This window comes from Bradyrhizobium sp. HKCCYLS3070, from assembly GCF_051167575.1.
GTDB lineage: Bacteria > Pseudomonadota > Alphaproteobacteria > Rhizobiales > Xanthobacteraceae > Bradyrhizobium.
In genome coordinates this window covers 1,297,922-1,355,592 of record NZ_JBNPTI010000001.1, presented here as the reverse complement: position 1 = coordinate 1,355,592, position 57,671 = coordinate 1,297,922, and the positions used below count along the sequence as shown (strand labels likewise).

49 protein-coding genes and 1 tRNA gene (2 of these 50 running past the window's edge) are annotated in these 57,671 nt (G+C 65.2%); 26 read left to right on the top strand and 24 right to left on the bottom strand.

Translation table 11 applies throughout. The features are described 5' to 3' along the window. A protein-coding gene (locus ACQR03_RS06255; RefSeq protein ID WP_315751540.1) for an MFS transporter crosses the window boundary here: on the bottom strand, positions 1-813 show its 5' portion. Its footprint begins 561 nt before the window's first position; 813 of the gene's 1,374 nt are visible here — the first part of the coding sequence; the start codon lies at positions 811-813; its stop codon lies off the left edge, out of view. Between the two features lie 129 nt (positions 814-942). Between ACQR03_RS06255 and ACQR03_RS06250 the strand changes: the two genes are divergently transcribed. Continuing rightward, complete coding sequence (locus ACQR03_RS06250; protein ID WP_315751541.1) at positions 943-1,845, top strand: LysR family transcriptional regulator; 903 nt, start codon at positions 943-945, stop codon at positions 1,843-1,845. Positions 1,846-1,868: 23 nt separating this feature from the next. Here ACQR03_RS06250 and mazG read toward each other — a convergent pair whose 3' ends face one another. Then, positions 1,869-2,687, bottom strand: a complete 819-nt coding sequence (mazG, locus tag ACQR03_RS06245; RefSeq protein ID WP_315751542.1) for a nucleoside triphosphate pyrophosphohydrolase — start codon at positions 2,685-2,687, stop codon at positions 1,869-1,871. A 134-nt stretch (positions 2,688-2,821) separates the two neighbouring features. On the opposite strand from mazG, the gene queC reads away from it, so the two are divergent. Continuing rightward, entirely contained in the window at positions 2,822-3,538 is a 717-nt protein-coding gene (queC, locus tag ACQR03_RS06240; RefSeq protein WP_315751543.1) for a 7-cyano-7-deazaguanine synthase QueC, read from the top strand. A 52-nt stretch (positions 3,539-3,590) separates the two neighbouring features. Here queC and ACQR03_RS06235 read toward each other — a convergent pair whose 3' ends face one another. The 4 genes from ACQR03_RS06235 to nthA form a co-directional block, all read right to left on the bottom strand. Next, positions 3,591-4,361 carry a hypothetical protein gene (locus ACQR03_RS06235; protein WP_315751544.1) on the bottom strand — a complete coding sequence of 257 codons (771 nt, stop codon included), beginning with the start codon at positions 4,359-4,361 and terminating at the stop codon, positions 3,591-3,593. Positions 4,362-4,544: 183 nt separating this feature from the next. Next, a complete protein-coding gene (locus tag ACQR03_RS06230; protein ID WP_315751545.1) occupies positions 4,545-4,931 on the bottom strand; it encodes a nitrile hydratase accessory protein in 387 nt (128 codons plus the stop codon). Further along, positions 4,928-5,590, bottom strand: coding sequence for a nitrile hydratase subunit beta (gene nthB, locus ACQR03_RS06225; RefSeq protein WP_315751546.1), 663 nt, complete (start codon positions 5,588-5,590; stop codon positions 4,928-4,930). The genes ACQR03_RS06230 and nthB overlap by 4 nt, the downstream gene beginning before the upstream one ends. Continuing rightward, positions 5,590-6,225 carry a nitrile hydratase subunit alpha gene (gene nthA / locus ACQR03_RS06220; RefSeq protein ID WP_315751547.1) on the bottom strand — a complete coding sequence of 212 codons (636 nt, stop codon included), beginning with the start codon at positions 6,223-6,225 and terminating at the stop codon, positions 5,590-5,592. Before nthA ends, nthB begins: the two co-directional genes overlap by 1 nt. Positions 6,226-6,503: 278 nt before the next feature. On the opposite strand from nthA, the gene ACQR03_RS06215 reads away from it, so the two are divergent. Then, positions 6,504-7,964 carry a GH1 family beta-glucosidase gene (locus ACQR03_RS06215; RefSeq protein WP_315751548.1) on the top strand — a complete coding sequence of 487 codons (1,461 nt, stop codon included), beginning with the start codon at positions 6,504-6,506 and terminating at the stop codon, positions 7,962-7,964. A 164-nt stretch (positions 7,965-8,128) separates the two neighbouring features. Continuing rightward, positions 8,129-9,148, top strand: coding sequence for a hypothetical protein (locus ACQR03_RS06210; RefSeq protein WP_316206949.1), 1,020 nt, complete (start codon positions 8,129-8,131; stop codon positions 9,146-9,148). Between the two features lie 82 nt (positions 9,149-9,230). Here ACQR03_RS06210 and ACQR03_RS06205 read toward each other — a convergent pair whose 3' ends face one another. Continuing rightward, complete coding sequence (locus tag ACQR03_RS06205) at positions 9,231-10,052, bottom strand: hypothetical protein (protein ID WP_315711919.1); 822 nt, start codon at positions 10,050-10,052, stop codon at positions 9,231-9,233. Between the two features lie 322 nt (positions 10,053-10,374). On the opposite strand from ACQR03_RS06205, the gene ACQR03_RS06200 reads away from it, so the two are divergent. The 6 genes from ACQR03_RS06200 to ACQR03_RS06175 all read left to right on the top strand — a co-directional run bounded on the left by ACQR03_RS06200 (position 10,375) and on the right by ACQR03_RS06175 (position 16,855). Then, positions 10,375-11,229, top strand: a complete 855-nt coding sequence (locus ACQR03_RS06200; protein ID WP_315711920.1) for a DUF2167 domain-containing protein — start codon at positions 10,375-10,377, stop codon at positions 11,227-11,229. Then, positions 11,226-11,951: a site-2 protease family protein gene (locus ACQR03_RS06195; protein WP_315751551.1), complete on the top strand. Its 726-nt coding sequence runs from the start codon at positions 11,226-11,228 to the stop codon at positions 11,949-11,951. Before ACQR03_RS06200 ends, ACQR03_RS06195 begins: the two co-directional genes overlap by 4 nt. 310 nt (positions 11,952-12,261) lie before the next feature. Beyond that, positions 12,262-13,494, top strand: coding sequence for an ABC transporter substrate-binding protein (locus ACQR03_RS06190; RefSeq protein WP_315711922.1), 1,233 nt, complete (start codon positions 12,262-12,264; stop codon positions 13,492-13,494). Between the two features lie 75 nt (positions 13,495-13,569). Beyond that, entirely contained in the window at positions 13,570-14,445 is an 876-nt protein-coding gene (locus ACQR03_RS06185; RefSeq protein WP_315751552.1) for a branched-chain amino acid ABC transporter permease, read from the top strand. Positions 14,446-14,447: 2 nt separating this feature from the next. Then, positions 14,448-15,377: a branched-chain amino acid ABC transporter permease gene (locus ACQR03_RS06180; RefSeq protein ID WP_315751553.1), complete on the top strand. Its 930-nt coding sequence runs from the start codon at positions 14,448-14,450 to the stop codon at positions 15,375-15,377. An 8-nt stretch (positions 15,378-15,385) separates the two neighbouring features. Then, positions 15,386-16,855 (top strand): ATP-binding cassette domain-containing protein, encoded by a 1,470-nt coding sequence (locus ACQR03_RS06175; RefSeq protein ID WP_315751555.1) that lies wholly within the window; start codon positions 15,386-15,388, stop codon positions 16,853-16,855. A gap of 60 nt (positions 16,856-16,915) precedes the next feature. On the opposite strand, the gene ACQR03_RS06170 is transcribed toward ACQR03_RS06175, so the two are convergent. Next, positions 16,916-17,647: a hypothetical protein gene (locus ACQR03_RS06170; protein ID WP_315711927.1), complete on the bottom strand. Its 732-nt coding sequence runs from the start codon at positions 17,645-17,647 to the stop codon at positions 16,916-16,918. A gap of 568 nt (positions 17,648-18,215) precedes the next feature. On the opposite strand from ACQR03_RS06170, the gene ACQR03_RS06165 reads away from it, so the two are divergent. From ACQR03_RS06165 to ACQR03_RS06155, 3 genes are all read left to right on the top strand, one after another. Beyond that, positions 18,216-19,244 (top strand): TRAP transporter substrate-binding protein, encoded by a 1,029-nt coding sequence (locus ACQR03_RS06165; protein ID WP_315827609.1) that lies wholly within the window; start codon positions 18,216-18,218, stop codon positions 19,242-19,244. An 88-nt stretch (positions 19,245-19,332) separates the two neighbouring features. Next, positions 19,333-21,219: a TRAP transporter large permease gene (locus ACQR03_RS06160; RefSeq protein WP_315711929.1), complete on the top strand. Its 1,887-nt coding sequence runs from the start codon at positions 19,333-19,335 to the stop codon at positions 21,217-21,219. A gap of 28 nt (positions 21,220-21,247) precedes the next feature. Then, entirely contained in the window at positions 21,248-22,891 is a 1,644-nt protein-coding gene (locus ACQR03_RS06155) for an acyl-CoA synthetase (protein WP_316192550.1), read from the top strand. A gap of 119 nt (positions 22,892-23,010) precedes the next feature. On the opposite strand, the gene ACQR03_RS06150 is transcribed toward ACQR03_RS06155, so the two are convergent. From ACQR03_RS06150 to ACQR03_RS06120, 7 genes are all read right to left on the bottom strand, one after another. Beyond that, positions 23,011-23,640, bottom strand: a complete 630-nt coding sequence (locus ACQR03_RS06150) for an antibiotic biosynthesis monooxygenase family protein (protein WP_316192552.1) — start codon at positions 23,638-23,640, stop codon at positions 23,011-23,013. Positions 23,641-23,820: 180 nt separating this feature from the next. Then, positions 23,821-24,618, bottom strand: coding sequence for an MBL fold metallo-hydrolase (locus ACQR03_RS06145; protein WP_316175404.1), 798 nt, complete (start codon positions 24,616-24,618; stop codon positions 23,821-23,823). Further along, a complete protein-coding gene (locus ACQR03_RS06140; RefSeq protein ID WP_316192553.1) occupies positions 24,615-25,406 on the bottom strand; it encodes a TatD family hydrolase in 792 nt (263 codons plus the stop codon). Before ACQR03_RS06140 ends, ACQR03_RS06145 begins: the two co-directional genes overlap by 4 nt. After that, a complete protein-coding gene (gene metG, locus ACQR03_RS06135) occupies positions 25,406-27,481 on the bottom strand; it encodes a methionine--tRNA ligase (protein WP_316192554.1) in 2,076 nt (691 codons plus the stop codon). The genes ACQR03_RS06140 and metG overlap by 1 nt, the downstream gene beginning before the upstream one ends. Positions 27,482-27,551: 70 nt before the next feature. Further along, positions 27,552-28,592, bottom strand: coding sequence for a DNA polymerase III subunit delta' (locus ACQR03_RS06130; RefSeq protein ID WP_316192556.1), 1,041 nt, complete (start codon positions 28,590-28,592; stop codon positions 27,552-27,554). Next, on the bottom strand, positions 28,589-29,269 hold the full coding sequence (gene tmk / locus ACQR03_RS06125) for a dTMP kinase (protein WP_315751564.1): 681 nt from the start codon (positions 29,267-29,269) through the stop codon (positions 28,589-28,591). The genes ACQR03_RS06130 and tmk overlap by 4 nt, the downstream gene beginning before the upstream one ends. Before the next feature lie 4 nt (positions 29,270-29,273). After that, entirely contained in the window at positions 29,274-30,533 is a 1,260-nt protein-coding gene (locus tag ACQR03_RS06120; protein ID WP_316192558.1) for a D-alanyl-D-alanine carboxypeptidase family protein, read from the bottom strand. A gap of 179 nt (positions 30,534-30,712) precedes the next feature. Here ACQR03_RS06120 and ACQR03_RS06115 point away from each other — a divergent pair, with 179 nt between their 5' ends. Next, entirely contained in the window at positions 30,713-31,666 is a 954-nt protein-coding gene (locus tag ACQR03_RS06115) for an alpha/beta fold hydrolase (RefSeq protein WP_315751566.1), read from the top strand. Here the strand turns inward: ACQR03_RS06115 and ACQR03_RS06110 are convergent. From ACQR03_RS06110 to ACQR03_RS06095, 4 genes are all read right to left on the bottom strand, one after another. Next, entirely contained in the window at positions 31,663-32,139 is a 477-nt protein-coding gene (locus tag ACQR03_RS06110; protein ID WP_315711946.1) for a GNAT family N-acetyltransferase, read from the bottom strand. The genes ACQR03_RS06115 and ACQR03_RS06110 overlap by 4 nt on opposite strands. 55 nt (positions 32,140-32,194) lie before the next feature. After that, complete coding sequence (locus tag ACQR03_RS06105) at positions 32,195-32,743, bottom strand: phage tail protein (protein ID WP_315751567.1); 549 nt, start codon at positions 32,741-32,743, stop codon at positions 32,195-32,197. 49 nt (positions 32,744-32,792) lie between these two features. Continuing rightward, positions 32,793-33,320, bottom strand: a complete 528-nt coding sequence (locus ACQR03_RS06100) for a phage tail protein (RefSeq protein ID WP_315751568.1) — start codon at positions 33,318-33,320, stop codon at positions 32,793-32,795. Between the two features lie 83 nt (positions 33,321-33,403). Beyond that, positions 33,404-33,946: a phage tail protein gene (locus ACQR03_RS06095; RefSeq protein WP_315751569.1), complete on the bottom strand. Its 543-nt coding sequence runs from the start codon at positions 33,944-33,946 to the stop codon at positions 33,404-33,406. A 401-nt stretch (positions 33,947-34,347) separates the two neighbouring features. On the opposite strand from ACQR03_RS06095, the gene ACQR03_RS06090 reads away from it, so the two are divergent. Next, positions 34,348-38,982: a beta strand repeat-containing protein gene (locus ACQR03_RS06090; RefSeq protein WP_315751570.1), complete on the top strand. Its 4,635-nt coding sequence runs from the start codon at positions 34,348-34,350 to the stop codon at positions 38,980-38,982. An 87-nt stretch (positions 38,983-39,069) separates the two neighbouring features. On the opposite strand, the gene ACQR03_RS06085 is transcribed toward ACQR03_RS06090, so the two are convergent. Then, positions 39,070-39,987 carry a septal ring lytic transglycosylase RlpA family protein gene (locus ACQR03_RS06085; protein WP_315751571.1) on the bottom strand — a complete coding sequence of 306 codons (918 nt, stop codon included), beginning with the start codon at positions 39,985-39,987 and terminating at the stop codon, positions 39,070-39,072. Positions 39,988-40,914: 927 nt separating this feature from the next. On the opposite strand from ACQR03_RS06085, the gene ACQR03_RS06080 reads away from it, so the two are divergent. The 3 genes from ACQR03_RS06080 to ACQR03_RS06070 all read left to right on the top strand — a co-directional run bounded on the left by ACQR03_RS06080 (position 40,915) and on the right by ACQR03_RS06070 (position 45,271). Then, positions 40,915-41,004 (top strand) — tRNA-Ser (locus ACQR03_RS06080). Positions 41,005-41,574: 570 nt separating this feature from the next. After that, complete coding sequence (locus ACQR03_RS06075; RefSeq protein ID WP_315751572.1) at positions 41,575-43,935, top strand: AAA family ATPase; 2,361 nt, start codon at positions 41,575-41,577, stop codon at positions 43,933-43,935. After that, a complete protein-coding gene (locus ACQR03_RS06070) occupies positions 43,919-45,271 on the top strand; it encodes an McrC family protein (RefSeq protein ID WP_315751573.1) in 1,353 nt (450 codons plus the stop codon). Before ACQR03_RS06075 ends, ACQR03_RS06070 begins: the two co-directional genes overlap by 17 nt. A gap of 154 nt (positions 45,272-45,425) precedes the next feature. Here ACQR03_RS06070 and ACQR03_RS06065 read toward each other — a convergent pair whose 3' ends face one another. Together ACQR03_RS06065 and ACQR03_RS06060 are read right to left on the bottom strand one after the other, a co-directional pair. Continuing rightward, positions 45,426-46,757, bottom strand: a complete 1,332-nt coding sequence (locus tag ACQR03_RS06065) for a hypothetical protein (protein ID WP_434841049.1) — start codon at positions 46,755-46,757, stop codon at positions 45,426-45,428. A gap of 363 nt (positions 46,758-47,120) precedes the next feature. Next, positions 47,121-47,765, bottom strand: coding sequence for a Spy/CpxP family protein refolding chaperone (locus ACQR03_RS06060; RefSeq protein WP_316187150.1), 645 nt, complete (start codon positions 47,763-47,765; stop codon positions 47,121-47,123). Between the two features lie 469 nt (positions 47,766-48,234). Here ACQR03_RS06060 and ACQR03_RS06055 point away from each other — a divergent pair, with 469 nt between their 5' ends. From ACQR03_RS06055 to ACQR03_RS06030, 6 genes are all read left to right on the top strand, one after another. Continuing rightward, positions 48,235-49,575 carry an ABC transporter substrate-binding protein gene (locus tag ACQR03_RS06055; RefSeq protein WP_434841048.1) on the top strand — a complete coding sequence of 447 codons (1,341 nt, stop codon included), beginning with the start codon at positions 48,235-48,237 and terminating at the stop codon, positions 49,573-49,575. Between the two features lie 124 nt (positions 49,576-49,699). Beyond that, a complete protein-coding gene (locus tag ACQR03_RS06050) occupies positions 49,700-50,635 on the top strand; it encodes a carbohydrate ABC transporter permease (protein ID WP_315711958.1) in 936 nt (311 codons plus the stop codon). After that, positions 50,635-51,546: a carbohydrate ABC transporter permease gene (locus ACQR03_RS06045; protein WP_315711960.1), complete on the top strand. Its 912-nt coding sequence runs from the start codon at positions 50,635-50,637 to the stop codon at positions 51,544-51,546. Before ACQR03_RS06050 ends, ACQR03_RS06045 begins: the two co-directional genes overlap by 1 nt. Positions 51,547-51,565: 19 nt before the next feature. Then, positions 51,566-52,666, top strand: coding sequence for an ABC transporter ATP-binding protein (locus ACQR03_RS06040; RefSeq protein ID WP_315711961.1), 1,101 nt, complete (start codon positions 51,566-51,568; stop codon positions 52,664-52,666). Positions 52,667-52,694: 28 nt separating this feature from the next. Next, positions 52,695-53,693, top strand: coding sequence for a hydroxyacid dehydrogenase (locus ACQR03_RS06035; protein WP_315751577.1), 999 nt, complete (start codon positions 52,695-52,697; stop codon positions 53,691-53,693). Between the two features lie 193 nt (positions 53,694-53,886). Further along, positions 53,887-54,273: a hypothetical protein gene (locus ACQR03_RS06030; RefSeq protein WP_434841047.1), complete on the top strand. Its 387-nt coding sequence runs from the start codon at positions 53,887-53,889 to the stop codon at positions 54,271-54,273. 124 nt (positions 54,274-54,397) lie between these two features. Here the strand turns inward: ACQR03_RS06030 and ACQR03_RS06025 are convergent, their stop codons facing one another. Further along, on the bottom strand, positions 54,398-54,913 hold the full coding sequence (locus tag ACQR03_RS06025) for a DUF1993 domain-containing protein (protein WP_315751578.1): 516 nt from the start codon (positions 54,911-54,913) through the stop codon (positions 54,398-54,400). 84 nt (positions 54,914-54,997) lie between these two features. Between ACQR03_RS06025 and ACQR03_RS06020 the strand changes: the two genes are divergently transcribed. Both ACQR03_RS06020 and ACQR03_RS06015 read left to right on the top strand, forming a co-directional pair. Further along, complete coding sequence (locus tag ACQR03_RS06020) at positions 54,998-55,789, top strand: transporter substrate-binding domain-containing protein (RefSeq protein ID WP_434841046.1); 792 nt, start codon at positions 54,998-55,000, stop codon at positions 55,787-55,789. A gap of 72 nt (positions 55,790-55,861) precedes the next feature. Further along, positions 55,862-56,254, top strand: coding sequence for a hypothetical protein (locus tag ACQR03_RS06015; protein WP_315712623.1), 393 nt, complete (start codon positions 55,862-55,864; stop codon positions 56,252-56,254). 908 nt (positions 56,255-57,162) lie between these two features. On the opposite strand, the gene ACQR03_RS06010 is transcribed toward ACQR03_RS06015, so the two are convergent. After that, positions 57,163-57,671, bottom strand: the final stretch of a protein-coding gene (locus ACQR03_RS06010) for a 1-aminocyclopropane-1-carboxylate deaminase (RefSeq protein ID WP_315711969.1). Its footprint extends 511 nt past the window's final position; the window shows 509 of its 1,020 coding nt (coding positions 512-1,020); its start codon lies beyond the right edge, outside the window — the gene reads right to left on this strand; it ends in the stop codon at positions 57,163-57,165.

Sequence of the window (57,671 nt, the reverse complement as noted above, 5' to 3'; positions counted from 1 at the left end):
GATGTCCATCATGTTCATGAAGAACATCACCCACAGCAGCAGGGTCGGGAGCAGGCGCCGCTTGGTGAACAACTGCGGCAGCAGGAAGCCCTTGCCGCTCTCCTCGATGATCGTAAAGCGCGCGTCGGCGGGGAGGCGGTCCGACGGATCGATCCGGCTCAGCAGCGCGCGCACGCGATCATTCTTGTTGTCGTCGAGAGCCAGCAGCGAGAGCGATTCCGGCAGCCAGATAATGAGAACCGGACAGAGGATGAGCGGCAGAATGCCGCCGATGAGAAAGATGATCTGCCAGCCATAGGCGGTGATGAGCTTCGCCGCGACCGCTCCGCCGATCGCCGATCCGAGCGACACCGTCATGAACATCAGCATGATCAACAGGGTCCTGCGACGCTGCGGCGAATATTCGCCGGTCAGAGCGATCGTGTTGGGCAGGACGCCGCCGAGCCCGAGGCCGGTGAGGAACCGAATGATGACGAGGTCGGATACGCTGGTGGCCTGGGTGGTCGCCAGCGATCCAAGCGCGAACACGAGAACCCCGGCGACGACGAGCCATTTGCGCCCGAGATAGTCGGCCAGCGCGCCGAACACCAGCGAGCCGATCATCACGCCGAACAGGGACGCACCGAACACGGGCCCCAACGCGCCCGGCGCCAGATGCAGGTCCTTGCTGAGGGCAGGGGCGACGAAGCCGAGCGCCTGGGCATCGAAGCCGTCGAGCCCGACGACCAGCGCGCACAGGCAGATCACCCTGATCTGGAAGCCCGACAGCGGCCGATCGTCGACGTAGCGCGTGAGATTGATCGCTTGCGTCAAATGTCCCTCCCCATGTGCTTGTTGTTGCCTGGCGCGCTTCGCAGCAGCCGCCGGCTGTTTGCAAATATGTTGCATGATCAAACTCTTTCGATTAGCCACAAAATTCTCATTCATTCATGAGGAAAGCTAATGCCCCCGACCTTGCGGCAATTGGAGGCCCTGGTCCTGGTGTATCGGCTCGGCAGCATCACCAGGGCCGCCGCCGAGCTGCGCGTCACGCAGTCGGCGATCAGCCTGCTGATCCGGCAGATCGAGGAGAACTTTCAGCTCAAGCTGTTCGATCGCACGACGCGGGCGCTGCACCCGACGGCGGCCTGCCGTGAGGCGATCACCGCCGCGGAACGCATCCTGGCGGGGACGCAGGGGCTGTCGCAGCGGATGCGCGACCTTGCCGAGATCAAGGCCGGCCGAATTTCCATCGCGGTCTCAGCGGGCGTCGCGTCGGCGCTGCTTCCACGCGTGTTTGCGACGTTTCGATCGCGCCATCCCGAGGTGAGGATCGATCTGCGTGATGTCGCGCCCGACGAACTCCTCGCGATCGTGATGGCCGGGCACGCGGAGTTCGGCCTCGGCAGCGTCGAGGACGACCGCGTGCCGGAGGTCAGGATCGATACACTGATGCAAAGTCCGCTCTCGGCGATCGGCATCAAGGACGGCCGGTTCGAGAAGCACCGCCGTCTGACCTGGGACGGCATCATGAGCTCCGATCTGATCACGATGCGTCACGGCACGCGCATCCGCCGTCAGATCGACGAAGCGCTGGCGCAGACGGGGCGGGCGCTGAAGCCGGCGTGGGAGGTGTCGCTGATCACGACCGCGCTGGCGCTCACGGCGGAGGGCGCCGGCATCAGCATCCTGCCCGCGCACATGCTGCCGAAGGCACAATTTCCGACGCTTGCCGCGATCCCGCTGTCGCAGCCGACGATCCATCGGCATGTCTCGCTGCTGAGCCGCGCCGACTTTGGATTGTCGCCGGCCGCGCAGCGCTTCGTCGAGATCGCAAAGGCCGTGCTGTCGCGGAAGGGCGGCTGATCACGGCTTCGGAGACGGGGACGCTACTTCTCCAGTCGCTTCGCCTCGTTCCACAATTCGTCCATCTCGTCGAGCGACGCTTGTTCGAGTGTACGGCCCTTGGCCGTCAGCGCCTGTTCGATGTGCGCGAAACGGCGCTCGAACTTGGCGTTGGTGCCCCGCAATGCGGTCTCCGGATCCACCTCGGCATGGCGGGCAAGATTGACCAGCGCGAACAGGAGATCGCCGGTCTCCTCGGTCAGCTCGGTCGCATCCTTGTTGTCGAGCGCGGCCTCGATCTCGTCGGCTTCCTCGCGGATCTTCTGCAACACCGCGCGCGGATCGTTCCAGTCGAAACCGACGGTCGCGGCCTTGCGCTGCAGCTCCATCGCGCGGACCAGCGCAGGCTGTCCGGCCTTGATGCCTGACAGCAGCGAGGACTTGCCCGTCTGCGCCTCGGGCGGCCGCCGCGCGGCGCGCTCGGCCTTCTCCTCGGCCTTGATGCGGTCCCATGTGCCTTTGGTGGGCTGAGTGACGTTGCCGTCCTTGTCCGGGAACACATGCGGATGGCGGCGGATCATCTTCTTCGTGATGCCCTCGACGACGTCGCCGAATGCAAACGCGCCTTGTTCTTCGGCGATGCGGGCGTGATAGACCACCTGCAGCAGGAGATCGCCGAGCTCCTCGCGCAGATCGTCGAGATCGTCGCGCGTGATCGCATCGGCCACCTCATAAGCTTCCTCGATGGTGTAGGGCGCGATGGTCCGGAACGTCTGCTCGATATCCCACGGGCAGCCGGTGACCGGCGTGCGCAGCGCCGCCATGATCTCGATCAGGCGTGAGATGTCGCGGGAGGGGATCATGGGCAGGTCCTGACAGCATCGTTCGATCGTGTCCTGTATGCCCCAAGCCGCGCGCGGCTCCCAGCAAAAAGGGCGATTACGCGGGATCGCTCCGCGGGTTGGCCCGACCCGTCGATGATGCTAAGCGGGGGGCCATGAGTGAGCAGGACATGACAGCCCTGGTGCTGTTCTCGGGCGGGCAGGATTCCACGACGTGCCTGGCCTGGGCGCTCGACCGCTTCGCGCGCGTCGAGACGATCGGATTCGCCTACGGCCAGCGCCATGCGATCGAGCTCGCCTGCCGCGACCGGCTGGTCGAGGGCATCGCGCGCCTGCGTCACGACTGGGCGGCCAAGCTCGGTGACAGCCACACGCTGGACATTCCAACGCTGGCTGCGATCTCCGAGACGGCGCTGACGCGCGACGTCGCGATCGAGATGGGCGCTGACGGCCTGCCCAACACCTTCGTGCCGGGCCGCAATCTGGTGTTCCTGACCTTTGCGGCGGCGCTCGCCTATCGCCGCGGCATCCGCCACATCGTCGGCGGCATGTGCGAGACGGACTATTCGGGCTATCCGGACTGCCGCGACGAGACCATCAAGGCGCTGCAGAGCGCGCTGAGCCTGGGCATGGCGCGCGCGTTCGAGCTGCACACGCCGCTGATGTGGCTGTCGAAGGCCGCGACCTGGCAGTTGGCGCATGACCTCGGCGGCACCGGGCTCGTGGACCTGATCCGCGACCGGTCGCACACCTGTTATCTCGGCGAGCGCGGCGCACGGCACGATTGGGGGCATGGCTGCGGACAGTGTCCCGCCTGCGAGCTGCGCGCCAAAGGATGGCGCGAATACATCGCGGCGGGCGGGCCATCCTGAATCGGAAGCGGGGCCTTCGGGCCCCGCGGAGAGTTGCGCGACAGGCGAGCGCTCAGGCGGCTTCGTTGTCCGACGGCTCACGCTGGCTGACGATGACGAGATCCGCATCGGCGAGGTCGTGGCCGTCATCGGCCTCACTGGCTGCGGCGGAGGCCGCCTGCGCGACGAGGCGCGCGGTGATGTCGTGATTGGCGTCCTTGCCGCTCTTCTCCCAGGCAGGCGCGTTCAGCACCACGATGTCGTCGTCGTGGGCGGCACCGTCGTGATCGGCGGGCACGATCGACGGCGACTTCACCGGCTTGTCGACGATACGCAGGGTCGGGGCCTCGGCCTCGACCGGCTTCGCTGCGGCCGGTTCGTCCTCGGCCATTTCTGCCTGCTCCGGCGCCGGGTCGACGGCCTCTTCGGCGGGAGCATCCGTGTCGGCGCTCGCAGCGCTGGCCACCGCCTCGGCGGCTTCGGCGGGCTGTTCGGCGGCCGCGGCAAGGCTCTCTGTGGCCGGCGCATCATCATGCGGCGCGAGGCCGAGATGCTGCGAGATCTCCTTGATCACGCGGTCGATCGCCACCAGCACGCGATATTCCGGGATCGAGGCCATGTGCTGCTCGAACCGGTTGCGCGCATATTGCAGCGAGTCGATCACGTCGGTGGCGATGGAGGAGCCCGACGCTTCGGTGCCGTGCAGGGCTCCGGCGGCCTTCTCGGTCGAGCTCTCGATCAGCAGGAAGGCCTCGTATTGCGGAATCGATTTGAGCTTCTCATGATAGTCCTGACGCACGCCGGCGAGCGTGTCGACGATGGTGGCGAACTCTGGCGCGGGCATTTTCAACGTCCCCTCAACTTCGGCAAAGAAGATGCGGGACGCTACGGACGCACTGATGAATGTTCAATTTCGAACGAATACGGCTGTTCGCGGCATGAATAGCCGGCCGTTAAGACCGCACCATCAAAAGCAGGATCGCCCGCTCACCGGGCATTAAGCATCCTCGCGACCCTTGCGAAACGCTCAGCCGGCAAAATCCTCGGGCCGGAGCTCGATGGGCTTGCCATGTGGGGTGCGATCGGCCGCGTGATCCCAGGCGTCGCGGTAGCGCGCGAGCGCATCGGCGGAGGTGACGCCCTTCTCGGCGACCAGACGTTCGAGCGTCGCCAGCCAGTGTCGATAATACGTATCGCCGCAATCGGCGTCGCCGGCCGCTTGCGCGCGTGAAATCTCCTGGGCGAGCGCAGCGGCCCATTCGGGCCAGGTGAATAGCCCGCGGGCGTGCAGCGTGACGGCCATCGCGAAGGCGTGCGCTTCCCACGGCTCGCGAAATACGGGCCCGCTGTCATCAACGGGAATGCCGGGCAGGGCGCGCGTCGCCGCGACCGCCGCCTCACGGTCCGGTTTCATCGGGCTGGCTCCAGATAGGGCTCGAAAGCGTCGACCGTAACCTCCAGCAGCGGATCGGGCGCATCGGCCCACAGCTCGGCGCCGCTGAACGCCACCGTGTAGAGCCATTGCGGATCTTCGCCGCCGCCATGGGCGTTGCTGTCCGGAAACACGTGCATGCCTCTGACCGCCGCGACGCGGCCGAGATGGCCGCGCACGTAGCGCGGCAGCCGCGTGTGTGTCGACGGATTGATGTCCTTGGCCCGAACACTGTCGCCGACGGCGAACAGCGCCGGCTGCGTCGCCACGCGTTCGGTCGGGCCACCGCGACGCAGTGTCGGCGCGACGGCATCTGCAGTGAGGATCTTGGCGACGGGCTTGGCCGGATGCAGCACCTTGCCGGCGGCGATCTCATCGGCGTCGACCAGATGCCGCTCCTGCATCAGCCGTTCGAGGCCCGCGAGCCAGATCTGGTAGTAGCTCATGCCGAGGTAGTCGTCTGGGGGACGGTTCTCGCGCGCGAACCGCGACATGTCGATGTTCCAGCCGCCGGGGGTCGCCATCGCCAGCGTCATGGCGAACGCGCGGCGCTCCCATTCGGCGTGAAACACCGGCTCGTTCGGCTCGGGGCGGACCGGGCCGAAGCCGGCGACGCCGCCCATGTCATGCGCACCATCCATCAGCGGCCGACCTCGTGCGGCTGCTTCGGCAGCCCGGTGCCGATCATGCTGTCGCGCGTGACGAGCTCGGCGAGCCGCTCCGCGCTCCAGCCGTCGGTCCCCGCGGGACGCATCGGCAGCACGAAATAGCGGACCTCGGCCGTCGAATCCCACACCCGGATCTTCGTCGTCGGCGGCAAGTCGAAGCCGAAATCCTTCAGGACGCCGCGCGGATCCTTCACCGCCTTGGCGCGATAGGGCGCCGACTTGTACCAGACCGGCGGCAGGCCGAGCACGGGCCACGGATAGCAGGAGCACAGCGTGCACACGACCATGTTGTGCAGATCCGGCGTGTTCTCGACCGCCACGATGTGCTCGCCCTGGCGGCCGGCATAGCCGAGCTCACCGATCGCCGGCGTGGCGTCGGCAAGAAGGCGTGCCCGATAGGCCGGATCGGTCCAGGCCCGCGCCACGACCTGGGCGCCGTTGCGGGGACCGACCTTGCTCTCATAGGTCTCGATGAGCACGTCGAGCGCAGCGGGATCGATATATCCCTTCTCGGTCAGGATGCTTTCGAGCGCGCGGACCCGCAGATCGGTCTCGGACAGGTCCGAGTGATCGTGCGGATGGTCGTGATGGTGGCCGTGATCCGTCATGGTACAACCATAGGCGTAATCGGGCACCGCTGTCGAGCCGAGGACGTTACAAACCGACGGTGCGAGCAGTCGCGTTTCAACGCTGCCGCAGCCGTGCGGCGGTCACAATGCCGGGCGCGGCGCCGTCGGTCATTGACGCGCCGATTCCGGACGCAGATGTGATCGAGGCCGCTCCCTTGCCGCCACCTCGGGCTGTTCAAATCGGAGCGCAGATATGGTTCGTGATGCTTTCGCCGTCCCGATCGGGCACGATAGCAACAGAGGTTTGAGGTTCATCAATGCCGAACGACGTCTCCCGCCGTGATCTTGCAAAGCTGGCCGGGCTGGCCGCCCTCGGGGCGGCCAATGGCCCGGCGCAAGCGGAGGAGGGCGCGGTGAAGGAGGATGCCGGGCGGCGGTTTCCCGCCGATTTCGTGTGGGGGACGGCGACGTCGTCGTACCAGATCGAGGGCGGGGCCACGGCCGATGGCCGTGGGCCGTCGATCTGGGACGTGTTCACGCATTTGCAGGGCAACATCGAGGACGGCAGCACCGGCGACGTCGCCTGCGATCACTACAACCGCTACAAGGACGACGTGCGGCTGATCAAGGAGCTCGGCTGCCGGGCCTATCGGTTCTCGATCGCCTGGCCCCGGCTGTTTCCCGACGGGGGGCTGACTCCCAATCCGAAGGGCCTCGACTTCTACAACCGCCTCGTCGACGAGCTCCTGGCCAACGGCATCACGCCGTACGCAACGCTGTATCATTGGGATCTGCCGCAGGCGCTGCAGGACCGCGTCGGCGGCTGGCTCTCGGTCGACACGGCCAGGGCCTTTGCGCACTATGCGGGCTACGTCGCCGAGCATCTCGGCGACCGTGTGAAGACCATCTTCACCATCAACGAATGCGGCCGCTTCGTTCCGTTCGGCTATGGCCTCGGCGTCGACGCGCCCGGGCTGAAGCTGCCGCAGCAGCAGGTCAACCAGGCGCGCCATCACGTGGCGCTGGCGCACGGTCTCGCCGTCCAGGCCATCCGATCCGGCGGGCGCGCCGGCATGCGCGTCGGCATGGCCGAGAACATCACGGCCTGCCTGCCGGCGATCGACACGCCGGAGAACATCCGCGCCGCCGAGATCGCGACGCGCGAATTGAATGCCGGCTTCCTCAACGTCATCCTCGAGGGGCGCTACACGGAGGGTTTCCTGGCGTGGTCCGGCAAGGATGCGCCGAAATTCACCGCCGACGAACTGAAGATCATTTCGGCGCCGGTCGATTTCGTCGGCCTCAACATCTACGCGCCGCAAGCGTATGTCGTCGCGTCGGACCGCGCGACCGGATTCGACGTGCTGCCGATGCCGTCCTCGTTCCCGCACATGAGCTCACCCTGGCTGCTGGTCGGTCCGGAGACGGCCTATTGGGTGCCGAAGCTCGCCGCCAAGATCTGGAATCTCCAGACCATCTACATCACCGAGAACGGCACCTCCTCGGACGACAAGCTGACCGCCGATGGCAAGGTCCACGACCTCGACCGCGTGATGTATCTGCGCAACTATCTCGCCCAGCTGCAGCGCGCAACGTCCGAGGGCGTGCCCGTGAAGGGCTACTTCCTGTGGAGCCTGCTGGACAATTTCGAGTGGGTGTTCGGCTACAAGCAGCGCTTCGGCATCTATCACGTCGACTTCGACACCCAGGTGCGCACGCCCAAGCTCAGCGCGTCGTACTACCATCACGTGATCAGCCGCAACGCCGTGAGCGCGTGAAGCGCCGCGACGCCACCCGGGGTCCCGCCGGGCGCAGTCCGCGCCATTCAGGCGGCCGATGTGCCGTCGGCATCCGACGCATTGAGTGTCGGCGCGCCGGCCTTCACGTCGCGATTGCAAATCCATGATGCGGAAAGCACACCTCGTGCGACTCTTTTGCGCGCATGCCGTTTTCGTGGCGAAAGCTGGCTGCAGATGACGTAAACCGGCAATCTGCCGGCCCCTCAAGCGAGTTTTCCAGCATGCAAGTTTCCGTTGTTTGTCCGCCAGCCGTCCGCGCGGGCGTTCTGTTCTGCGTCCTCGGAGTGATCGCTGGCTCCAGCGCCTGGGCCCAGGGAGCCGCGAACGATGCGGCCAAGCCCGCCACGGAGCAGTCTGCCGCGCCGACGGCCGAAAAGCCCGTAGAGTCCGAGCCGAAACCCGCGGTTGCTCAAACCAGGCCCGCCGAGCAGCCCTCGGATGCCGCCGGCAAGCTTGCGGCCGAGCCTAAGAAGACGGCCGAGAAGCCCGGCGAGCCAGCCGCTGCGGACACCAAACCCGTTCAGGCCACAGACAGCGCGAGCCAGCAGCCGGCGGACAAAGTATCAACCGAAAAAACCGCGACGGATGCTGCGGCCGAGAGCAAGCCGGCCGAGGCCAAATCCGAGACCAAGGTCGAACCGAACTCCGGCACCGACGTCGGCCAGAAGCCGGCCGTGACCGAGTCGAAACCGGCAGAGCCCGCTCCGGCCGTTCAGCCCGCCGCCGTCGCCAAGGACGCGCCCGCACCGGAGAAAGCCGAAGAGAAGGCTGCGGAGAGCAAGCCCGCAGCCGCGGCGCCCGCCGAAAAGCCGGCTGCCGCCGCCGAGGTGAAGCCCGCGGTTGCGCCGGCCGAGCCCAAGACATCCGCGCCGCCGGCCGCAGTTTCTTCCGCGGCCACGCCGGGGAAGGCGGCTGCGAAGCAGGACACCGCGTCCCCGTCGGCCAAGCCCGGACGGCACGGCCACGCGCATGCCCAACATGCCGAGGACGACGCCAAGCCCGCCAAGCGCGAGCAACGCGTCCGCAAGCCCAAGAGCGAACAGAAGAGCGAAATGAAGCGGGAGGCGAAGAGGCGGGGTGTGAACTGCAAGAGCTTCCGCACCTATGACGCGGAGAAGGGCATCTACCGCGGCTACGACGGGCGCGTTCACACCTGCTCGTAACGGGCCGATAAGGGGCCGATCGGCAAGCGCGCGGATCGGCGGCGGCCAAGACCGCCACCGGTGAGCACGGCCGATCACACCATCAACGCGGCATCGGCGGCTGAATGCCCGAGGTGTTGCGGGTAAAGAGTGTCCCGAACGTCGAGCCCTGCGGCTGCGCCGGCTGCGGCCGGGCCATTCCCGTGGTGGTCCGCTGCTGCGGCGTCACGATGATCTGCTGGGGCGGGCCTGGGGGCACCGTGCCGCGTGCCTGCACCGACTGGTTGGACATTCGTGACACCAGACGCATCAGCTGATCCTGGCCGGCTTGCAGCTGCTCGATGGCGCGGGTGTGATCGCGGCTGGCCTGATCCTGCGTCGACTTGATCTGTTCGATGCCCTGCTGCAGATCGGCGATGTCACGCGCCATCCTCTGCATCAACGTCGCGGGCTCGCGGGGGCCGGTGGTGTCTTCCGCTCCCCTCAGCGAGGCATTCGACATCATGGCATCCTCGCTACCCTGCTGGGCTGACGCCTCGTCCTGCGGAGCTTCGCTGGCGCCCGGCATCCAACGGTCCATCAGCGAGGTGCCGGCGTCGCGCTGCGACCAGGCGACCGAGCCACCGACCAGCACGACCAGCAGAGCGAGACCCACGGCGTTGCGCCCGCGCAGCCTGCCGAGCGGTGCCTTCATCCGCGCCCAGCGGCTGGCCCCGGCGTCTGCCGCCCCGCTCGTGCTCGCTGCCGCCGCGGCATCCGCCGCCACGCCGGGCCTCTCGATCGCCGCGAGCCGCGTATCGATCCGGGTCAGCACCTCACGCAGGACCCGCCGGTACAGTTGATCATAGCTTGTCTTCTCGGGCTTCCCAGGGGCGAGGCCGATCTCGCTCTGATCAATCTGTTGCACGTTCTGTGTGGACTGCATTGCTGATCCCCAAACCCTTGGCCCGCCGCCGACGCCGATGTTCTCTTTGAATTTTCAAACGTGACTCGACCCGCCGCTTTGGCCGAAAGCAAGACAGCGTCGTGACGAGGAGGGGGCCTTTTCGGACCATCTCTCCCTCGCTGCAGCGCCAGTCGATCGCTTCGAGAGGCCTGAATCGCCCTCTTGTTGCGCGCTGCCGAGCCTTCGAGGTACTATCCGACCGATGTTCTTGGGGGGATTGGGGCCGGTGCAAAGCTTGATTGTCATTGCGCGCGCAATGTTGTGCGCAGCGTTCGTCGTCCTGTCCGCTCACGCGCAGGCCGTGCCTCTGGATGAGGCCACGCGCAAGGCTGAACTGATGGCGGCCTGGCAGGCGGCGAGCCAAGCGGGCACCGACGGACCAAGCGACATCGTGCTGATCGACCAGGGCACGCTGAAGCTGCCGGCCGACTACTTCTACGTCCCGAAGAACGAAGGCCTGCGGGTCCTTCGCGCGCTCGGCAACGTCGTCAACGACGCGACCTTCGTCGGGCTGGTCGTCGGCAGACGCCAGAACGACGACTGGATGGTGGTCATCAAGCACATCAAGGAAGGCTACATCAAAGACGACGACGCCAAGAGCTGGAACGCGGACGATCTGCTGAGCAACCTTCGCGCCGGCGCCGACGAGGCGAACAAGGACCGTGCGGCGCGCGGATTTCCGGAAATGGCCGTGGTCGGCTGGGTCGAGCCGCCGGCCTACGACGCCACGACGCATCGTCTCGTCTGGTCGCTGCTCGCCAAGGAGAAGGGCCAGCCCGACGATGCGCCGAAGAACGTCAACTACAACACCTACGCACTCGGGCGTGACGGCTATTTCAGCCTGAACCTCCTGTCCGGCTCGGAGCGGATCGCGGGCGACAAGGCGGTGGCGCACGAGCTGCTGTCCGATCTCTCCTACAATGCCGGCAAGCGTTATGAGGATTTCAGTGCCAGCACGGATCGGATCGCCGAATATGGATTGCTGGCGCTGGTCGGCGGCGTTGCCGCGAAGAAGCTCGGGCTGCTGGCGCTGGCCGGTGCGTTCGTCCTGAAGTTCGCCAAGATCATCATCTTCGCCGTCGTCGGCGCCGGGGCCGCTGTCATGAACTTCCTGCGCCGCAAGCCGCGCGGCGACAACGCGGGCGGGCCGACGTGAAGGCTCTCCTGCTGATCCTGTTCTCCGGCCTGAAATGGGGGAAGCTCGCCATGAGCGGCGGCACGATGCTGCTGTCGCTGGTCGTCTATGCCGGCATCTGGGGCTGGCGCTATGCCGCCGGCTTCATTGCGCTCCTGTTTGCCCATGAGATGGGACACTACGTCGCCGCACGTCAGCGCGGCCTCGACGTCGGCGCTCCCGCCTTCATCCCGTTCGTCGGCGCCTGGATCGCGCTCAAGGAGCAGCCGGTCGACGTCGAGACGGAGGCCTATGTGGCACTCGCCGGTCCGCTAGTCGGGACCGCGGCCGCGCTTGCGGTCTATCTGTGGGCGCGATCGGACGACAGCAATCTGCTGCTTGCGATCGCCTATTCCGGCCTGTTCCTCAACCTGTTCAACCTGCTGCCGATCTCGCCGCTGGACGGCGGCCGCGTCACCAGCGTGCTGAGTCCGCGCATCTGGCTGCTTGGCGTTCCCATGCTGCTGGCCTTGATGCTCTATCGGCCGAGCCCGATGCTGATCATCATCGCCATCCTCGCAGCCCCGCAACTGATGAAGGCCTGGCGCTACGATCCCGGCGCGCCCGAGAACGTCGCCTATTATGGCACGACGCTGCAGACGAAGCTCGAATATGCCGGGACTTATCTCGCGATCGCGGCGCTTCTCGCCGTCATGACCTACGACGTGCACGAGATGCTTGGGCACGTGCGTCAGTTTGGCTGAGTTGAGGTTGCCGCTTCAGTCGAGAAGCTTCATGTAGGTCAAAGGGCACCGCCTCGTCGTAAGGGATCGCCTCGTCGTAAGGACGTGGCCCTCTTCAACTCGGAATATCCGCTGCTGCAATGCAGCGGATATATTTGGTCCGCGCGCAGGAACCATGCAGTCCTGTAAGACATTCCGTGAGCCATGAGCGCGGCGCGCTATCACAATGCGCTGAGCGCAGAGCACGTCTCGGGATGTTCCCTTGCTCACTGGCATGTGGGAGACCAAAGTCGAGCCTGCCCGTCAGAGGCATAAGGATTCGGGAGGTTTCATGATTTCGCTCAAGTCCATCTTGCTTGCGAGCTGCGCAACTGCGCTCGTCTCCTCGGCCGCCTGGGCCGCAGACCCGATCAGGATCGGTGTCATCTCCGAGGCACAGGCCGTCGCCGGCTCGTCGATCGCACCCGCAGCGCAATTGGCCGCCGAGGAGATCAACGCCAAGGGCGGCATCGACGGGCGCAAGATCGAGATCGTCGTCTACGACAATCACTCCTCCTCGGCGGAATCGGTGCGCGCCTTCCAGCGCGCCGTCAGCGAGGACAAGGTCAACGCGGTCATCGCGAGCTACATCTCCGAGGTCGTGCTGGCGCTGGAGCCGTGGGCAGGGCGCCTCAAGACGCTGATGATCACGCCCGGTGCCGCGTCCGACGTCATCACCCAGAACATCGCCAAGAACTACGACCAGCTCAAATACACCTTCCACGGCTATCTGACCTCGACCTCGTTGGCCGGCCTCGTCTGCGACGCGGCCAAGGACCTGCTGGTCGAGCCCTACAAGATGAAGACCGCGGTGATCATGAGCGAGGACGCGGCGTGGACGACGCCGCTCGACGCCGGCTACGAGAAATGCCTGCCGGAGATCGGGCTCAAGGTCGTCGACCATATCCGCATGTCGCCTGACACCACCGACTTCACGCCGATCTTCAACAAGATCGAGGGCCTGAAGCCGGACGTCATGATCACCGGCATCTCGCATGTCGGCACCCAGCCGACCGTGCAGTGGAAGAGCCAGCAGGTGCCGATCCCGATGTTCGGCATTTCCTCGCAGGCGACCAACTCGACCTTCTGGAAAGACACCAACGGCGCCGTCGAGGGCGTCATGTACAATGCCGTGTCGGGACCGGGCGTCGCGGTGACGCCGAAGACGCTGCCGTTCGTGGAGGCCTATCAGAAGAAGTTCGGAAACTTCCCGTCCTATGCCGGCTACACCTCCTATGACGACGTCTACATGATCGCGGATGCGATCCATCGGGCCGGCGGCACCGATCCCGACAAGATGGTCGAGGCGATGGAAGCGACCGACTATGTCGGGACGATCGGCCGCATCGCCTTCAAGCCGAAGGGCGACCCGAACCCGCACGCGCTGCGGACCGGAAAGGGCTACATCACCGGGCTGATGCTGCAATGGCAGAACGGCAAGCAGGTCAACGTCTGGCCCAAGGAGCTCGCCGCCGGCACCGCCACCTGGCCGTCCTTCATCAAGCTCAAGGCGGCCAGCAACTGACGCATCGCGGGCCGCTCCTTCAAGGAGCGGCCCATTTTCTTGGTGCCTCAGTCTGACGTTGCAGGTCGATTTTCAATGCTTTTCTGGCAGATCTTGATCGATGGCTTTGCCATCAGCGCGCTGTATGCCCTCGGCGCGACCGGCTTCACACTGATCTTCGGTGTCTCGGGCGTGCTCAACCTTTCCCACGGCGCCATCATGGTCGGCGCCGCGGTTGCAGCCTGGGCTGCCGCCAGCGAATTCGGTGTCGGGCCCTACACCGGCGCGCTGATCGGAGTCCTCGCCGGCTTCATTTTGGCCTTCGCCACCTACTTCATCGCCGTCAGGCCGATCCAGCGCTCCAAGGTGATTGCTGAATCGGAGAAGGAGATCTTCATCCTGACCGCGACGCTGCTGTGGGGCATCATCATCCAGGAGGCGATCGCATATTTCTTCACCAACAATGCCAAGACCGTGCTGCCGATCGTCGAGGGCGTCACCACGGTGTTCGGCGTGCGCACACCACGCAACGAATACTTCACCGCCGTGATCTGCTGGGTGGCCATCGGGCTGTTGTGGTTCCTGGTCAACCGCACCAGGCGCGGCAAGGCTGTCATGGCGGCGTCGATGAATCCGCGCGGCGTCACCTTGCTGGGCATCGAACTATCGTCGATCTACCTCACCGTCTGGGCCATCTACGGCCTGCTGGCGGGGGTGGCCGGCATCCTGCTCGGCATGTTCTTGGGGGTCAGCTCCTACAGCGTCGGGCCGCTGACGGCGAGCGCGTTCTCGATCGTGGTGCTCGGCGGCCTCGGCAGCGTGTCGGGCTCCCTGATCGCGGCCTATGTGGTGGGCTATCTCGAGACCGGAACGGCCTATCTGATCTCGCCGGCCTACCGGACGATCCCGGCGCTGCTGCTGCTCGTCGTCGTCATGTATCTGCGCCCGCAAGGGCTGTTCGGACGGAGGTGAGCATGCCTGCATTCGTTACGTCGCGGCTGTTCTGGATCGCGCTCCTGACCGTGATCGTGGCTCTGGTCCTGCCGGCCTACGTCTCGGGCTACGTCCTCGGGCTGCTGACGGTCGCGTACTACACGGCCGTGTTCGCGATGTCCTGGGACCTGCTGTTCGGCTTCGCCGGCGAGGTCAATTTCGGACCGACCTTCCTGATCGGCGTCGGCGCCTATACGGCCGGCATTCTCGATGCGCACTTCTCGCCGGGCCTGTCGATCTGGCTGTGCATCGCCGCCGGCGCCCTGGCGGCGGTCGTCGGCGGCGTCGTGCTGGCGCTGCCGGCGCTGCGCGTCAGCGGGCCGTATTTTGGCCTGACGACGCTGGTCGCCGTGCTGATGCTGCAGAACTTCATCGTCGTCGCCGCGGGGCTGACCGGCGGCGAGATCGGCCTCGCCGTGCCGGACGTGATCTCGATCGACGCCAAAACCAACTACTGGATCGCGCTCGGCTTCATGCTGGTGAGCGGTGCGATCCTGTTCGGCTTGTCGCGCAGCGCCATCGGGCTGATCCTGCAGGCGAGCGGGCAGGACAAGATCCAGGCCGGCGCGCTCGGCTTCAATGTCACCAAGCACAAGCTCGCCGCCTTCGTCGTCAGCGCGTTCTTCTCCGGGCTCGCCGGCGCACTGATGGTGTTCTACATGGGCACGGCCTCGGTCTCGACCTTTGTCGATGTCGGCGTCGGCGTGCAGATCATCATCGCCGCGGTGCTCGGCGGCCGCCGCACCGTCATCGGCGCCGCGATCGGCGCGATCTTCCTGATCGGCATGGGCGAGCTGCTGCGGCCGCTCGGCGAGCTCGCCACCCTGATCGTCTCGGTGATCGCGCTCGTGGTCATCCTGTTCTTCCCCGACGGCTTCCTCGGCATGATCAGGGGAGGGGCCAAAGCATGAAACAAGGCATGAGCAGCGCTCCGATGCTGGAAGTCAGCGGCCTCACCAAGCGCTTCGGGGGCCTCGTCGCCGTCAAGAATTTGAGCTTCTCGATCCGCCGGGGTGAGATCCTCGGCCTGATTGGGCCGAACGGCTCGGGCAAGTCGACCGCGATGAAGAGCGTCATGGGCGTCGAGCGGCCGACCGCGGGCTCGGTCAGGCTCGACGGCATCGAGCTCGCCGGCCTGCCGTCGCACCGCATCGCGCGCATGGGCGTCGGGCTGGTGTTCCAGCATTCGCGGCCGCTGGCGCGCCAGACCGTGCTGGAGAACATCAAGGTCGCGCTGCTGCCGGACAAGTTGACGCGGCTGTTCGCCGACAAGGACGTCGATGCCAGGGCGCGCGCTATCGCCGAGCGCGTCGGCCTCGGCGGCGTCATCGACCGGCGGCCGCCGACGCTGGCGTTTGCCGATCTGCGCCGGCTCGAGCTCGCCAAGGCTGTCGCGCGCAGCCCGAAGCTGGTGCTGGTCGACGAACCCTTCGCCGGCCTCACGGCGTCCGAGGTCGCCGACTTCTCCGAGCTCATCCGCGAATTCCGCGACGACGGCCACGCGGTGCTGCTGGTCGACCACAACGTCAAGAGCGTGTCGGCACTGGTCGACCGCGTGCTGGCGATGTATCTCGGCGAGAAGATCGCCGAGGGCAGGGCGACCGAGGTGATGCAGGACGAGACCGTCCGCCGGGTCTATCTCGGCGGCGCGCTGGTCTCGACCGCGCGGCCGGAGGCGAGCTTCAAGGACGTCACGCCGGCGCTGCAGGTCGACAAGGTCGGCGTGCTCTACGGCAAGGCGCAGGCGCTGCAGGACGTCTCGCTGCACGTCCATGAGGGCGAGTTCGTCTCGGTCGTCGGCCTCAACGGCGCCGGCAAGACGACGCTGTTCAACGCGATCTCGGGCCTGGTGCCGTATTCGGGCGACGTGAAGTGGGCAGGGCGCAGCCTTGCCGGCGGCACGGCGGCGCAGATCGCCCGCTCAGGCATCGTGCAATGTCCGGAAACGCGCGAATTGTTCGGCGACATGAGCGTGCGCGAAAATCTCGAGCTCGGCGGCAATGCGCTGTCCGACGCCGAGCGTGCCGAGCGGCTCGAATGGCTGTTCGGTCTGTTTCCGATCCTCAAGTCGCGGCAGCCGCAGCTGGCGCGCACGCTGTCCGGCGGCGAGCAGCAGATGCTGGCGATCGCGCGCGCACTGATGATGAAGCCGAAGCTCCTGATCCTCGACGAGCCGACGCTCGGACTTGCGCCGGTGATCCTAGAGACGTTGTCGAAGGCGCTCGATCGACTGCGCGAGACCACCAAGATCACGGTGCTGCTCGGCGAACAGAACGTCACCTTCGCGCTCCCGCACGCCGACCGCGTCTACGTGCTGGATCATGCCAAGATCGTCTGGGAAGGCCCGCCGGATCGGTTCGAGGCCGAAGCCGCGGCGAACTATCTGTGAGGGACGGGGGCAGGGAGCAGGGGTGTCCCTGCGCCCTGCCCGGATCTCATGAGTTCGGAGCTACGGGAAACGAGGCGGGCGCGCCTGTGGCGGCCGGGGCGCGAGGCGCGCCGCGGCGCCGACGGTCGTCGGCTCGGTCTTCGCTGCGCGGAACGCGCGTGCGAGCTGGTCCTGGCTGGCCTGCAGCTGTTCGATCGCCCTGGCGTGATCGCGGTTGGCCTGCTCCTGGCTGGACTTGAACTCCTGAAACCCGCTCTGCAGTTCGGCCACGTCATGCGCGATCTTGTCGATCAGCGGCGCGACGTCCCGGTCGGGAGCAGAGGGCACGTCATGCTCCGGCGTAGCCTCCGCCATCGCGGAGGATGGATCGCTGGCGCGCGTTGAGGTCGATGCCGATGACGTCTCCGGTGTTGGTGAAACGGATGGTGATGGTGAGGCAGGGCCCGTCTCGGCCGCACTCGATCCGTTCGCCGCCGTCTCCAGCGCCACCGGCGGATTCGCCGCCTGAGCATTCTCACGCCGGATGGATTGAACCGCCGCTTCGATCCGGTCGGTGACGGAGGTGATGGTCTCGGTATGGTCCCGCGCCAGGGTGATGGCAGCGCCGATGAGCCCGGCCGAGGCCATCAGCGTGATCATGGCCCGCAATACGGGCCGGCGCCGGGCCGGAGGAGGCGTTTCCACGTGCTCGCTGCCTGCAGCGGGTTCGATAGCCTCGACCGCATCAGCGGCGGCCTGGGCCTCGATGTCGGCGATCCGCTGATCGATACGTGCGCGCACCTCGGCCAGCACCCGCTGATAGATCTCCTCGCAGACAGCGTCGTCAGGCGGCAGCGCGACATCACCCGGATCAACTTCCTTCGACGTCGACTGAACTGGCATGTCTTCGGATCCCATTCACGATACGCCCGTGCCCAATCCTGAAGGATGCGGTTTTGACCTCTGGGCTTTGACCAAACGAAGACTGCGGGGTGACGAGGCGGGGGCGATTTCGCACAGGCGCCGACGTGCGCTGGGCGGGCCGATGTGCGGCTTCCACCGTCAGGCAGTCGTCCATAGCCAATTCGCATAAGGTATATTATGGAATATTTATATGCGTAGCGAGTTCAACGACTTGGCGCCAAATCCTCGAATTTGCGGCAGCCGCGGGCCCTTCAGAACCCCCGGCCAGCCCGAGCTGACGGGCGTTCGCCATAGCCGAGACTCGCGCTGCGCATGACCTGCTGCGAACGCCGATATTGCTGCTGCGGCTCATCGCTGCAATAAGCGCAGACGACGTCGCTGATGTCGCTGGATTCGTCCGGCGATGCTTGCGGCGGCGCGATGCAACAAGAAGAAGCTTCTCCAGGGAGAAACGAGCATGAGCCTGTCACGACGCGCGCTGTTGAAGGCCTCCGCGGCGACAGCCGTACTGGGTGGAATTGGCACCGTCGCAGCGCCGCATGTGGCGCGCGCGCAGAGCGCCGAGTTCACCTACAAATACGCCAACAACCTGCCCGACTCCCATCCGCTCAACGTCCGCGCCAAGGAGATGGCGGCGGCGATCAAGGCCGAGACCGCCGGCAAGTTCGACCTGCAGATCTTCCCGAACAACCAGCTCGGTTCCGACACGGACATGCTGAGCCAGATCCGCTCCGGCGGCGTCGAGTTCTTCACGCTGTCCGGCCTGATCCTGGCGACCCTGGTGCCGGCCGCGTCGATCAACGGCATCGGCTTCGCGTTCCCGGACTACGACACGGTCTGGAAGGCCATGGACGGCGATCTCGGCGCCTACGTGCGCGGCCAGATCAACAAGGCCGGCCTCGTGGTCATGGACAAGATCTGGGACAACGGCTTCCGTCAGACGACGTCGTCGACCAAGCCGATCAATGGGCCCGACGACCTCAAGGGCTTCAAGATCCGCGTGCCAGTGTCGCCGCTGTGGACCTCGATGTTCAAGGCGTTCGAGGCCGCGCCCGCCTCGATCAATTTCAGCGAGGTCTATTCGGCGCTGCAGACCAAGGTGGTCGAGGGCCAGGAAAACCCGCTGGCGATCATCTCGACCGCCAAGCTCTACGAGGTACAGAAATACTGCTCGCTGACCAACCACATGTGGGACGGCTTCTGGTTCCTGGCGAACCGCCGCGCCTGGGAGGCCGTGCCGGCCGACATGCGCGCGATCGTCGCCAAGCACATCAACGCGGCCGCCGTGAAGGAGCGTGAGGACGTCGCCAAGCTCAATGCCGGCCTGCAAGCAGAGCTCGCGTCGAAGGGCCTGACCTTCAATCAGCCCAACGTCGCGCCGTTCCGCGACAAGCTGCGTACCGCCGGCTTCTATGCCGAGTGGAAGGGCAAATATGGCGACGAGGCCTGGGCGCTGCTGGAAAAGGCCGTCGGCAAGCTGTCGTAACCTAGAGCGTGATCCGGAAAAGTGGGACCGGCTTTCCGAAACGATCATGCTCAAAACAAGAATGACGTAGACGCGTTCGGGTGACGTCATGGCGCATGCCGAGTTCACGGAAATTGCGATCAGCGAGGTGGTCATCGAGATCCCTCGCCGCCGGTCCTGGCTCGATGGCTTGGATGCCTTGCTGGGTCTCCTGGTCGAGATCCCAGCCGCGCTGCTGGTCGTGGCCGAGATCGTCATCCTGTTCGCGGGCGTCGTGGCGCGCTACGTCCTGCACCGGCCGCTGATCTGGTCGGACGAGCTGGCCTCGATCCTGTTCCTGTGGCTCGCTATGCTCGGCGCTGCGGTTGCGTTCCGCCGCGGCGAGCACATGCGGATGACGGCAATGGTGGCGCGCGCCAGCCCCGGCTTGCGCGCCTATCTCGATCTGGTCGCGACGAGCGCGGCGCTGGCGTTCCTTGTCATGATCGCCTGGCCGTCCTGGGAGTACGCCTACGAGGAAAGCTTCATCACGACGCCGGCGCTGCAGATCGAAAACATCTGGCGCGCCGCCGCGCTGCCGGTCGGCATCGGACTGATGGCGCTGTTCGCCCTCGTCCGTCTCGCCCGCACGGCCAGCGTCAGGATGATGCTGCTGGCTGTCGTCTCTATCGCAGCGATCATCGCGCTGTTCTGGGTGGCGCAGCCGCTGCTGAAGCCGCTCGGCAACATCAACCTCGTGATCTTCTTCGTCGGCGTGGTCGGCTTGTGCGTCTTCGCCGGCGTGCCGATCGCGTTCGCCTTCGGGCTCGCGATCTTCGGCTATCTGGCGCTGACGACGCGTACGCCGCTGATGGTGCTGGTCGGGCGCATGGACGAGGGCATGAGCCATCTCATCCTGCTGTCGGTGCCGCTGTTCGTCTTTCTCGGCCTGCTGATCGAAATGACCGGCATGGCCCGCGCCATGGTCGCGTTCCTGGCGAGCCTCTTGGGTCACGTCCGCGGCGGGCTACATTACGTGCTGGTCGGCGCGATGTATCTCGTCTCGGGCATTTCCGGCGCCAAGGCGGCCGACATGGCGGCGGTCGCGCCGGTGCTGTTTCCGGAGATGAAGGCGCGCGGCGCCAAGCCCGGCGATCTCGTCGCCCTGCTCGCCGCCACCGGCGCACAGACCGAGACAATCCCGCCGAGCCTGGTGCTGATCACGATCGGCTCCGTCACCGGCGTCTCGATCGCGGCGCTGTTCACCGGCGGCCTGCTGCCGGGCGTGGTGCTGGCGATCACGCTGTGCGCGCTGGTGTGGTGGCGTTACCGCAACGAGGACATGAGCGGTGTCCGCCGCGCGACCGGAGCCGAGATCGGCAAGGCCTTCATCGTCTCGCTCCCTGCCCTGGCCCTGCCCTTCGTGATCCGCGCTGCCGTCGTCGAGGGCGTCGCGACGGCGACGGAGGTCTCGACCATCGGCATCGTCTATGGCGTGCTGGCGGGCCTGCTGGTCTATCGCCGCTTCGACTGGCGCCGGCTGATGCCGATGCTGATCGAAACGGCGGCGCTGTCCGGCGCCATCCTGCTGATCATCGGGACGGCGACCGGCATGGCCTGGGGCCTGACGCAGTCCGGCTTCTCACGCGCGCTGGCGGCGGCGATGACCGGGCTGCCGGGCGGCCCGGCGACGTTCATCGCGGTCTCGATCGTCGCCTTCACGATCCTGGGCAGCGTGCTCGAGGGCATCCCGGCGATCGTGCTGTTCGGGCCGCTGCTGTTTCCGATCGCGCGTGCCGTCGGCGTGCACGAGGTGCATTATGCCATGGTGATCATCCTGGCGATGGGAATTGGTCTGTTCGCACCGCCGTTCGGGGTCGGATATTACGCCGCCTGCGCGATCGGCCGGGTCGATCCCGCGGAGGGCATCCGCCCGATCTGGGGCTACCTGCTGGCGCTTCTCATCGGCCTCGTCATCGTTGCGATTTTTCCGTGGATTTCGATCGGGTTCCTGTAAACTCTTCAGATGACGAGGGAGGGTGGTGATGAGCACGAACCAGTATCAGCTCGGTCTGGACAAGACGCCGGCCAACTACGTGCCGCTGACCCCGCTCAGCTTCCTGGCGCGCAGCGCGGCCGTCTATCCCGACCACGTCAGCACGGTCTATGAAGGCCGCAGCTTCACCTGGCGCCAGACCTATGACCGCTGCCGGCGCTTCGCGTCGTACCTCGCGGGCCGCGGCATCGGCGTCGGCGACACCGTGGCGGCGATGCTACCGAACATCCCCGCGATGAACGAGGCGCATTTTGCCGTGCCGATGGCCGGCGCCGTGCTCAACACGCTCAACATCCGCCTCGATGCGTCCTCGATCGCGTTTCAGCTCGACCACGGCCAGGCCAAGATCATCCTGGTCGATCCGGAATTCTCCGGCGTGATCAGCGAGGCGCTCAAGCTGATGAGCGGCCCCAAGCCGTTCGTGATCGATGTCGACGATGCCTCCTATGCCGGCGGCAGCCGCATCGGCGAGATCGAGTACGAAGCAGCCGTCGCCTCGGGCGATCCCAGCTTCGAGCCGCGCCGTCCCACCGACGAATGGGACGCGATCGCGATGAGCTATACGTCTGGCACGACGGGCAATCCCAAGGGCGTCGTCACCCATCACCGCGGCGCGTACCTCAACGCCGTCAGCAACATCCTCGCCGGCGGGCTCGGCCAGCATCCGGTCTATCTCTGGACCCTGCCGATGTTCCACTGCAACGGCTGGTGCTTCCCCTGGACCATGGCCGCTGCGGCCGGCGTCAATGTCTGCCTGCGCAAGGTCGAGCCGACCAGGATCTTCGAGCTGATCAAGACCCACGGCGTGACGCATATGTGCGGCGCGCCGATCGTCTACAACGTCCTGATCAACGCGCCCGACGCGCCCAAGGGCAAGCGCGACAAGCCGGTGGTGGGGCTGATCGCGGGCGCCGCGCCGCCGGTCGCCGTGCTCGAAGGTGCCGAGAGCATCGGCATCAAGCTGACCCATGTCTACGGCCTGACCGAGGTCTACGGCCCCGCCTCGGTCTGCGCCGAGCAGCCCGGCTGGGACGACCTGCCGGCGCCTGAGCGCGCGCGGCTGAAGCGGCGCCAGGGCGTGCCCTATCCGCTGCAGGAAGCCGTCACCGTGCTCAATCCGGAGACGATGCAGGAGGTGCCGCGCGACGGCGAGACCATCGGCGAGGTGATGTTCCGCGGCAACATCGTCATGAAGGGCTATCTCAAGAACGAGAAGGCGACGCAGGAAGCGTTTGCCGGTGGTTGGTTCCACACCGGCGACCTCGGTGTGCTCGACCAACAAGGCTACGTCATCATCAAGGACCGCTCCAAGGACATCATCATCTCCGGCGGCGAGAACATCTCCTCGGTCGAGGTCGAGGACATCCTCTACAAGCACCCCGCCGTGATGTTCGCGGCCGTCGTCGCCAAGCCCGATCCAAAATGGGGCGAAGTCCCCTGTGCCTTCGTCGAGCTGAAGGACGGCGCGCAGGCGACCGAGGCCGAGATCATCGCCTATTGCCGCAGCCACATGTCCGGATTCAAGACGCCGAAGGTGGTAGTGTTCGGCCCGATCCCGAAGACGTCGACGGGCAAGATCCAGAAATTCCTGCTGCGCAACGAGGTGAACTCGGCCAAGGCGATCTCGGCGTAGGTGCCCATGAGTAGGGCGGGTTAGCGCCTCGGCGCGTAACCCGCCGTCCTTGACGCCAGAATGGCGGATTGCGCTCCGCTAATCCGCGCTACGCACTGCGCTCGCAATGACGAAAATGATCAAGAGCCCCTGCTCTTCTCCGAATAATATTGCGGCGCCTCGCGTCGGTCGTACATGCCGTAGTCGCGGGTGACTTCGACGACGCGGATGTTGTCGGCGCCGGGTTCGGTGAGCAGGCGCGTGCTCATGGCAATGCCCCTAGCTTCGTCCGGCAGTTCGATGAGATGCGCGAAGCGTTCTTCCCGGTAGACGCTGGAGAAGCTCGCGACCGGCAGGTCCTTCACGCCGCTCAATTGCGGGGCCGCCGTCTCGACGGCCAGCACATAGGTCGGCGCACGCCGCTTCGGATCGTTGTAGGTGCCACGCCGCTCCGGCTGCCACGCCGCCTGCCCCGGCCTCACCTCGTGGACCAACTCCGCGACGCGCAGGCGGTAGTCGGAGAACACCTTGTCGCGGCCGAGGGTCTGGATGTCGTGATGATGGGCATGGACGCGCCAGGCGGTCATGGCGCCCTCGTCCTGCCAGATCTGGTAGGACAGGATCAGATTGTCGCGCGACAGGCTCCGGAAGCGGTCGAGGAACAGGCAGCCGCCGAGCGCATCGAGCTCGGGCCGCAGCGCCGCGGCGAGTTGCAGATACTGGTCGAGGCGGCCCGGCTTGACCTCAACCTCGAAGAACAGCGACAGCATGGCAGCGTCTCCGTGTTTTTGGACGTCGGCTGAACTTCAAACGCGGTGGCCATCGCAGCCGGCCGCGCATGAAGGTCATTGCGAGCGAAGCGAGGCAATCCAGAAGCATTCCGACGACTCTGGATTGCTTCGTCGCCTTCGGCTTTTCTCAATGACGGCCTTGGCCGACGGACGATCGCCCTACCCGACCTCCAGCCGCATCCCGTCATAGGCCGGCACCACGCCCGCCGGCAGGCTCTGGCGCAGCACCTCGTAGTCGAGATCGGCGGTCATGTTGGTGATGACGGCGCGCTTCGGCTTGAAGCGCTCGATCCAGGCCAGAGCGTCGTTGACCGAGAAATGGCTCGGATGCGAGGCAGGGCGCAGGCCGTCGACGATCCAGAGGTCGAGATCCTCCAGCGCGCCCCAGCTCTCCTCGGGGATGTCGTTGAGGTCCGGCGTGTAGGCGGCATCGCCGATGCGATAGCCGAGCGCGGGGATGTTGCCGTGCTGGACCAGGAACGCCGTCAGCTTCAGCTCGCCGCCCTTGCCTTCCACCGCCTGGGTCTCGCCCGCCTCGATCGCGTGCTGGGTCAGGATCGGCGGATAGTCGCTTCCCGGTGGCGAGATGAAGCAATAGGAGAACCGGTGCATGATGTCTTTCGCGGTCGACTGGTTCAGGTAGACAGGAATGCGCCGGCGCTGATGCATCACCACCGAGCGCAGATCGTCGATACCATGGGTCTGGTCGGCGTGCTCGTGCGTGAGAAACACCGCGTCGATGTGATCGACGTTGGTGTCGATCAACTGCTCGCGCAGATCCGGCGACGTGTCGATCACGACCCGCGTGACGCCATGGGCTCCGCAGCGCTCAGCCAGAAGCGAGCAGCGCCTGCGGCGGTTCTTCGGGTTGCTGGGATCGCAGGCGCCCCACCCCAGCGCCGGGCGCGGCACGCCGGCCGATGAGCCGCAGCCGAGGATGGTGAGCGTCGTCGTCATGCAGGCACCTCGGGCCGCGGCACCTTGGAGAACAGCTTGAAGAAGGTCTCGGTGGTCTGGCGCGAGAATTCCTCGAACGAGACGCCGCGGGTTTCCGCCAGCACCTTCGCCGTCTCGACGACGTAGGCCGGCTCGTTGCGCTTGCCGCGGAACTTGCCGGGCGCGAGATACGGCGCGTCGGTCTCGACCATGATGCGGTCGGCCGGCACCTCGGCGGCCAGCGCGCGAAGTGCGTCCGACTTCTTGAACGTCACGATGCCCGTGAACGAGATGTGCAGTCCGAGGTCGATCGCCTTCATCGCCAGCTCACGCCCGCCGGTGTAGCAATGCAGCACGGCCTGGAAAGGTCCGCGCGCCATCTCCTCCTCGAGGATGCGGCTGCACTGCTCGTCCGCTTCGCGGGTGTGGATCACCAGCGGCAGGCCGGTTTCGCGGGCGGCTGCGATATGCGCGCGGAACCCGCGCTCCTGGGCGTCCTTCGAGCCGTGATCATAGAAGTTGTCGAGTCCGGCCTCGCCGAGCGCAACCACCTTGGGGTGATCGGTCAGCGCGATCAGCTCCTCGGCCGGAATGCCGTCCTCCTCATCCGCATTGTGCGGATGGGTGCCGACCGAGCAGAACACGTTCTCGAACCGCTCGGCGATGGCGAGCAGCTCGGGCAAGCGCCGCACCCGCGTCGAGATCGTCACCATGCGGCCGACGCCGGCGGCGGCGGCACGCGTGACGATGCCATCCAGATCCTCGGCGAAATCCGGAAAATCCAGATGGCAATGGCTGTCGACCAGCATCACGCCGCCGTCGGCTCGATGTAGCGCGGGAACACCGCCTGCGGTGCCGGCAGCTGCGTGCCAGCCGCAATCCGGACGTCGCCGCCGAGTCGCGCAAAATTCCGTTCGTCCTCGGGAATGCCGAGGCTGTCGAGCAGCTTTGCCGACGCGGCCGGCATCACCGGCTGGGTCAGGATCGCGACCTGACGGATGACCTCGGCGGTGACATAGAGCACCGTATGCTGGCGCTGCGGATCGGTCTTCGCCAGCGCCCACGGCGCCTCGCCCGCGAAATAGCGGTTGGCCTCGGCCACGACCGACCAGACCGCATTGAGCCATTGGTGGATCTGCTGCGTCGCCATGGCTTTCCGCGCCGCGCCGATCATCGCATCGGCCTCCGCCAGGATCGCCTTGTCATTGGCCGAGAACTCGCCGGGCTCCGGCAGCACGCCGCCGAGCTGCTTTGCGATCATCGACAGCGAGCGCTGTGCGAGGTTGCCGAGGTCGTTGGCGAGATCGGCGTTGATGCGCGCGACGATCGCCTCGTGATTGTAGTTGCCGTCCTGGCCGAACGGCACTTCGCGCAGGAAGAAATAGCGCAGCTGGTCGACGCCATACTGGTCGGCAAGATTGAACGGATCGACGACGTTGCCGACCGATTTCGACATCTTCTCGCCCCTGTTGAACAGGAATCCGTGGGCATAGACCCGCTTCGGCACGGGCACGCCCGCCGACATCAGGAACGCCGGCCAGTACACCGCATGGAAGCGGATGATGTCCTTGCCGATGACGTGCACGTCGGCAGGCCAGTATTTCCAGTTCGCATCGCTCTCGTCGGGAAAGCCGACGCCGGTGATGTAGTTGGTCAGCGCGTCGACCCAGACATACATCACGTGCTCGTCGTCGTGAGGCACACGGACGCCCCAGTCGAAGGTGGTGCGCGAGATCGACAGGTCCTTCAAGCCGCCCCTGACGAAGCTGATGATCTCGTTGCGGCGCGCATCCGGCCCGATGAAATCGGGCTGGCTCTCATAGAGCGCGAGCAGCTTCTCCTGATAGGCCGACAGGCGGAAGAAATAGCTCTTCTCCTCGACCCACTCCACCGGCGTGCCCTGCGGTCCGCGGCGGACGTTGTCCTCGCCGACGACGGTCTCATCCTCGGCGTAATAGGCCTCGTCGCGTACCGAGTACCAGCCCGCATAGCTGTCGGCATAGATGTCGCCATTCTCGCGCATGCGGTTCCAGATCGCCTGGACGGAGCGATGGTGCGCGGGCTCGGTGGTGCGGATGAAGCGGTCGAACGAGACGTTCAGCCGCTCGTCCATCTCGCGGAACCGGCCGGCATTGCGGGTCGCGAGTTCGGACGGCGTCATGCCCTCGTTCTGCGCGGTCTGCACCATCTTCAGACCGTGCTCGTCGGTGCCGGTCAGGAAGTACACGTCCTTGCCGTCGAGCCGCGCAAAGCGCGCGATGGCGTCGGTCGCGATCGCCTCATAGGCGTGGCCGATATGCGGGTTGCCGTTGGGATAGGCGATCGCTGTCGTGACGTAGAAGGTGTTCTTGTCGACGGGAGCTGCGGCGACCTGCGCTACGATCTCGTCGATCTCGACGACCACGGCCTCGACCTTCGGCTTGCGGGGTGCCTTCGGCTTCGCGGCGCGTGGCGGCTTCGGCGCTTCAACGATGGCCGGCGCGACCTTCTTCGGTGCGGCCGGCTGTTTCGGAGCGGCGGGCTTCTTCGCTGCCGAAGGCTTGTTCGTTGCTGCCGCGGGCTTGGCGGCCGTCTTCTTGACCGGCGGCGTGGCGGGCTTTGCCACGGCCTTCTTGGCCGCAGACTTCGCAGCTTTCTTGACCGCTTTCTTGGCGGCGCTCTTCGAAGCTTTCTTGGCCGCGCTCGCCGCCGGGGCTTTGCTCTTGGCTTTCGCGGGCGCCGTCTTGGATTTGGCGGTCTTTTTCTTGGCGTCCTTGTCCTTCGCCGCCTTCGCCTTGGCGGCGCTGGCCTTGCCCTTCGCAGGCCCCTTGGCGGCAGCCTTCTTCGCGCCGCTCTTGCTCGCGGGCTTGCCCTTCTTCACGCTTGTCTTGCTGGCCTTCGCCACGGCAGATTCCTCTTTGACGACGTCGGTCGACGGATTGATCCTGATGATCCCGGGATGATGGTCGGTGCGGTTACCGCGTGGCTTCGGCGAGCATCCCGAACACCGAGAAAACCAGCGGTTTTCGCTCCAGATTATAGGATTCGGTGTCGCGCGCGGCGCGGACGATCTTTTCCCATACCTCCGCCAGCCGTGCAAGGCGCGGCAGTTCCGCGTTGGGATCTGCAGCCCGCAGCCGTTCCGCCACCCAGCGCTCGATGCTGTCGAGGAAGCTCGCCAGCGCGACGCGGTCGCTGGTGCCGAGCGCATCGCCCAGGGCATGCAGCTCGCCCGGGTCGATCCGGGGCAGGCTCGCGAGCAGCGCGGCGGTCCGGGACTGCAGCTGCAGCCCGTCGCCGCCCATCAGCATCAGGGTCCGCGCGACGCTGCCCTCGGAGGCCCAGGCGGCCTCGCGCAGCGCCGGATCGGCTCCGTCCATTCCGGTGGCCTCGGCCGCGGCGCTGACGACATCGTCGGTGGACAACGCCCGCAGCGCCAGCCGGCGGCAGCGCGACTTGATGGTGGCGAGCACCCGCGCCGGAGCGTGGCTGACCAGCAGGAACAGCGACTGCTGCGGCGGCTCCTCGAGGATCTTGAGCAGCGCATTGGCGGCGTTGGGATTGAGCTCGTCGACGGTGTCGACGATGCACACCCGCCAGCCCTCGACCGCCGCCGTCGAGCCGAAGAACGAGATCGTCTCGCGGGTCTCGTCCACGGTGATGACGGTGCGCAGCACGCCCTTGTCGTTGGCCGAGCGCTCCAAGGTGAGCAGCCCGCCATGAGCCTCGGAGGCGATCAGGCGCGCGACGTGGTCCTCGGCGTCGACGTACAACGAATCGGCAGCGCGCACCTCGGCGGTGGTGGGATCGCGGTGAGCCAGCACGAAGCGCGCCATGCGGTAGGCCAAGGTGGCCTTGCCGATGCCTTGTGGGCCGCCGATCAGCCAGGCATGCGCCATCCGTCCGCTGCGGTAGGCGGACAGCAGCGCCGCCTCGGCGTCGCGATGCCCGAACAAGGCGGTGGTTTCGCGTGGATGGCGGGCCGCGATCTCCGGCTCGACCTTGCGTGCGCTCATGACGCCGCCGCCACTTCCGTGAACAGGCGCTCGCGCACGGCGTCCCAAACGAGCTGCGAGACCGTTTCCGCGCTCGCCGTAGCGTCGATCAGCACGCAGCGCCGGGGATCCTCGGCGGCGATCTTGTGAAAGGCGTCGCGCAGCCCCTTGTGGAACTTGATGTCTTCGCCTTCGAACCGGTCCGGGGTTCCGGCGCCGCGCCGCGCCCCGGCACGCTGCAGACCGATCTCGACGGGAACATCGAGGATGAGGGTCAGATCCGGCTTGAGGTCGCCGATCGTCACCCGCTGCATCGCATTGAGCACGTCCGGCGCGACCTTGCCCTGGCTGCCCTGGTAGGCCCGGGTCGAATCGAAGAAGCGATCGCACAGCACCCAGCTGCCCTGGTTCAGCGCCGGCAGAATCACGTTGCGGACGTGGTCGTCCCGCGCGGCCGCGAACAGCAGTGTCTCAGCTTCCGGGCCCAGCAGCTTGCCCATGCCCGACAGCACGAGGTGGCGCATGATCTCCGCGCCGGGCGATCCCCCGGGCTCGCGGGTCAGGACAACGCGCACACCCTCTTTCTGCAGATGGTCCGCCAGCATCTTGATCTGCGTCGATTTTCCGGCGCCCTCGCCGCCCTCGAAGGTGACGAATCGGCCGCGGCCAGGACCACGTTTCAAAGCTGCATCCGCCATCTCTCTAGAGCTTCTCGGCCCCGGCGCGGAACATCCCGATCACGAGCTCGCTGACCCCATCGATCGCACGCCGCATCGTGGATCCCCTGCCCACCGCCTCCGCAGCATAGACAGGGGCCTCCATGGCGATATTGGGGCCGCGCCAGACCCTGACAACCCCGACCTTCTGCCCGGGCTCGATGGGAGCCCTGACCGGGCCGCTGTAGACGATGCGGGCGATCAGCTTGTCGCCGCCGTTCTTCTGAACCATGACCTTGACCGGCACCGGGCTCGACAGCTTGACCGAGCGGCTCTCGCCGCCGAACACCTTGGCATAGCCGATCGGCTGCTCCGCGGCGAACAGGGTGCGGGTCTCGAAATTGCGGAAGCCCCATTCCAGCATCTTCTTGGCCTCGGTGGCGCGGTCCTCGGAATCCTCCAGGCCATTGACGACCACGATCAGCCGCGTGCCGTTCTGCACGGCCGAGCCGACCATGCCGTAGCCGCCTTCCTTGGTGAAACCCGTCTTGAGGCCGTCGGCGCCTTCCATCGCGTTCAAGAGCGGGTTGCGGTTCTGCTGGCGGATCTTGTTCCAGGTGAACTCCTTATCGCCGAAGATCTTATAGAACTCCGGGAAATCCAGGATGATGTGCCGGGCGAGCATGGCGAGCTCGCGCACCGTCATCTTGTTGCCGGGATCGGGCAGCCCGTTGGAATTGGCGAAGGTCGATTTGGTGAGGCCGAGCTCGCGCGCCCGCTTGGTCATGTAGTCGGCGGCGAAGATCTTCTCGTTGCCGGCCATGCCCTCGGCAAGCGCGATGCAGGCGTCGTTGCCGCTCTGGATGATCGCGCCATGCAGGAGGTCGCTCACCGACACCTTGCTGTTGAGCGCGGCGAACATCGTCGAGGTGCCGGAGGGCGCCCCGCCCCGGCGCCAGGCATTCTCGCTGATGCGGTATTCGTCGTTGAGCTTGATCGTGCCCTCCTTGACGGCGTTGAACACCACCTCGGCGGTCATCAGCTTCATCATGCTGGAGGGCGCTCGCAGCTCGTCCGCGTTCTTCTCGAACAGCACGCTGCCGCTGTTGGCCTCGATCAGGATCGCGGTCGGCGCATCGCCGTCGAAGCCGCCATCCTCCTTGCGCGCGCCCTGGACGCTCTGGTTGGCGGCGTACAGCGCGCCGCTCCAGCCGACGGCAACCGCCACCGTCAAGGCGATGAGCGCACGCGTCGCCCGTCCGGACGTGAAACCGGAGCGGCGCAGCGGTAAGGTCATGAAATTCATCGGCTAAGCTCTGGAGCGCACTGGGATTCTAGCAGTTGCGGGGGACGCAAACAACTCGGCAATCCCGCGGATGCGTCCGCTGTCCCGTGGATTTGCACGGCCCGTCGCGCGGTGCGATAGGTCGAGCGTCGGCAATCAACACGGCCAACTCGAAAATCGAGCGATCGAGGGTGGAAACAGTGTCATCGACGCGGATCATCAAGGCCAACGGAATCGAGCTGTTCGTGCGCGAACAGGGCGAAGGCCCCCTCGTGGTGCTCTGCCACGGCTGGCCCGAACTGTCGTATTCGTGGCGGCACCAGATCCCGGCCCTCGCCGCCGCCGGCTATCGCGTCGTGGCGCCCGACATGCGCGGGTTCGGCCGCTCGCAGGCGCCTGAGGATATCGGCGCCTATACCATCTTCGACACGGTCGGCGACATGGTCGGACTGGTCGGGGCGCTCGGCGAGCGTCAGGCCGTCATCATCGGCCACGACTGGGGCGCGCCGGTGGCCTGGCATGCGGCGCTGTTCCGTCCGGACGTGTTCACGGCCGTCGCGGGCTTGAGCGTCCCTCCCCCGTTTCGCGGTCGCGCCCGGCCGCTCGACACGCTCAGTGCCGGCGGCATCGAGAACTTCTACTGGCAGTATTTTCAAACGCCCGGCGTGGCGGAGGCCGAGCTCGAGCGTGACGTGGCGCTGACGATGCGCACGATGCTGGCGCGCGGATTCTCCGATCCGCAGTCGCTGTTCGTCGCACCGGACAAAGGCTTTCTCGGCGACGTCGCCCCCGATCTGCCTTTGCCTGCGTGGCTGAGCGAGGACGATCTCGCCGAGTTCGTCGCGGCTTACGGCGCCTCCGGCTTCCGCGGTGGCCTGAACTGGTACCGCAACATCGATCGCAACTGGGAGCTCACCGCGCCGTGGCAGGACGCGCAGATCCGCCAGCCGTCGCTGTTCATCGCCGGCAGCGCGGACGCCGTCGTCACCGGGCTGATCGGCGCCAAGCGCGTCCAGGACATGGCGCGAGTTCTGCCGGATCTGCGGCGCAAGCTGATCATCGAGGGGGCCGGGCACTGGATCCAGCAGGAACGCTCTGCCGAGGTGAATGCGGCGCTGATCGCGTTCCTGCGCGAGGTGGCTCCTGCTCGCTAGCGCGCGAGCGGCAGCTCCATCATGCGATGCGACGCCATCGCCTCGTCCGCCACATCGCGGAACCCCAGCCGCACGTAGAACCGGATCGCGTCCTCATTCGTCGTCGCGACCGCGAGCGAGAGCACGTCGGCGCCCTGCTCCCGTGCCGCCGTTGCGACCGCCTGCATGATCTCGCGTCCGACACCGGCGTTGCGCGCGCCCGGCAGCAGCGCGAGATCGACCACGTGCCATCGCGACGCCGCGCGGTCGAGCAGCAGCCGCCCGACCGGCGCGGCATCGCGGAGAATGATCAGCGACTGCGCTGCCGGACATTGCGCCGCGTGGCCCGCGACCTGGGCGCGATATTGCTGCGCCAGCACGAGATCGAGCATCGCCGGCGGCAGACCGGCCGCGGCGAGCTGCGCACCTCTGACGGAGCCAAATAGGTCGCGCAGGAACGGCTCGTCGGCGGTCTCGGCGGGCCGCAGCCGCAAGCGAACATCCCGCGAGACGAGCTCGCTCCCGGTCGTCACTCCGAGCCTGCTCGGCTCAGGAGTTGTTGAACGACGGGAAGATACCCGCATAGCAGATGCACCAGATCAGTGCCTGGGTCGGCTGCATGTTGTCGTGCGGGATGCTCTGCCCGGACGTCGTGACCGCGTTGGGAGCGAGGTTGACATTCGCCGGCGGCGCCACGAAGCCGTTGAACGAGGGATCGATCGCCACCATCGTCCCGGGCGTCCCCGGCCCGGGGGCCGCGTTCGGCGCGGACCTGCTGCCGAGCTGCAGGTTATGCGTGTGCGCGGGCATTTCGGCCGAAACCAGCCCGACAGTGCTGCTGCCCATCATCTCGCCGATCACGCGGGGCTGCAGGCCGGGTCCGTCGCCTTGGCCGTTGGTGATCGCGCCGCTCAGATTGGGGAGCTGGAAGTTGGTCGTGCCGTTGCCGCCGAAATAGGTGCCGATCAAGGCGAACAACGGCGTGTATTGCTGAATTGGAAGCAGCTGGCCGAAGCACGGCAACCACGCACTATTGAAGCCGCCGGTTGCAAAAGTGAAGGGAAAAGCCTGGATTTCGCCAACAAAGGGATCAGACACGTCGTCTCTCCTCGAGAATGTGCGATGAAGCCGGTCGAACCGCGACGCCTCAGCCTGGCGAGGGATAGACGCCGTTGATGCAGATGCAGTAGTTGCCCACGACGGTCGGCATGATGTTGTTGTGCGGGACGCTCTGTCCCGCGGCGGCCACGCAGGGCGCCATGACCGAGTAGGTGCCGGCATCGGCGATGGGGGCATCGAGATTCCCGGTGGACGCGGTCGCCAGATGGACCGTGGGTCCGGGGATCGCCGTGTCGGCCGTGACCGTCGACGACAGCAGGGCATGGCTATGCGCGGGCAACTCGGTCGTGATCAGCAGGTGCTCGTCCTCGCCCGCGACCTCGCCAAGCACATACGTCGCGCCACCGGGCGGCGTGCCCTGCCCGAGCGGCACGCGGCCGCGCAGATCGGGCAGGTTGAACGTCTGGATGCCGTCGCCGCCATAGGTCGTTCCGAGGATCGTATAGAGCGCATCGTAGTTTGAAATGGACAGCGAGCTGCCGTCGCAGGCCAGCCAGCCGTCCGGTATGCGCGGAAAGGCGAACAGCCTGATCTCACCGAGAAACGGGTCTGACATCCCGACATCCTTTCATTGAGCCGTGGGCGCCGTGAGAGCAGGCGCGGCGCGGAACTGGGGGGATTCGATCGATCCGAAGACGCTCAGTTGCGCGAGGGGAAGACGCCCTGCATCGCGATCAGGTAGTTGATCACGAGGTAGGGCTGCATGTTGTTGTGCGCCTGCCCGCCGCCGATCTCGGGAATGTTCGTGCCCACGGCCAGCGGGACCTCGCCCGATCCTGCGGTCGCGAAGATCTTCTTGGGATCGTCCGCCGGCAGCGTATTGGTCCCGAACAGATTGTTCGTGGGACCCGCGCTTCGGCCGGCACCATTGGTCGTCGAGGCCTGCACCAGGTGATTGTGAGCCGGCATCTGAGCGAGGGTCAGCGTCACGGTCGTTTCGCCGCTGACCATCCCTGCGGGAAACTGACCGGAGCTGCCCGTCGATCCGAGGATGGCCCGGCCACGCAGATCCGGCAGCGCGAATGTCGTCACGCCGTTGCCGCCGTAATAGGTGCCGAGCAGTGAGAACAGCGCCTGGTTGGTCTGGATGGCGAGTAGCGCGCCGTTGCAGAACGCCCACCCTCTCGGCGGCTGAGATCCCGCAAAAGGCATGATCTGCCCCAACACAGGCGTCAACGGCATGCGCGTCTCTCCCCAATGTCATTTTGAAACGAATGGCGGCGGCTTGATCAAACAGCCTCCGCATTGAAATTTTTGAGAGCGTGAGAAACAACCTGTAGGAGAAGTCTAGGTTGCGTCGCTCGGATCCGTCAAGACAATAAAGTTCCGTAGATTGCGCTGTTGCCGCTATGCAACGCCAAGCAGAAGTCGTGCCCGGTCTGGTTGAATCGACTTGCCCGGAAGGCGCTGCTTCTCCAAGGTTACGATTGCGTTACCAAAATTTCTTCGAACCAATTTTTTTCAGCGGCACTCTCAGCCAATGAGGGGCCGTAAGGGGCACGACCAAATTGTCAACCGGGACTTGGCGCCGGAATTTTCATGCGGCATGCACGCCTCTGCGGCGTGCGCTGGGTTTTGTTTCGGTGGTTCTTGCCTTGATGCTCGCCTCGATGGTGGGCGCGCAGGCGGCCTGTAACTTCACGACCGGCTCGACCACCAGCACCAGCATCACCATCAACGGAACGGGCGCCGGCAATGCCGTCGGTCTGTGCGTCACCAACGACGTGGTGCTCTGGGGTCTCTACGGACACTCGAATGGCACCAACAGCCCGCCGATTGATGCGTTCAACAATCTCCCGATGACGGCGGGCGGCCTGAGCTACACCAATCTCAGCTACACCGGCGCCAAGGCGACCTACACCCTGATTCCCGTGCCGATCGGCGGCGACTTCACGCAGGTGCCGGAATACACTATCCGGATCGATTCGCTGTCCGGATCGGGAACCGAGAACATCACGCTCTTTTATGCGAGCGACTGCTCGCACACCGCCGGCAATTGTAGCGGCGCCGGCACCACCAACACCTCGTTCACGATCACCGTCACGTTGCCCGGCCCGACCGCGACGCAGGCCATCGCGTCGAAGTCGCTGACCGTCAATACCGCCGCGACATCCTTCACGCCGGTCACCGGCTCCGGCGGCACCGCACCGCTCAGCTATGGCATCGCCCCGACGCTGCCGACCGGTCTGTCCTTCAACACGTCCACGGGCGCCATCACCGGTACGCCCACGGTCACCAGTGCCGCGACCACCTACACGGTCACGATCACCGATGCCAACTCCGCGACCGCCAGCAATACCTTCAGCCTCACGGTCAACGGCGCGGTGACGGCCACGCAGTCCGTTGCCTCCAAGACGCTGACGCAGAATCAACCATCGACCAACTTCACGCCGGTCACCGGCGGCGGCGGCACCCCGGCCTACACCTACAGCGTGTCACCGTCCCTGCCCACCGGTCTCACGCTCAACACATCGACCGGCGCGATCACCGGCACGCCGACGGCCGCGAGCGGCGCCACGACCTACACCGTGACCGTGACCGACGCGAACAGCGCGACCGCCTCGAACACGTTCAGTCTGACAGTCAACTCGGCCGTGACCGCGACCCAATCGGTCGCTTCGAAGACGCTGACGCAGAATGTGGCCGCGACATCGTTCACGCCGGTCACCGGCGGCGGCGGCACCCCGTCGCTCAGTTACAGCATCGCGCCCGCGCTGCCCGCCGGCCTCTCGCTCAACACCTCCAGCGGCGCGATCACGGGCACGCCGACCGCAAGCAGCGGCGCGACCACGTACACGGTGACGGTCACCGATTCCAACAGTGCCACAGCCAGCAATACGTTCAGCCTGACGGTGAACACCGCCGTCACCGCGACGCAGTCGGTGAGCTCGGCCACGGTGACCGTGAACACGGCCATCACGACGTTCACCCCTGTCACCGGCGGTGGCGGCACAACGCCGCGGTCCTATGCCATCGCGCCGACCTTGCCGACCGGACTCAGCTTCAACACCAGCACCGGCCAGGTCAGCGGCACGCCGACGGTGACCAGCAGCACGACCACCTACACGGTGACGGTGACGGATTCCAACGGCGGCACCGCCAGCAACACCTTCCAGCTCACCGTCAATGGGCCGGTGAGCGCGACGCAGGCGATCGCCTCGAAGACGCTGACGCAGAATGCCGCAGCGACGTCGTTCACGCCGGTGACCGGATCGGGCGGCACGCCGCCGCTCTCCTACGGCGTTGCCCCCGCGCTGCCGACGGGCCTGACGCTCAACACCTCGACCGGCGCGATCACCGGCACACCGACCGTGACCAGCGGCGCTACGACCTACACGGTCACGGTCACCGACGCCAACACTGCCACGGCCAGCAATACGTTCAGCCTGACGGTGAACAGCGCGGTCACCGCGACGCAGGCGATCGCCTCGCGGACCTTCACCGCCAACCAGGCCATCACCGCCTTCACCCCGGTCACCGGTGGCGGCGGCACGGGGACACTGACATATTCGATCTCTCCGTCCCTTCCGGCCGGCCTCAGCATCAGCGCCTCCACGGGCGCGATCTCCGGCACGCCTTCGACGAGCGCGGCGACCGCGACGTACACCGTGACCGTCACCGACACCAACAACGGGACCGCCACGAACACCTTCAGCCTGACAGTCAACGGCGCTGTCAGCGCCACCCAGTCGATCCCGGCCAAGTCCCTGACCGTCAATGTCGCCGCGACATCCTTCACCCCGGTGACCGGGGGCGGCGGCACGTCGCCGCTCACCTATGGCATCGCACCGACACTGCCCGCCGGGCTCAGCTTCAACACCTCGACGGGTGCCATCACGGGCACGCCAACCGCGATCAGCACGGCCGCGACCTATACGGTCACCGTGAGCGACGCCAACAGTGCCAGCGCCAGCAACACGTTCAGCCTGGCCGTCAACGGTGCCGTGACGGCGACCCAGGCGATCGCGTCCAAAGGATTGACCGTCAACACGGCGGTGACCTCCTTTACACCGATCACCGGCGCCGGCGGCACCTCGCCGCTGAGCTACGGCATCGCGCCGGCGCTGCCCGCAGGGCTCGCCTTCAATACGACCTCGGGTGCGATCACGGGCACGCCGACGGCCACCAGCGGCGCCACGACCTATACGGTCACGGTCACCGACGCCAACACTGCGACGGCGACCAATACGTTCAGCCTGGCGGTGAACGGCGCGGTCAGCGCGACCCAGGCGATCGCGTCGACCACCCTGACTGCGAACCACGCCGTGACGCCGTTCACGCCGGTCACGGGCGGCGGCGGCACCGCGCCGCTCGCCTATTCCGTCTCGCCGACGCTCCCCGCGGGACTGTCCCTCAATGCGGCCAACGGCAGCATCTCCGGAACGCCCACGGTGACCAGCGCGGCGACGACATTCACCGTGACCGTGACCGACGCCGCCAACGCGACCGCGAGCAACACATTCAGCCTGACCATCAATGGTGCGGTGACGGCCACGACGGCCGTGCCGTCCAGCTCGCTGCCGATCAACCAGGCGGTGACGCCATTCACGCCGGTCACGGGCTCGGGCGGTACGGGCACGCTGGTGTTTGCCGTTTCACCGGCCCTGCCGGCCGGCTTGAGCTTCAACACGAGCAATGGCCAGATCACCGGCACGCCGACGGTTCCGGCGGCAATGACCACGTATACGGTGAGCGTGACCGACACCAACAGTGCCTCGGCCAATGCCACCTTCAATCTGTCGGTGGGCCAATTGGTCACGACGGTCGCGCTGACCTCGTCGCAGAACCCGAGCCAGTTCGGGCAGCCCGTGACCTTCACGGCCACGGTTTCAGCGTCGGGCGGCACCCCGACCGGAACGGTCACCTTCAACGACAATGGCACGCCGATCGGCACGGCGACGCTGGCGGGCGGCGTTGCGACGTTCGCCACCTCGACGCTCGCGGTCGGCAGCCACACGATCACGGCGAGCTATGCCGGCACCACGCTGTTCACGGCGAGCACCTCGCCCGGCCTTGCCCAGACCGTCAACGTGCCGGTCGACAGCGTTCGGCTGCGCTCGCTGCAGCAGACCGTGAGCAAGCTGGTCGCGCAGAATTCCGGGCAGGCGATCTCCGGCGCGATCGATGACGCCATCGCCGACGGCTTCAACGATGGCGGTTCGTTCCTGACGCCCGGCAATGCCCGCATGCGCTTCAACTTCTCGGCCGATCCGCGCGATCAGGACGAGCGCTCCCCGGCCGGCGACCGCGCCGGCAGCGGCGACAGCAACGCCTATTCCTCGCTGCTGCCGGGCGCGTCCCAGCCACGTGGACGTGGTCGCGGCCGGATCGACGATGCGTTCGCGGCCATCGATCGCGGCGACAGGAAGCAGGCCGCGCCGAAATGGCACGAGCAGAAGGAGTGGCTGCTGTGGGCCGATGTGCGCGGTTCTGGCGTCGACCGCTGGGGCAGCACCAGCATCGGCGGCGTCACCCAGGCCAGCCAAGCCTCGATCTATGGCCAGCAGCTCAACGCCACGATGGGATTGACCTACCGCGCCGCGCCGAACTTCCTCGTCGGCGTGCTCGGCGGCTACGAGACCTTCAGCTACACCCAGCAGGACATCAACGGGAAGCTGAAGGGCGACGGCTGGACCACCGGCGCCTATCTCGGCTGGAAGATCATTCCCACGCTGCGCTTCGATGCAGCCGTGGCCTATTCCGGCATCGGCTATGACGGCAGTGCCGGAACCGCCCAGGGCAATTTCAGCGGCCAGCGCTGGATGGTTTCCACCGGTCTGACCGGCACGTATAAATGGGCCGGCCTGGTGCTGGAGCCGTCCACCAAGGTCTACGCATTGTGGGAACACCAGAACGCCTATACGGACTCGCTGGGCACGCGGCAGGGCACCAATGATTTCGCCAGCGGCCGCGCGTCGGGGGGCCTGCGCGCCGCCTACCCTGTCGTCTGGCTCGATAGCGGGCTTCTTCTGACGCCGTTCGTCGGCCTGTACGGCGACTACTACTTCACCAGGGAGGATGCCAACACGCTTGCCGCCGGCGCGCTGGCCTCGACGCCGCTGCTGCAAGGCTGGTCGGCCCGCGCCACCGGCGGTCTCGGCATCCAGACAGCCGGCGGCATCGGTGTCGGCCTCGGTGCCGAGCTCGGCGGCATCGGCAGCAACACCCGCGTCTGGACGTTTTCGGCCAAGGCGCGGGTGCCGTTCAGCGCCCAATAGGCATTCCCAATAGCCGTTGGCGGCGCACTCGAATCGAAACCGCCCCGGCTGGGGCGGTTGGTTCGACGTGCGAGATCGTATGGAAGATCAGTACAGTCCGCGGCCGCCAAGGATCTCGCGGGCCTCGTCAGCGCCGTCCGCCGCGCCGCTCGATGACGGCACGTATCGGCCGCCCTGATCGTAGGACACCGCGCGCGGGTTTTCGAGGCTCCGTCCGCGGGTCCGGCTGGAGGCCGACATCTCCGACGTCGCGGCAACCGATGCCAGGTCGGCGGAGGTGTTGCCGAGCGTGTAGGGACGCCCCTCGGGCAGCGGGACCTCGCCGCGAATCGGGCGGCCTGCGCCGATCTCGGGAACGAACGGCCGGGCGGAGGCGACGCGGACGAGAGAAGGCGCCGGCGCCGGGATGCCGGTGCGCAGGGTTGCCATCAGCTGGGTATCGTCGGACCCTTCGAGAGGGGCGCGGCCGACATATTCGACGCGGACGCGGGCGACGCCGTTGCCCTTGAACTCGAGCAGATCGGCCGCCTTGTTGGAGACGTCGATCAGCCGGTTGCCGTGGTACGGGCCGCGATCATTGATGCGGACGATGAGCGATTTGCCGTTGGCGAGATTGGTGACGCGGGCGTAGCTCGGCAGCGGCAGCGTCGGATGGGCAGCCGTCAGCGACGTCATGTCGAAGACCTCGCCATTGGCGGTCAGCCGGCCGTGAAAATCATCGCCATACCAGGAGGCCATGCCCTCGGCGCGATAGTTGGTATCCTCCTCGGGAACATAGGTCTTGCCGGCGACGGTATAGGGCTTGCCGATGCGGTAGACGCCACCGCCCTTCGGCACCGGCTCGCCGAATCCGACGACGCGCGGGCTCGACGACACGCCGTATTTCGGATCGACCTTGCTGGCGAATTTGTTGGACGAGGCGCAGTTCGCGACCATCAGGCAGGCGAGGACGGCGACGGCACTGCGCACCGCTCTCTCGACCGGATCTGTTTGACCAATCCCCATCGACCCCAATTACCAATGTGCCGGTCGCAGCCGAGCCCTCCCATCAGGCCCGCGCGTCCCGGCTTGTCCCCGAGTCGCATCCCCGCAACTCAATGCACAAGGATAACGCAACCCGAAGACGGCGGAAATGGGGTGGGCCCCGCCGTGGTTAACCGGAGCTTTCCTGCGGTTGTGACGTGGACGGTGGCCGCCCAGGCGTGCACCTCCGCTGTGCCTCCGTGTTGCGAGTGCACCTTTTTGGACACATATGTTGCGTGAAATCCTCACCTACGAGTGTTCTCATTTCCCGGGACCTGAATCATTTTGACTGTGCAGGGCTGCACGTCGTTTGCTTCACGTGGGGCGCAACAGGGTGTGTTCGCTATGATCGAAGCAATGACGGCAGTGATGGGCTTGGTTGGCGCCGGGATCTTCCTTGCTCATGCGTTTGAAGGCGTCCGCTCGCGGGCCTGAGTCCGGACATATCGGACAGCCGACGCCATGGTCGGCTCTCGTCCGCGTCGATGTTTGCGTCCGCTTCAATAACGACACTTCAGGAGCATCCCTGAAGCTGGCAGTTTCGACCAGCAGATCATCCAGACCGCTCATCGCCCGGCCCTCGGTTTTCTCCGGCCGGTGCGAGATCGGACCGGTAGCGCAGCCGCAGCAGGTGGCCCATGCGACACCAAGATTTACGACATCAAGCGTTGCGACACCAAGACTTGCTCTCGGGGAGCTTTCTCGCCCTGGCAGCGCTGAGCACCGCAATCTTGTGCTCCGGCCTGATGGCTTTTGCGCTCAGGTGAGCGCGGGCCTTGAGCTGAGGCCGTCCGGGCAGGCGTGAATGCGCCGTTGACGAGCCGCAAGCCCGCACCCTAAACAAGGATCGCGTCGATACCGCGCTGCCGTGGCGTGGACGTCGCCGACGTCCCGGACACGACGCCGGATGGAAGGGTGGCCGAGTGGTTTAAGGCACCGGTCTTGAAAACCGGCGTGCCCGCAAGGGTACCGTGGGTTCGAATCCCACCCCTTCCGCCAGTCCGGAACAGAACTGCGCACCCCGCCTGTAAGCCGATTCTACGCCCGAAATGGCGGCGAGCGTTCTGAGCAAGTTGCTCTTTGGACCCATGATTCGGGCCTCCCGGTCGTCCACCTCAACCCGCTGGGCTAGGCGCGAAGACGATCGCGGCGATATCCCGCCTTCGATTCGCATCCGCTTACGGACCGTAGCAGCGAATTTGTGTAGCGCCGTTGTGGTGATTGGCTCTCCAACAAGGCGGATGCCGGAAACCTCATCACTCTGCGGACAAATGTCTCCGTGCCCGCACAGCGGGATAGCGTTCCTACGTGCAACGCCAGCGCTGGTTCATAGTCGTCGGTCCTGATGCCGAATTAGCGACCAGGGCGCAAGCTTTCGCCACGGCTCTAACGTCCGTTCCACGAGTCCAAGCTCGGCTCGATGGTCTCAAGTGAGCGTTCCGCCAAGCATACCATCGTCACTGGCGGCGACCATAGAACGCCGGCCGGCTCAGTGCTAAGTTTGATCAACCGCGTGTCAAATGGAGCCGTTGGCTGCGAGGTTGAGTACCCGTTGAGAGACAGATCTGTATGAGCGCACCAATTCTTGAACCGCAGATTTTTGATGAACTGAAAGCCGCGCTTAACCACGGCATCGCGTCAGGCGAGTTGCTGACACCGTTGCAGATCGAGCAGCAGACAGCGCTCTTCCGTGATCGCTTTGGACCCGCCGTGTTGCGCGATCTTGACGGTGAATCCCTGCTGCGTCTGATGCACGGACGCCTGAGTGGTGAAACTCGGTGTTTGGCCTATTGGTTGGAGTTCAAGAACGATGACGAGTTCTCCGGCAACCAATTTGGCGGTATTGGTGGTGGGTCAGCGCTAAAATTTGGCATCTTTCAGCGCCAGAGTGACAACGCCTGGATGACGGGGTCGCCGAAGGCACAGAATGTCCTGTCGCTTGAGGACGCCATAGACATTGCACGAAAACAGAGGGACCAATTGGTGGCTGGCGCTGACGTGTTGTCGTCGCTGAATACAGGAGATACTTCAGATGAGGCATACGTCAAGCTTCAAGCTGCCATGGAGAAGGCTGCTCCAAAACTAGCGCATGACGGCTGGGCTCACAAATACTGGTTTCTTACCAGCCCAAACCGACTCGATACCTACCATAGCCCCCGTTACCAGCGATTCCACCTCTTTAAGCTTCTACAAATGCCTCCCGACAAGGTCGGGATCTTGGATGGCGGTTCGCCTCGCTTCGTCTGCGCAGGACGTTTCGTTGCCGCTGCACAGGAACTTGAGGTGCCGGTCACAACACTCGACACAATCCTCAACCGGCGCGATGGTGCCTTTCACCGATATTGGAAGGTAGGCACTACAGAAGGGAGTGACGGCCGAAGCCACTGGACAGAAATGCGCGAGGGCGGTTTCGTGTCTATCGGTTGGTCCGAGCAAGTTCCCGACCTGTCAAAAACGATTAGTCAGGACAAGACGACTGCGAAAAATAAAATCCGGGATCTTCTGCTTCCCGTTTACACTGCTAACGTAGGCGTCGCGTCTAGAAAGGCTGGAGAAATACTGAATTTTGCTCAAGAAATATCGGAGTTAGATTTAGTGCTCGCGTGTGAAGGCCAAACCGTTCTGGGCGTAGGGAAAGTCCGCGGGCCTTATGAGTATGACAGCAAGCTTAGCTTCCCACACAAACGTCCTGTTGAGTGGCTTAGCCTCGACTCCTGGCGAATGCCCGACCAGGAGGGGTCGCGTACCACGATTTATGAACTTGGCAGGAGCGCAGCTAACCTCCTTGAGCTTGAACAGCGGCTATCCCGACGAGGGGCGGTGCCTGCCACAGTATCTGCACCGCATCCAGTTGTTCCGGCAGCCGAAACCGTACCTATGCCGCCGCTCGATCAGTTTGCCGCGCGAATCGAAGCCATCCTACGCCGCAAGGGTCAGGTGATATTGTACGGGCCGCCTGGCACGGGGAAAACCTACCGGGCGTTGGCCGTCGCCAACGAACTTGCCGCCCGCCATGCGTTCCGGAAGAGCTTTGTCGATTTGATCCCATCTGAGCGCAAGACGGTAGCCGACAGCGAGGGCTTCGTGCGCGTCTGTACCTTTCATCCCGGGTGGGGTTACGAGGACTTCATCGAGGGTCTACGGCCTACGACAGTGAACGGCCAGATGGTTTTTGAACCGCGCGGCGGCATCTTCAAACGTCTCTGTACAGATGCATCCAAGCAACCGAACCGCAATTTTTTTCTTGTCGTGGATGAGATTAACCGTGGCGACCTACCACGCATCTTTGGGGAATTAATTACGGCGATTGAATACGATAAACGGGATCGACAGATCGTATTACCAGTCACCGGCGCACTGTTTTCCGTGCCAAAAAATGTGTTCGTCATTGGCACGATGAACACGGCGGATCGTTCTATTTCTCTTATGGATACCGCGCTTCGCCGGCGTTTTGGTTTCGTCGAAGTGATGCCAGAAAGCAATTTACTAGTTGGACGGAAAGCTGGAGGGTTGCCGCTTGGTCCTTGGCTGGACGCGCTGAATACAAGACTTCGCCTCCATCTGAAACGGGACGCCCGCAACCTTCAGATTGGCCACGCCTATTTGATGCCACCTCAGCCCGTCACTTCGGTAGCGGAGTTTGCTCGCATTCTACGCGACGACATTATCCCCTTGCTCGAAGAATATTGTTACGACGATTTCGGTATGCTCAGAGACATTCTTGGTGGTGAGCTGGTCGATGCAGAGGCTGGGCGTATTCGAGAAGAGATATTTGGCACCAACCGGGAAGGAGATCTGATTCAGGCTGTGTCATTCGAGGAAATGCAGCCACTTGTACTCGATCAGGAGCCGGCCGATAGCACTTTGGTTGGCGAGCCGTATGATCTCCCAACCGACGACAGCGAGGGAGACGATGACCCCGCACCCTGACGGCACGCCCCCATTCGTCGTCGAGCTAACGGAATGGAACCGGGTCGGCCCCGCAGAGGACTCGCGCTTAAGGGGCCGTTCTCTAGCGGGCGATATGCCGTCGCGCCGACTGGCCGAGACGCTGCGTGGACGGTTGGACATCCGCGAGGCATACGACGGACTTGAAATCACCAGCACATCTTTCGTCGGCCGCGTGGACGTGGGGCCGCTTCGCATCGCGATTGAGCCCAAGCTGCCAGCGATGCCGCTCGCTCGACTGCTCCGCTACGCTTATGGGCTGCGCGATGTCTCGGCGGTCGAGGAGACGAGGTCACCAACCACTCGGCACGGTCTACACGACTTGCTAGTTTCGTTGCTCGCGGCGGAGGTGGAGGAATTAATGCACCGGGGTCTGGCGCGTCGCTACATTCCACTATCGGAGAATCTGGAGAGCCCACGCGGCCACATCATGATAGATCAAGTGATCCGTCAGGGCGGCGTGCGGGAGGCTCGGCTTCCCTGCGGGCACTTCGAACGTCGGGCTGACTGGCATTTGAATCAAGTGTTGCGCGCAGGCCTTGAGGCTGGTGCGCGACTTGTTGAAGACAGGAACCTCCGACGGCGTGCGCATCAACTTTCGTCGATGTTTGGAGATGTCAAGCGCTTGGTGAGCCTCGGTGCTGATGACATCGACCGGGCGGACCGTGGCCTTACCCGTCAGACCGCCGCCTGTGGGCCGGCGCTGACGATCATCCGGCTACTGCATGACGCCCAGGGTATCGCCTTCGATTCGGGACAAGTGCCGAGCCGGACGCCCGGGTTTCTGTTCGATATGAACGTCTTCTTCCAACGCCTGCTCTCTCGCTTTCTGCACGACAATCTTGCCGGTGCGCGGATCGCGGACGAACTTGCGATCCGCAACCTGTTTGCCTACGCGCCTGACGCCAATCCGAGGCGGCGCCGTGCGCCGGCACCGCGGCCAGATTACGCTTTATTTTACAACAAGGTGCTGCACGGTTTCCTCGACGCAAAATATCGCGACGTTTGGGAAAGGAGCCTCCCTGCGGAATGGCTGTATCAACTTTCAATATACGCACTTGCCTCGCCAAGCGAAGTTAGCGTGCTGCTGTACGCCTCGATGTCTACGGAAGCACGTGACGAACGCGTGGAAGTTCGCCAGCCTGTGACGTGGTCCAACAAGCGGCCTGCTTCGGTCATCTTGCGTCCGGTCTCGCTACCTTACCTAGCCGAACTTCTCGATCCCGACCGAGCGAGGAGTCTGGCCGGCGAGCGGCGGCGGTTAGCAGACCAACTGGTGGCGCCCGGAACTCGTCAGAACGACATGCTAGCGGCCTGATGGTCGTATCTCATCGGCTTATGCGCTTCTGGTGTCGCTCATAGGGATATGGCGTAAACATAGTCCTCATCATCGTCGTTCGTGGCCCGCCAAGTCTCCTGCCACGTCCCCCGAACTTGCTGCTGACCGCAGCCCGCCCGCCGCCTCCCCGTGCTCAGAGCCGGGCGCCTGGCCAACGACCAGGGTGCGCTCCAGGGCTTGCCTGCGGCGCGCGGTGGCCGTTCACAGCGCCGGCGGTCTCGGGCGGCACGCCGACCCGCTCCATCAGTTCGCGAACGTCGCGGATGCGGCTGTCGAGAAGGCCGTGCATCTCAGTCAGCGTCCAGCGCAGCTCATCCACCGCGCCCGGCGCCGCGTCGGGAAAATGCGAGAGATGATAGATCATCTCGTTGAGCACCTGCCGCAGCCCGTACAGGTCGTCATGGGCGAGCTTCTGGACGTCGAGCTGGCCGAGCAGCCGCTGCACGAAGCTGCGCCGATCGGGCGGCACATGGCGCAGATCGACGAACCGGTTGACGTGGAAGGCGCGCGGCGCCTCGGCACTGCCGGCCGCTTGGGCCAGCGCGAGGCGCACGCTGTCCGCGTTGAGGTCCTCGGTATCGACGGAGAGCGTGTTCGGGAACATGCTCTTGTAGCGTTCGATCAAGGCGTGGGTCTTGTCGTAGTACCAGCCGAACTTGTCGGCCAGCGACAGATCCATCCATTGCTGCTTCGACATCTCTCCGAAGTGGAAAGCGGTCGGACGCTTGCGCTGCGCGGCCGGCGAGTCGGCGTAGTAGAGGTGGTTCTGCGGCGACAGCTCGGCATTCTCCACCAGGCTTGCGATGCATGCCGCGCGGTCACGCCGGCGCAGATGCACCAGCGTGACCTGATCGCCGAGGAGCTCGGCGATGATCGGCAGCACGGCCGCATAACCATTGCCGACGACGCACGCATGGGGGCAATCGAGGATCGTCTGACGAATCTGATCCGTGAAGCCGGGATCGTTGGTTTCCTTGAGCTGGCAGAACAGCTCATTGAGCTCGCTCGACGCCCATTCGTGCACGGCCCTGTCGCCGTTGCCCTGGTTGTCGAACACCTCCTGCATCATCCGCATCAGCGACGTCGTGCCGTCCCGGCCGGTGCCGACGCACAGCACCCGCAGCGCGGAAGGCGGAGAATTCCTCAGGGCCGCGTCGCGGCCATTGCCGGAGGGGCGCGTCGCTCCATTGTCCGAGACCACGGCCAGGCGCTTACGCGCCAGCCGGCGAAGCTCCGCGGACGCCGCCTCCCACTCCAGCCTATAGCCGTCGCGCTCGTCGCGCAGGCGGCCCATGATCACGCCCCTTTCTTCCGTGATGCGCCTGTACCGCTCGGACTCGTCCTTCGCGGCGATCAACTCCGCTTGCAGCGCATCGACGAAGCGTTTCACATCCGCATCGAGGCGGCTTTCGGTGCTGGCGGTGTCAATCCCCAGCCGGTTCTGGATCCACCGGCGCAGTCGCACTCTCGACAACAATAATCCTCCAAGAAATCGAGCCGAACGGCCTGCTGATCGTCTGCCGCCCGATCGCTGCGATTCAGCACGCCTGCGAAGACCGCCCTGCCGGCTCCGGCTCTCCATGTAATACAATTGCAATGTACATCAAACTGCATCGCAATTCGGTTGCAGAGGCAGCGATGTTGGCCGGCACGTTGCGCGAGCCGCGCCCGCTCGTGCCCGAAAAATGTGCATGCCGCGCGACTAATGGCCATTTGAGGGTATTAATACACCGCGATGCGGCGCGAGTGCGGTGGTCATGCGTCACGGCACGCCGCCGGCGCCGCTGTTGCCAACGGGCACGGCCGCGACGACGCCAACTCCGTTGAGCTAGTCCAGTCCGCGCTCGCGACTCAGGCGCACCATCTCGTCGATGAAGATCTGCTTCTGCTTGTCGTCGAGGCTGGTGAACAGCGGTTCCGATGTGTCGGCCACCGCGCGCTGGTCGGCGGCGCGATCGACCAGGAACTGAGCCTCGTTGCGCATCTGCTCGACGATGTCGTCCGGCGGATCGCGCTTCGACCGCGCGATGCGCAGCTCGAGTCGATCCGCGCCGTTGCGGCCGAGCGCGTGCATCGCGTTGGCGAACGGACCCCAGTTCTTCGCCTGCTCTTCCGTCAGGTTCAGCCCGGTCTTCAGGCGCTCGATATTGCTATCGCTGTTGGCGACGATCTGTTCGGCCGTGAGTTGCGGGGCGCCCGGCTGCGTCAGCATCGGCGTCGCCTTGGCGACCTTGCTCGTCTTCGTCGCCTTGGAAGGCTTCGCCTTCCTGCCCTCGGCCGGCGGCGCCTCGGGCTGCGCACTCTGCTGGCCGCTGTTGCCGGTGAACGCCCCGGTCACGCCGGTGACCACGCCGACGACACCGCCGATCGCGCCGCCGAGCACACCGCCGACCGGGCCCGCCGCCCTGTTGCCTTCGCGCGCGCCCTGCTCGACGCCCTTGAACAGGCCCTGCGCGGCAGGCTGACGCGGCAGGCCCACAAGGCCGATGAGACCTATTGACACTCCTATTGCGATGCACCGGAAAGACCGGCGCCAGATGCCGGGGCTCATCATCATCAGTTCAGGCTCCGTGCGCAGTCGCTGGTCGTGACGACCATGATTCCAACGAATTCTACCGTTGCCGCAACGCGCAAGTCCATCTGCCGCACGCGGCGCGATGCATCGGACGCGCCCAGCTACACTGGTTCCTCTCGGCTTCCTGCTCGGCCGAGACGCGCTTTGCACTGCAGCGCTCAGCACTGCGATGCAATCAGTTACGGAACCTGCGACGAATTGTGCACGCCATTAGTTCTAGGATTCGCCTCACCGGCTTTCTCGACAGCCGCTCGCAATTCTGCTCTGATTGCATCCAAGCGAAATCCATGCGCGCATGACGCGACGCAACAACTAACAAATCGGATTCGCATCGACAGAATGCTTGGCTCACCAGGGAGGGAACGCCATGTCACGGAGGAAGCTGAACCGCCGACAATTCGTTGCTGCGACCGCTGCCACCTCGGCGGTCATGATTGCCGCGCCCTATGTGCGCGGCGCCTACGCCGCCGGCAAGCTCTCGATCGGCTTCTGGGACCATTGGGTTCCGGGCGCCAACCAGGCCTCGACCGATCTCGTCAACGAGTGGGCCGCCAAGGAGAAGGTCGAGGTCCAGATCGACTACATCACCAGCCAGGGCAAGAAGATCGAGCTGACGATCGCCGCCGAGGGCGCCGCGAAGTCCGGCCACGATCTGATCGCCATGCCGACCTGGTGGCCGCATGCGCATGCGGAACTGCTGGAGCCGGTCAACGACATCATGGAGCCGATCATCCAGGAGAACGGCGAGGTCAACGGCACTGTCAAATATCTCGGACAGTCCGGCGGCAAATGGCTCGCCGTGCCGGCCTGCGTCGGCAGTCAGATCAAGGGTCCCTGCTCCCGCATCGATCTGATGAAGAAGCACGCGGGCATCGACGTGCAGGAGATGTATCCGGCCGGATCTCCACCGAAGGCCGACAATTGGACCACGGAGACCTTCCTGAAAGCGGCGGAGGCCTGCCATAAGGCTGGCGTGCCGTTCGGCATCGGGCTTGGCGAAACCACCGACAGCGTGGACTCCGCCGGCGCGTTCTTCCAGGCGTTCGGCGCGGATCTCGTCAACGCCAAGGGCGATGTCACGGTGAAGACGGATGCCGTGCGCCAGGCGCTCGAGTTCTACAAGCGGCTGATCGCGGCGCTGCCGCCGGATGTCGCCTCGTGGGACGACGCATCGAACAACAAATGGCTGGTCTCGGGCAGGGGCGCGATGATCATGAATCCGCCGAGCGCCTGGGCGGTGGCCAAGCGCGACGCGCCGCAGATCGCCGAGCAGTGCTGGACCCACGGCTTCCCGGCCGGCCCCAAGGGCCGCTTCGCGCCGTTCCTGCCCTACTTCTGGAGCATCTGGTCGTTCTCCAAGAACAAGGAGGCGGCCAAGAGCCTGATCGTGCACCTGTCGAAGCCGTCATCGATCGAGAAGATGGTGGTGGCGAGCGGCGGCTACGATCTGCCGGCCTATCAGAAGCTGACGACGCTCAAGGTGTGGCAGGAGGAGGGACCGCCGAAGGGGACCCTCTATCACTATCCCAACCCCTATAATCACCAGACGCTGTCGATCGCAGCCTCCCCTGCTCCGCCCAAGATCGCGCAGCAGATCTATGCGCAGGCGACGATGACCAAGATGTGCCTGCGCTACGCCCAGGGCGAGAAGATGGAATCGACCCTCGCCTGGGCCGAAGGCGAGTGCGAGGGCTTCATGCGCAGCTGAGGCATGCTCGAAGCAACGCCGGCGGTCCGCTTCAGCAGGCGGGCCGCCCCCTTTCACCTTGTCAGTGTTTCCCATCCAGTGAGGACCCCGCTGTCGCAGGGGACATCACGAGGAGCCTTTTCTCATGGTTGATGCCGCCATCGGTGAAAACGCCGTCGCCCGCCCTCGCGCGGCCCGCCGCAATGGTCTGCACAGGGCGTTGAAGCGGAAATCGACCGCCGCTTTCCTGATGACGCTGCCGCTGATCCTGCTGATCGTGCTCCTGGTCGTCTATCCCGCCCTGTATTCGGTGCATCTGGCGACCCTGAACAAGTCGATGCAGCGCTTCGTCGGCTTCGGCAATTTCGAGTTTCTGTTCAAGCGCGACACGTTCTGGCTGGTCGTCAAGCAATCCTGCATCTTCGCCATCACGGCCGTCGTGTTCAAGGCGCTGATCGGCTTCATCGTCGCTCATTTCGTCCACAACATCCCCGCCAAGGGGCAGCGCAAATGGCGCGGCATGCTGCTGGTACCCTGGGTGATCCCGCCGGCGATGAGCACGCTGGCCTGGCTGTGGCTGTTCGACCCGTCCTACAGCGCTTTCAACTACACGCTCGCCTTCTTCGGCATCGGCCCGATCCCGTGGACCGGGGATGCCGCCTGGGCGCGGTTCTCGGTGATCCTGGTCAACATCTGGTACGGCGCGCCGTTCTTCATGATCATGTACCTGGCCTCGCTGAAATCTGTCCCGGATCAGCTCTATGAGGCCGCGGCGATCGACGGCGCCAATTGGTGGCAGCGGATCTGGTACGTGACCCTGCCGATGATGCGCAACATCATCGCGATCACGACGCTGTTCTCTCTGATCGTGACGTTCGCCAATTTCGACATCGTGCGCATCCTCACCGCCGGCGGCCCGCTCGACAAGACGCACATCTTCGCGACCTGGGCGTTCCGCGTCGGCATCGAGGGCAGCGACATTCCGCTCGGCGCCAGCGTCTCGCTGTTCATGGTGCCGATCCTGGCGGTCGCCGCCATCTTCATCCTGCGCGACGTCAACAAGCGGGGGAACGAGTCCTGATGAGCACCGTCACGATCGACAAGGCCGGCCCGACCCGTACCGTCAAATATGGCTCGATGAGCCGCGACCGCGCCTGGGCGCTGCGCTGGTCGTATTTCTTCCTGACGCTGTTCGCGATCTTCTCGCTGGTGCCGCCGCTCTACATGCTGATCACCTCGCTGAAGGGCAGCGCGGAGATCTCCGCGGCGACCAATCCGTGGTGGGTGTTCCATCCGACGCTGGAGAACTATGTCGAGCTGCTCACCTCGAACCAGTTTCAGCGTTTCTTCTTCAACTCGGCCATGGTCTCGATCGTCGTGGTGATCATCACCATGCTGATCAGCATCCCCGCCGCATTCGCGCTGTCGCGGATGAAGTTCTGGGGCTCGGCGACGCTGGCGACCGGCGTATTCCTGACCTATCTGATCCCGGACAGCCTGCTGTTCATTCCGCTGTTCAAGATGTTCGCGCTGATCGGCGACGTCACCGGCATCCAGTTGATCAATCGCTGGTACGTGCTGCTGTTCATCTATCCGACCCTGACGGTGCCGTTCTGCACCTGGATCATGATCGGCTATTTCGCCTCGATCCCGAAGGAGCTCGACGAGGCCGCGATCATCGACGGCGCCTCCTGGCTGCAGACGCTGACGCGGATCTTCATTCCCGTCGCCCTGCCCGGTCTGATCGCCGCGACGATCTTCGCCTTCACCGTCTCCTGGGCGCAGTTCCTGTATCCGCTGGTGTTCACGACCTCGACCGACCAACTGGTGCTGCCGGTCGGCATCGTCACGAGCCTGATCAAGGGCGACGTCTTCAACTGGGGACAGATCATGACCGGCGCGCTGCTGGGCGCGGCGCCGCCGCTGATCATCTACGCGTTCCTGATGGACTATTACATTGCCGGGCTCACCGCCGGCGCGACCAAAGGCTGATGACGGGGGTTGATCACAGATGGCTGAAGTGAGCTTGCGCAAGGTCGTGAAGCGTTACGACGACGTCGAGGCGGTCAGGGGCATCGATCTCGATATCGCCGACCACGAGTTCGTCGTGCTGGTCGGCCCGTCCGGCTGCGGCAAGTCGACGACATTGCGGATGATCGCTGGGCTCGAGGACATCTCCGACGGCGACATCACCATCGGCGGCGACGTCGTCAACGACGTGCCGCCGAAGGATCGCGACATCGCCATGGTGTTCCAGAACTACGCCCTCTACCCGCACATGACGGTGGCCGAGAACATGTCGTTCGGGCTGCGGCTGAAGCACTACCCGAAGGCCGAGATCAAGAGCCGCGTGGCGGAGGCCGCGCGCATGCTGGACATCGCCGACCTCGTCGACCGCAAGCCCAAGCAGCTCTCCGGCGGCCAGCGCCAGCGCGTCGCGATGGGCCGTGCGATCGTGCGCAATCCCAAGGTGTTCCTGTTCGACGAGCCGCTGTCCAACCTCGACGCCAAGTTGCGCGTGCAGATGCGCATCGAGATCAAGAAGGTGCACCAGAAGGTCCGCACCACGACGGTCTACGTCACCCACGACCAGGTCGAGGCGATGACCCTGGCCGATCGTGTCGTGGTCATGAACAAGGGCCGCATCGAGCAGATCGGCACGCCGAACGAGCTGTACCACAATCCGGCGACACGCTTCGTCGCCGGCTTCATCGGCTCGCCCGCAATGAACTTCGTGCCGTGCCGGCTCGAGGAGGCCAATGGCCGGCTCCACATCCGCCTCACCGACCGGATCGCCTTTCCGCTGCCGCCGGCGCGCGCCGCGCGCTATCAATCCGTGTCGCGGAACGAGCCGCTGCTGCTCGGCATCCGGCCCGAGCACATCGCCGAGACCAAGCCGCATGCGGAGCCTGGGATTGAGCCGTTCGAGGCGCTGCTCGACGTCACCGAGCCGATGGGCATGGAGACGCTTGTCTACTTCACCCTCAACGAGACGCCGGTCTGCGGGCGGGTCAACCCCAACGCCGGCGCGCGGGATGGCAGCCCTCTGCGCATGGCAATGGACCTCAACAACATGCACCTGCTAAATGAGGCTTCAGGCCTCGTCATCTGACGAGCATAAGAAGCTTCAAGGGCAGGACATGACCACCAGGACGGCAACCAACAAGAACAAGATCCTCGTCACGGAATCCTTCTCGGCCAAGGGCCGCGCGCTGCTGGCGGCGCGCGATGATGTCGAGATGATCGAGTTCCCCAACATGATCTCGGCGGTGGATTTTTCCGACCTGCTGAAGTCCCACGCGCCGGTGCACGGCGTCGCGCTCGGCGCCACGCGCTTTGGAGAGCCGGAGCTGATCGCGGCCGGCGACATGAAAGTCGTCACCCGAATCGGCGTCGGCTTCGACGCGGTCGATGTGCCCGCGCTCTCCAGGCACAAGGTGCCGCTGATGGTCGCTGGCACCGCGAACTCGCCCTCGGTTGCCGAGCAGGCGCTGTTCATGATGCTGACGCTGGCCAAGCGCGCCAACGAGATGCATGCGATGGTCAAGGACGGCACCTGGGGCGCGCGCCTCGGCGTGCTGCCGTTCGATCTCTACGGCAAGACCGTGCTGATCATCGGCTTCGGCCGCATCGGCACCCGCACCGCCAAGCGCTGCCTCGCGATGGAGATGCAGGTTCTGGTCTACGATCCCTACAAGCCCGCAGCCGACATCACCGCCGCGGGCTGCGAGCCCGTTGCCGATCTCGACACTGCGCTCCCGCGCGCCGACTTCGTCAGCATCCACTGCCCGAAGACCCCGGAGACCATCGGCCTGTTCAACGCCGCGCGTCTCAAGCTGATGAAGCCGACGGCGTATCTGATCAACACCGCGCGCGGCGGCCTGATCGACGAGGCCGCGCTCTATGACGCGCTGTCCTCGGGCCGGCTCGCCGGCGCTGGCCTCGACGTGTTCGAGCAGGAGCCGCCGCCGGTCGGCCACGCGCTGCATGCGCTGCCCAACGTGATCATGGCTCCGCACGTCGCTGGCGTGACGCGAGAGGCGGTCGACCGCATGAGCGAGCAGACGGCGCGCAACATTCTCAGCGTGCTCGATGGCGATCCGATTCGGCAGAACGTGATCAATCAGGACGTCTTGTAGTCGTCCGGCCGGTGCAATGGTCCTGTCCCGTCGGCGACGAGGCAGGACCCGCCCTCATCACGCGGATGTCAGGACCTTTCTCCACCGCTTTGGCGCCCAACTTTCAACGCATTCTTGCAACTTGGCCAAATCCAGCTACAACTGTGACTATCGGCACCGGATTTTACGCGCGCCGGTAGGAACAGAGGCGGCCATGAGTGTTGCGACCGAGCACGCGCTCGCAACGATAGCGAGCATTCTCGATCAGCCTGAAGCGACGAGGTCGGCAGACAAGGTGGCGCCGTCGTCGAAGAAGGCTGCCGCGACTGTCGTCTCACTCGATCAGGCCGACGGCTACACCAAGCTCGGACCTGGGCCGATTTCCGCGATCCGCTTCCGCTGGACGGCACGGCGGGGCGAGGACGGCTACTATGTCGACGAGACCGTCGGGCCGACCTCGATCGCCGTGAGCAGCGGACCGATGACCGCCGAAGCTGCCGTCAAGACGGTCGACACCCGCGCGCGAGAGGCGATCGAGCGCTTCGAGGCGCTGAAGAACGAGATGACCGGCAAGGGCCCGGTTGCGCCCAGCGAGAGGTAGCGCTCCGGCCGCCCGGACCACTCCATCTTCGTTGCGATGTCTCCAAATCCCATGGCCGGGTTCCATCCTGGCCATTCGTATTTTGTGGACCTCGAGGCCGCCTGCCGTCCCGCCCCGGAAGCGCCTACCTCCGCGCGCCCAGATAGTCCGGCTTCGCCAGCGGCACGCCGGCGTGACGCAGGATGTCGTAGGCCGTGGTGACGTGAAAGAAGAACTGCGGCAGGCTGAACGTGAGCAGCAATGAGCGACCATCGTCGAAGCTGCGCGTCGCACCGTTGCGGAAGGTGAAGCTGACCTCCCGCTTCGCGCCCTCCTCGATCGCCGCAGGTGGCACGCTGCGCACATCGTCGATCGCGGTTGCAATCCGCGCCTTCAACCCGGCCATATCCGTGTCGCTGTCGGCAACGGTCGGCTGCGCGCGGCCGGCGAGCAGCGCACAAGCGATGGTGGCGTGGCGGTTGGCTTCGCAGACCTGCCGGATCAGGTTGTACATGTCAGGCGCCAGCCGGGCCTGCAGCAGGTCGGCGGGATCGATGCGGCGCGCCTCGGCAAAGGCAGCGGCCTTGTCGAGCACCCCCGAGAGGTTGTGAAGATAAGGCACGAACACCTCGACCGACGCCTGCACCAAGGAAATGCTCATCAACCAACCTTCCTGCTTGCCCCTCGTCGCGCGTGGCGACCTCCGCTATGAATAGCGCGGCCACATCATGCGAGGTGATTCAATATGGGATTTTTCAACCGGACCGTCGCCGCCGTGACCGCAGCCGTGCTGGCCTGCGGTCTCGCCACTGCCGCACTCGCCGACCAGCCCTCGCGCCTCGACGAGATCGTGCAGCGCGGCAGCTTACGGGTCGGCATGACCGGCGACTACAAGCCCTTCACCTATCTCGACAAGGCGACCGGAAAATTCTCCGGCTTCGACGTCGACATGGCCGAGGCGCTCGGCAAGGCGCTCGGCGTCAAGGTCGAGTTCGTGCCGACGAGCTGGCCGCAGCTCATGAAGGATTTCGAGGCCGACAAGTTCGATGTCGCGATGGGCGGCGTATCGATCACGCTCGACCGCCAGAAGAAGGGCTTGTTCTCGACGCCGATCATGCGCGAGGGCAAGACCCCGATCGTGCGCTGCACCGACACCTCGAAGTACCAGACGCTGTCCGACATCGACAAGCCCGGCACCCGGGTCGTGGTCAATCCGGGCGGCACCAACGAGCGCTTCGCCCGCGCCAACATCAAGTCAGCCGACATCCGCGTCCACCCCGACAACGTCACCATCTTCGACGAGATCGCCAAGGGCGACGCCGACCTGATGATGACCGACGCCTCCGAGACGCGCTATCAGCAGAAGCTGCATCCCGGCGTGCTCTGCGCCGTGCACCCGGAGAAGCCGTTCGATTTCTCCGAGAAAGCCTACTGGCTGCAGCGCGACGTGGCGCTCAAAGCGTTCGTGGACCAGTGGCTGCATATCTCGACCGAGAACGGCAGCTACCAGGCGATCTACAAGAATTGGTTCGAGTAACATGTCCGCGGTCTTCCGTCGGGCAATGATGACCGGATGATCTTCTGGCCCGCCAGCAAAGGACGACATGCGATGAAGTGTCTTCGGATCTACGCAACGCCCGACGGCGAGTCCCGCTTCGGTGAAGTGGATATCCCGACGGCGGCGGCTGTGACCGTCGCCCCCGGCGCCAAGCCGTTTCAAGTTTCCAAGCGCTATATCGCCTCAAGCGTCGAGTTTACGCAGATCCCCGCCGGTATGCGCCAGGTTGACTGGCACACCGTTCCGGGGCGGGTGTTGACCGTCAGACTGAGCGGGGCGGTCGAATACGAGACGAGCGACGGCGAGGTGCGGCGCGTCTCCGCAGGCGAGTTTGTGCTGGTGGAGGACACGCACGGAAAGGGTCATCTGTCGCGTCACTCCGCGGACGCGCAAACCGTCCTGTGGATCAGGCTGCCTGACGGCCTCGATTTGCCGAGTGCATAGTCCCTGGAAGTCGCTGCCGTCTGCCGGCACCTGAGGAGAACCCGCAAGGAAGAGCTGCGCCGAAACAAAATGTTCTTTCGCAATTTCAGTAGGAAGACCCCTGTCCAGTCCCCGGGCGAAAAATATTCGACTTTCGTTTTTCAGAAAAATATGGTTCACTGCCGCCATCCCGCCTCATCGAAGAGGGGCGTCGCGCGCAATCGTCACGACACGCGAGGTGGGGAGGCGATGGCCGCGAGATGCCGAAAGCGTGCTTGCACGCGGACGAACGGCAGCTTGCGGACGTGAAGTCGCAGGGTCCTGACACCCCGACGCTGGTGTCACGTTCGCGGCGGCGCTAACGCGCCGCGCGGACCATGGTGGCCAACAAGCCCGGCGCACCAGGGAGACTGCGTATAAGCGTTAAGACCGTCGCGCAGGGAATGCCGGTTGATCGGCAGCACCTGTGGTACCTGCCGCCTGCATTTTTTTCGCAGGCGGGCCATGGGTGAGGCCCTCACCCGGCATTCCCTGCGCCCTCTTCTGATTGAGAGGGTTCGACTGATGGATCACTCGGACGCCATGCGTCGCGAGAACGCCAGCTCATGTGTAGCGATGTCATGCAAGCAAAAGTCTGTCAGCACACTCGCTGTCATTCCGGGCGCGCGCAGCGGAGCCCGGAATCCATACTCCGAAGCGGACTTTGTTGGAACGAGATGGAGCAGCCGGCGTGCCCAACACGTCCACGTGTGGTTATGGATTCCGGGCTCGCGCTGCGCGCGCCCCGGAATGACGGCGTCATGTGTGGATGGCTCGCGACGACACCACGGCCGGTGCTTATGAGTCCCGGCTCGGAGGCCGGGACGACAGCGGAGTGTGGCGTGGGAGCCCGGCTCACCGCGACGCTGCGAGGGACGATGAAGCCGCCCTCACCCGTTGCGATACGTGTAGCTGTAGCCGTTGATCGCCGGGGCGCCGCCGAGATGCGCATAGAGCACCTTCGACCCTTCCGGGAAGTAGCCCTTCTTGACCAGGTCGATCATGCCCTGCATCGACTTGCCCTCATAGACCGGGTCGGTGATCATCGCCTCGGTGCGGGCGGCCAGGCGAATGGCCTCGTTGGTCTCGGCGCTCGGCACGCCATAGGCCGGATAGGCGTAGTCGTTGAGGATCACGATCTCGTCGTCGCGGACCTTGCGGCCGAGCTCGACGAGCTCAGCGGTGTTGTCGACGATCTGCCGCACCTGGCTGCGGGTCTGCTGCGGCGTGCCGGAGGCGTCAATGCCGATGACGCGGTCGGCGCGGCCGTCGGCAGCGAAGCCGACGATCATGCCGGCCTGGGTCGAGCCGGTGACGACGCAGACGATGATGTAGTCGAACTTGATGCCCATCTCGGCTTCCTGCGCCCTCACCTCCTCGGCGAAGCCGACATAGCCGA

Bases quoted from the DNA above. Each gene is read 5' to 3' on its own strand.
- ACQR03_RS06130 (WP_316192556.1), bottom strand. From the start codon at position 28,592: ATGAGCGCACGCAAGGTCGAGCCGGAGATCGCGGCCCGCCATCCACGC.
- ACQR03_RS06250 (WP_315751541.1), top strand. From the start codon at position 943: ATGCCCCCGACCTTGCGGCAATTGGAGGCCCTGGTCCTGGTGTATCGG.
- tmk (WP_315751564.1), bottom strand. From the start codon at position 29,269: ATGGCGGATGCAGCTTTGAAACGTGGTCCTGGCCGCGGCCGATTCGTC.
- ACQR03_RS06020 (WP_434841046.1), top strand. From the start codon at position 54,998: ATGGGATTTTTCAACCGGACCGTCGCCGCCGTGACCGCAGCCGTGCTG.
- ACQR03_RS06210 (WP_316206949.1), top strand. From the start codon at position 8,129: ATGCCGTTTTCGTGGCGAAAGCTGGCTGCAGATGACGTAAACCGGCAA.
- ACQR03_RS06070 (WP_315751573.1), top strand. From the start codon at position 43,919: ATGACCCCGCACCCTGACGGCACGCCCCCATTCGTCGTCGAGCTAACG.
- ACQR03_RS06185 (WP_315751552.1), top strand. From the start codon at position 13,570: ATGCTTTTCTGGCAGATCTTGATCGATGGCTTTGCCATCAGCGCGCTG.
- ACQR03_RS06120 (WP_316192558.1), bottom strand. From the start codon at position 30,533: ATGAATTTCATGACCTTACCGCTGCGCCGCTCCGGTTTCACGTCCGGA.
- ACQR03_RS06190 (WP_315711922.1), top strand. From the start codon at position 12,262: ATGATTTCGCTCAAGTCCATCTTGCTTGCGAGCTGCGCAACTGCGCTC.
- ACQR03_RS06040 (WP_315711961.1), top strand. From the start codon at position 51,566: ATGGCTGAAGTGAGCTTGCGCAAGGTCGTGAAGCGTTACGACGACGTC.
- nthA (WP_315751547.1), bottom strand. From the start codon at position 6,225: ATGACGGATCACGGCCACCATCACGACCATCCGCACGATCACTCGGAC.
- ACQR03_RS06050 (WP_315711958.1), top strand. From the start codon at position 49,700: ATGGTTGATGCCGCCATCGGTGAAAACGCCGTCGCCCGCCCTCGCGCG.
- nthB (WP_315751546.1), bottom strand. From the start codon at position 5,590: ATGGATGGTGCGCATGACATGGGCGGCGTCGCCGGCTTCGGCCCGGTC.
- mazG (WP_315751542.1), bottom strand. From the start codon at position 2,687: ATGATCCCCTCCCGCGACATCTCACGCCTGATCGAGATCATGGCGGCG.
- queC (WP_315751543.1), top strand. From the start codon at position 2,822: ATGAGTGAGCAGGACATGACAGCCCTGGTGCTGTTCTCGGGCGGGCAG.
- ACQR03_RS06230 (WP_315751545.1), bottom strand. From the start codon at position 4,931: ATGAAACCGGACCGTGAGGCGGCGGTCGCGGCGACGCGCGCCCTGCCC.
- ACQR03_RS06235 (WP_315751544.1), bottom strand. From the start codon at position 4,361: ATGCCCGCGCCAGAGTTCGCCACCATCGTCGACACGCTCGCCGGCGTG.
- ACQR03_RS06035 (WP_315751577.1), top strand. From the start codon at position 52,695: ATGACCACCAGGACGGCAACCAACAAGAACAAGATCCTCGTCACGGAA.
- ACQR03_RS06140 (WP_316192553.1), bottom strand. From the start codon at position 25,406: ATGCTGGTCGACAGCCATTGCCATCTGGATTTTCCGGATTTCGCCGAG.
- ACQR03_RS06215 (WP_315751548.1), top strand. From the start codon at position 6,504: ATGCCGAACGACGTCTCCCGCCGTGATCTTGCAAAGCTGGCCGGGCTG.
- ACQR03_RS06180 (WP_315751553.1), top strand. From the start codon at position 14,448: ATGCCTGCATTCGTTACGTCGCGGCTGTTCTGGATCGCGCTCCTGACC.
- ACQR03_RS06150 (WP_316192552.1), bottom strand. From the start codon at position 23,640: ATGCTGTCGCTGTTCTTCGAGGTTGAGGTCAAGCCGGGCCGCCTCGAC.
- ACQR03_RS06075 (WP_315751572.1), top strand. From the start codon at position 41,575: ATGAGCGCACCAATTCTTGAACCGCAGATTTTTGATGAACTGAAAGCC.
- ACQR03_RS06025 (WP_315751578.1), bottom strand. From the start codon at position 54,913: ATGAGCATTTCCTTGGTGCAGGCGTCGGTCGAGGTGTTCGTGCCTTAT.
- ACQR03_RS06100 (WP_315751568.1), bottom strand. From the start codon at position 33,320: ATGTCAGACCCGTTTCTCGGTGAGATCAGGCTGTTCGCCTTTCCGCGC.
- ACQR03_RS06055 (WP_434841048.1), top strand. From the start codon at position 48,235: ATGTCACGGAGGAAGCTGAACCGCCGACAATTCGTTGCTGCGACCGCT.
- ACQR03_RS06165 (WP_315827609.1), top strand. From the start codon at position 18,216: ATGAGCCTGTCACGACGCGCGCTGTTGAAGGCCTCCGCGGCGACAGCC.
- ACQR03_RS06175 (WP_315751555.1), top strand. From the start codon at position 15,386: ATGAGCAGCGCTCCGATGCTGGAAGTCAGCGGCCTCACCAAGCGCTTC.
- ACQR03_RS06045 (WP_315711960.1), top strand. From the start codon at position 50,635: ATGAGCACCGTCACGATCGACAAGGCCGGCCCGACCCGTACCGTCAAA.
- ACQR03_RS06095 (WP_315751569.1), bottom strand. From the start codon at position 33,946: ATGCCGTTGACGCCTGTGTTGGGGCAGATCATGCCTTTTGCGGGATCT.
- ACQR03_RS06145 (WP_316175404.1), bottom strand. From the start codon at position 24,618: ATGACGACGACGCTCACCATCCTCGGCTGCGGCTCATCGGCCGGCGTG.
- ACQR03_RS06155 (WP_316192550.1), top strand. From the start codon at position 21,248: ATGAGCACGAACCAGTATCAGCTCGGTCTGGACAAGACGCCGGCCAAC.
- ACQR03_RS06160 (WP_315711929.1), top strand. From the start codon at position 19,333: ATGGCGCATGCCGAGTTCACGGAAATTGCGATCAGCGAGGTGGTCATC.
- ACQR03_RS06015 (WP_315712623.1), top strand. From the start codon at position 55,862: ATGAAGTGTCTTCGGATCTACGCAACGCCCGACGGCGAGTCCCGCTTC.
- ACQR03_RS06030 (WP_434841047.1), top strand. From the start codon at position 53,887: ATGAGTGTTGCGACCGAGCACGCGCTCGCAACGATAGCGAGCATTCTC.
- ACQR03_RS06205 (WP_315711919.1), bottom strand. From the start codon at position 10,052: ATGCAGTCCACACAGAACGTGCAACAGATTGATCAGAGCGAGATCGGC.
- ACQR03_RS06085 (WP_315751571.1), bottom strand. From the start codon at position 39,987: ATGGGGATTGGTCAAACAGATCCGGTCGAGAGAGCGGTGCGCAGTGCC.